Source organism: Bergeyella porcorum (assembly GCF_042427575.1).
Classification (GTDB): domain Bacteria; phylum Bacteroidota; class Bacteroidia; order Flavobacteriales; family Weeksellaceae; genus Bergeyella; species Bergeyella porcorum.
Genome location: NZ_JBHMFD010000001.1, coordinates 115,343 through 173,013 on the forward strand (window position 1 = coordinate 115,343; position 57,671 = coordinate 173,013).

52 protein-coding genes (2 of these 52 running past the window's edge) are annotated in these 57,671 nt (G+C 37.3%); 27 read left to right on the forward strand and 25 right to left on the reverse strand.

Features of this window, described 5'->3' with window-relative positions:
* From ACFFUE_RS00490 to ACFFUE_RS00535, 10 genes are all read left to right on the forward strand, one after another.
* Positions 1-177: the 3' portion of a hypothetical protein gene (locus tag ACFFUE_RS00490; protein WP_376831832.1), read on the forward strand. 60 nt of this gene lie to the left of the window's left edge; 177 of the gene's 237 nt are visible here — the last part of the coding sequence; its start codon lies off the left edge, out of view; the stop codon is at positions 175-177.
* Positions 174-323: a type II toxin-antitoxin system RelE family toxin gene (locus ACFFUE_RS00495; RefSeq protein ID WP_376831834.1), complete on the forward strand. Its 150-nt coding sequence runs from the start codon at positions 174-176 to the stop codon at positions 321-323. Before ACFFUE_RS00490 ends, ACFFUE_RS00495 begins: the two co-directional genes overlap by 4 nt.
* Positions 320-445: a type II toxin-antitoxin system YoeB family toxin gene (locus ACFFUE_RS00500; protein WP_376832202.1), complete on the forward strand. Its 126-nt coding sequence runs from the start codon at positions 320-322 to the stop codon at positions 443-445. The genes ACFFUE_RS00495 and ACFFUE_RS00500 overlap by 4 nt, the downstream gene beginning before the upstream one ends.
* 353 nt (positions 446-798) lie before the next feature.
* Positions 799-1,563, forward strand: coding sequence for a Rossmann-fold NAD(P)-binding domain-containing protein (locus ACFFUE_RS00505; RefSeq protein WP_376831836.1), 765 nt, complete (start codon positions 799-801; stop codon positions 1,561-1,563).
* Positions 1,564-1,579: 16 nt separating this feature from the next.
* A complete protein-coding gene (locus tag ACFFUE_RS00510) occupies positions 1,580-1,975 on the forward strand; it encodes a hypothetical protein (RefSeq protein ID WP_376831838.1) in 396 nt (131 codons plus the stop codon).
* Between the two features lie 31 nt (positions 1,976-2,006).
* Complete coding sequence (locus ACFFUE_RS00515) at positions 2,007-2,687, forward strand: PQLLE family protein (RefSeq protein ID WP_376831840.1); 681 nt, start codon at positions 2,007-2,009, stop codon at positions 2,685-2,687.
* Between the two features lie 166 nt (positions 2,688-2,853).
* Complete coding sequence (locus ACFFUE_RS00520; RefSeq protein ID WP_376831842.1) at positions 2,854-3,261, forward strand: hypothetical protein; 408 nt, start codon at positions 2,854-2,856, stop codon at positions 3,259-3,261.
* Between the two features lie 107 nt (positions 3,262-3,368).
* On the forward strand, positions 3,369-6,062 hold the full coding sequence (locus tag ACFFUE_RS00525; RefSeq protein WP_376831845.1) for a PD-(D/E)XK nuclease family protein: 2,694 nt from the start codon (positions 3,369-3,371) through the stop codon (positions 6,060-6,062).
* A gap of 65 nt (positions 6,063-6,127) precedes the next feature.
* Positions 6,128-6,724 (forward strand): DUF2911 domain-containing protein, encoded by a 597-nt coding sequence (locus tag ACFFUE_RS00530; protein WP_376831847.1) that lies wholly within the window; start codon positions 6,128-6,130, stop codon positions 6,722-6,724.
* Positions 6,725-6,755: 31 nt separating this feature from the next.
* A complete protein-coding gene (locus ACFFUE_RS00535; protein WP_376831849.1) occupies positions 6,756-7,247 on the forward strand; it encodes a methylated-DNA--[protein]-cysteine S-methyltransferase in 492 nt (163 codons plus the stop codon).
* A gap of 66 nt (positions 7,248-7,313) precedes the next feature.
* Here the strand turns inward: ACFFUE_RS00535 and ACFFUE_RS00540 are convergent, their stop codons facing one another.
* Positions 7,314-9,092 (reverse strand): AMP-dependent synthetase/ligase, encoded by a 1,779-nt coding sequence (locus ACFFUE_RS00540; RefSeq protein WP_376831851.1) that lies wholly within the window; start codon positions 9,090-9,092, stop codon positions 7,314-7,316.
* A gap of 174 nt (positions 9,093-9,266) precedes the next feature.
* Between ACFFUE_RS00540 and ACFFUE_RS00545 the strand changes: the two genes are divergently transcribed.
* The gene (locus tag ACFFUE_RS00545; protein WP_327984530.1) at positions 9,267-10,412 is read left to right on the forward strand and encodes an acyl-CoA dehydrogenase; all 1,146 of its coding nucleotides are present in this window, start codon (positions 9,267-9,269) and stop codon (positions 10,410-10,412) included.
* A gap of 91 nt (positions 10,413-10,503) precedes the next feature.
* Entirely contained in the window at positions 10,504-10,905 is a 402-nt protein-coding gene (locus ACFFUE_RS00550) for a hypothetical protein (RefSeq protein WP_327984531.1), read from the forward strand.
* Between the two features lie 323 nt (positions 10,906-11,228).
* On the opposite strand, the gene ACFFUE_RS00555 is transcribed toward ACFFUE_RS00550, so the two are convergent.
* Positions 11,229-11,963, reverse strand: coding sequence for a DUF6261 family protein (locus ACFFUE_RS00555; RefSeq protein WP_376831854.1), 735 nt, complete (start codon positions 11,961-11,963; stop codon positions 11,229-11,231).
* A 278-nt stretch (positions 11,964-12,241) separates the two neighbouring features.
* Positions 12,242-13,279 (reverse strand): DNA polymerase III subunit delta, encoded by a 1,038-nt coding sequence (holA, locus tag ACFFUE_RS00560; protein ID WP_376831856.1) that lies wholly within the window; start codon positions 13,277-13,279, stop codon positions 12,242-12,244.
* Positions 13,280-13,284: 5 nt separating this feature from the next.
* Between holA and ACFFUE_RS00565 the strand changes: the two genes are divergently transcribed.
* The 3 genes from ACFFUE_RS00565 to ACFFUE_RS00575 all read left to right on the forward strand — a co-directional run bounded on the left by ACFFUE_RS00565 (position 13,285) and on the right by ACFFUE_RS00575 (position 15,947).
* Positions 13,285-13,719 (forward strand): type I restriction enzyme HsdR N-terminal domain-containing protein, encoded by a 435-nt coding sequence (locus tag ACFFUE_RS00565; protein ID WP_376831858.1) that lies wholly within the window; start codon positions 13,285-13,287, stop codon positions 13,717-13,719.
* A 235-nt stretch (positions 13,720-13,954) separates the two neighbouring features.
* Positions 13,955-15,262, forward strand: a complete 1,308-nt coding sequence (locus tag ACFFUE_RS00570) for a Na+/H+ antiporter NhaC family protein (RefSeq protein WP_376831860.1) — start codon at positions 13,955-13,957, stop codon at positions 15,260-15,262.
* Positions 15,263-15,338: 76 nt separating this feature from the next.
* Positions 15,339-15,947, forward strand: coding sequence for an HAD family hydrolase (locus ACFFUE_RS00575; RefSeq protein ID WP_376831862.1), 609 nt, complete (start codon positions 15,339-15,341; stop codon positions 15,945-15,947).
* On the opposite strand, the gene ACFFUE_RS00580 is transcribed toward ACFFUE_RS00575, so the two are convergent.
* On the reverse strand, positions 15,944-16,600 hold the full coding sequence (locus ACFFUE_RS00580; protein WP_376831864.1) for a metal-dependent transcriptional regulator: 657 nt from the start codon (positions 16,598-16,600) through the stop codon (positions 15,944-15,946). The two genes, ACFFUE_RS00575 and ACFFUE_RS00580, sit on opposite strands and share 4 nt — an antisense overlap.
* A 97-nt stretch (positions 16,601-16,697) precedes the next feature.
* Between ACFFUE_RS00580 and rsmG the strand changes: the two genes are divergently transcribed.
* The 3 genes from rsmG (at position 16,698) to ACFFUE_RS00595 (ending at position 21,444) form a co-directional block, all read left to right on the forward strand.
* On the forward strand, positions 16,698-17,333 hold the full coding sequence (rsmG, locus tag ACFFUE_RS00585) for a 16S rRNA (guanine(527)-N(7))-methyltransferase RsmG (RefSeq protein WP_376831866.1): 636 nt from the start codon (positions 16,698-16,700) through the stop codon (positions 17,331-17,333).
* Between the two features lie 3 nt (positions 17,334-17,336).
* Complete coding sequence (locus tag ACFFUE_RS00590) at positions 17,337-18,965, forward strand: leucine-rich repeat domain-containing protein (protein ID WP_376831869.1); 1,629 nt, start codon at positions 17,337-17,339, stop codon at positions 18,963-18,965.
* 76 nt (positions 18,966-19,041) lie between these two features.
* Positions 19,042-21,444 carry an alpha/beta hydrolase family protein gene (locus ACFFUE_RS00595; protein ID WP_376831871.1) on the forward strand — a complete coding sequence of 801 codons (2,403 nt, stop codon included), beginning with the start codon at positions 19,042-19,044 and terminating at the stop codon, positions 21,442-21,444.
* A 385-nt stretch (positions 21,445-21,829) separates the two neighbouring features.
* Here the strand turns inward: ACFFUE_RS00595 and ACFFUE_RS00600 are convergent, their stop codons facing one another.
* The 3 genes from ACFFUE_RS00600 to ACFFUE_RS00610 all read right to left on the reverse strand — a co-directional run bounded on the left by ACFFUE_RS00600 (position 21,830) and on the right by ACFFUE_RS00610 (position 24,378).
* A complete protein-coding gene (locus ACFFUE_RS00600; RefSeq protein WP_376831873.1) occupies positions 21,830-23,014 on the reverse strand; it encodes a sigma-54-dependent transcriptional regulator in 1,185 nt (394 codons plus the stop codon).
* A gap of 132 nt (positions 23,015-23,146) precedes the next feature.
* Positions 23,147-24,001 carry a nucleoside phosphorylase gene (locus ACFFUE_RS00605; protein WP_376831876.1) on the reverse strand — a complete coding sequence of 285 codons (855 nt, stop codon included), beginning with the start codon at positions 23,999-24,001 and terminating at the stop codon, positions 23,147-23,149.
* A gap of 53 nt (positions 24,002-24,054) precedes the next feature.
* Entirely contained in the window at positions 24,055-24,378 is a 324-nt protein-coding gene (locus ACFFUE_RS00610) for a translation initiation factor (protein WP_376831878.1), read from the reverse strand.
* A 373-nt stretch (positions 24,379-24,751) separates the two neighbouring features.
* On the opposite strand from ACFFUE_RS00610, the gene gpmI reads away from it, so the two are divergent.
* On the forward strand, positions 24,752-26,281 hold the full coding sequence (gene gpmI / locus ACFFUE_RS00615; protein WP_376831880.1) for a 2,3-bisphosphoglycerate-independent phosphoglycerate mutase: 1,530 nt from the start codon (positions 24,752-24,754) through the stop codon (positions 26,279-26,281).
* Positions 26,282-26,358: 77 nt separating this feature from the next.
* On the opposite strand, the gene ACFFUE_RS00620 is transcribed toward gpmI, so the two are convergent.
* Both ACFFUE_RS00620 and ACFFUE_RS00625 read right to left on the reverse strand, forming a co-directional pair.
* The gene (locus ACFFUE_RS00620; protein WP_376831883.1) at positions 26,359-26,625 is read right to left on the reverse strand and encodes a hypothetical protein; all 267 of its coding nucleotides are present in this window, start codon (positions 26,623-26,625) and stop codon (positions 26,359-26,361) included.
* Positions 26,626-26,770: 145 nt separating this feature from the next.
* Positions 26,771-27,424 carry a YggS family pyridoxal phosphate-dependent enzyme gene (locus ACFFUE_RS00625; RefSeq protein WP_376831885.1) on the reverse strand — a complete coding sequence of 218 codons (654 nt, stop codon included), beginning with the start codon at positions 27,422-27,424 and terminating at the stop codon, positions 26,771-26,773.
* A 108-nt stretch (positions 27,425-27,532) separates the two neighbouring features.
* Between ACFFUE_RS00625 and truB the strand changes: the two genes are divergently transcribed.
* Positions 27,533-28,228 carry a tRNA pseudouridine(55) synthase TruB gene (gene truB / locus ACFFUE_RS00630; RefSeq protein ID WP_376831888.1) on the forward strand — a complete coding sequence of 232 codons (696 nt, stop codon included), beginning with the start codon at positions 27,533-27,535 and terminating at the stop codon, positions 28,226-28,228.
* Positions 28,229-28,593: 365 nt separating this feature from the next.
* Here truB and odhB read toward each other — a convergent pair whose 3' ends face one another.
* From odhB to amaB, 10 genes are all read right to left on the reverse strand, one after another.
* Positions 28,594-29,823, reverse strand: coding sequence for a 2-oxoglutarate dehydrogenase complex dihydrolipoyllysine-residue succinyltransferase (gene odhB / locus ACFFUE_RS00635; RefSeq protein WP_376831890.1), 1,230 nt, complete (start codon positions 29,821-29,823; stop codon positions 28,594-28,596).
* A gap of 39 nt (positions 29,824-29,862) precedes the next feature.
* Positions 29,863-32,667, reverse strand: a complete 2,805-nt coding sequence (locus tag ACFFUE_RS00640; RefSeq protein WP_376831892.1) for a 2-oxoglutarate dehydrogenase E1 component — start codon at positions 32,665-32,667, stop codon at positions 29,863-29,865.
* 154 nt (positions 32,668-32,821) lie between these two features.
* Positions 32,822-33,859 carry an SRPBCC family protein gene (locus ACFFUE_RS00645; protein WP_376831895.1) on the reverse strand — a complete coding sequence of 346 codons (1,038 nt, stop codon included), beginning with the start codon at positions 33,857-33,859 and terminating at the stop codon, positions 32,822-32,824.
* An 83-nt stretch (positions 33,860-33,942) separates the two neighbouring features.
* A complete protein-coding gene (locus ACFFUE_RS00650) occupies positions 33,943-35,349 on the reverse strand; it encodes an efflux transporter outer membrane subunit (RefSeq protein ID WP_376831897.1) in 1,407 nt (468 codons plus the stop codon).
* A 66-nt stretch (positions 35,350-35,415) separates the two neighbouring features.
* Complete coding sequence (locus ACFFUE_RS00655; RefSeq protein WP_376831900.1) at positions 35,416-38,562, reverse strand: efflux RND transporter permease subunit; 3,147 nt, start codon at positions 38,560-38,562, stop codon at positions 35,416-35,418.
* Between the two features lie 4 nt (positions 38,563-38,566).
* The gene (locus ACFFUE_RS00660) at positions 38,567-39,766 is read right to left on the reverse strand and encodes an efflux RND transporter periplasmic adaptor subunit (protein WP_376831902.1); all 1,200 of its coding nucleotides are present in this window, start codon (positions 39,764-39,766) and stop codon (positions 38,567-38,569) included.
* A 96-nt stretch (positions 39,767-39,862) separates the two neighbouring features.
* Positions 39,863-40,339, reverse strand: coding sequence for a transcriptional regulator (locus ACFFUE_RS00665; RefSeq protein WP_376831904.1), 477 nt, complete (start codon positions 40,337-40,339; stop codon positions 39,863-39,865).
* A gap of 140 nt (positions 40,340-40,479) precedes the next feature.
* Positions 40,480-40,701, reverse strand: a complete 222-nt coding sequence (locus ACFFUE_RS00670; RefSeq protein ID WP_327984510.1) for a DUF2007 domain-containing protein — start codon at positions 40,699-40,701, stop codon at positions 40,480-40,482.
* Between the two features lie 58 nt (positions 40,702-40,759).
* A complete protein-coding gene (gene lat, locus ACFFUE_RS00675) occupies positions 40,760-42,097 on the reverse strand; it encodes an L-lysine 6-transaminase (RefSeq protein WP_376831906.1) in 1,338 nt (445 codons plus the stop codon).
* 65 nt (positions 42,098-42,162) lie between these two features.
* Positions 42,163-43,713 (reverse strand): L-piperidine-6-carboxylate dehydrogenase, encoded by a 1,551-nt coding sequence (gene amaB / locus ACFFUE_RS00680; protein ID WP_376832204.1) that lies wholly within the window; start codon positions 43,711-43,713, stop codon positions 42,163-42,165.
* A 520-nt stretch (positions 43,714-44,233) separates the two neighbouring features.
* Between amaB and ACFFUE_RS00685 the strand changes: the two genes are divergently transcribed.
* Positions 44,234-45,583 carry an MATE family efflux transporter gene (locus tag ACFFUE_RS00685; RefSeq protein ID WP_376831908.1) on the forward strand — a complete coding sequence of 450 codons (1,350 nt, stop codon included), beginning with the start codon at positions 44,234-44,236 and terminating at the stop codon, positions 45,581-45,583.
* Positions 45,584-45,832: 249 nt separating this feature from the next.
* On the opposite strand, the gene ACFFUE_RS00690 is transcribed toward ACFFUE_RS00685, so the two are convergent.
* From ACFFUE_RS00690 to ACFFUE_RS00705, 4 genes are all read right to left on the reverse strand, one after another.
* Positions 45,833-46,156 (reverse strand): hypothetical protein, encoded by a 324-nt coding sequence (locus ACFFUE_RS00690; protein ID WP_376831910.1) that lies wholly within the window; start codon positions 46,154-46,156, stop codon positions 45,833-45,835.
* A gap of 124 nt (positions 46,157-46,280) precedes the next feature.
* A complete protein-coding gene (locus ACFFUE_RS00695; protein WP_376832206.1) occupies positions 46,281-47,285 on the reverse strand; it encodes a peptidylprolyl isomerase in 1,005 nt (334 codons plus the stop codon).
* Between the two features lie 79 nt (positions 47,286-47,364).
* Positions 47,365-47,877 (reverse strand): FKBP-type peptidyl-prolyl cis-trans isomerase, encoded by a 513-nt coding sequence (locus ACFFUE_RS00700; protein ID WP_376831912.1) that lies wholly within the window; start codon positions 47,875-47,877, stop codon positions 47,365-47,367.
* Positions 47,878-47,989: 112 nt separating this feature from the next.
* Entirely contained in the window at positions 47,990-49,063 is a 1,074-nt protein-coding gene (locus ACFFUE_RS00705) for a branched-chain amino acid aminotransferase (RefSeq protein ID WP_376831914.1), read from the reverse strand.
* 86 nt (positions 49,064-49,149) lie between these two features.
* On the opposite strand from ACFFUE_RS00705, the gene mnmC2 reads away from it, so the two are divergent.
* Both mnmC2 and ACFFUE_RS00715 read left to right on the forward strand, forming a co-directional pair.
* A complete protein-coding gene (gene mnmC2, locus ACFFUE_RS00710) occupies positions 49,150-49,824 on the forward strand; it encodes a tRNA (5-methylaminomethyl-2-thiouridine)(34)-methyltransferase MnmC2 (RefSeq protein WP_376831916.1) in 675 nt (224 codons plus the stop codon).
* Between the two features lie 23 nt (positions 49,825-49,847).
* On the forward strand, positions 49,848-50,255 hold the full coding sequence (locus tag ACFFUE_RS00715; RefSeq protein WP_376831918.1) for an NUDIX domain-containing protein: 408 nt from the start codon (positions 49,848-49,850) through the stop codon (positions 50,253-50,255).
* Positions 50,256-50,294: 39 nt separating this feature from the next.
* On the opposite strand, the gene ACFFUE_RS00720 is transcribed toward ACFFUE_RS00715, so the two are convergent.
* Positions 50,295-50,996, reverse strand: a complete 702-nt coding sequence (locus tag ACFFUE_RS00720) for a DUF4294 domain-containing protein (RefSeq protein WP_376831920.1) — start codon at positions 50,994-50,996, stop codon at positions 50,295-50,297.
* A 55-nt stretch (positions 50,997-51,051) separates the two neighbouring features.
* Here ACFFUE_RS00720 and ACFFUE_RS00725 point away from each other — a divergent pair, with 55 nt between their 5' ends.
* The 3 genes from ACFFUE_RS00725 to ACFFUE_RS00735 all read left to right on the forward strand — a co-directional run bounded on the left by ACFFUE_RS00725 (position 51,052) and on the right by ACFFUE_RS00735 (position 53,377).
* Positions 51,052-52,128 (forward strand): M42 family metallopeptidase, encoded by a 1,077-nt coding sequence (locus ACFFUE_RS00725; protein ID WP_376831922.1) that lies wholly within the window; start codon positions 51,052-51,054, stop codon positions 52,126-52,128.
* 188 nt (positions 52,129-52,316) lie between these two features.
* On the forward strand, positions 52,317-52,967 hold the full coding sequence (rpe, locus tag ACFFUE_RS00730) for a ribulose-phosphate 3-epimerase (protein ID WP_327984608.1): 651 nt from the start codon (positions 52,317-52,319) through the stop codon (positions 52,965-52,967).
* A 239-nt stretch (positions 52,968-53,206) separates the two neighbouring features.
* The gene (locus ACFFUE_RS00735) at positions 53,207-53,377 is read left to right on the forward strand and encodes a hypothetical protein (RefSeq protein ID WP_376831924.1); all 171 of its coding nucleotides are present in this window, start codon (positions 53,207-53,209) and stop codon (positions 53,375-53,377) included.
* 107 nt (positions 53,378-53,484) lie between these two features.
* On the opposite strand, the gene uvrA is transcribed toward ACFFUE_RS00735, so the two are convergent.
* Positions 53,485-56,298 carry an excinuclease ABC subunit UvrA gene (gene uvrA, locus ACFFUE_RS00740; RefSeq protein ID WP_376831926.1) on the reverse strand — a complete coding sequence of 938 codons (2,814 nt, stop codon included), beginning with the start codon at positions 56,296-56,298 and terminating at the stop codon, positions 53,485-53,487.
* Positions 56,299-56,526: 228 nt separating this feature from the next.
* On the opposite strand from uvrA, the gene ACFFUE_RS00745 reads away from it, so the two are divergent.
* Positions 56,527-57,671: the 5' portion of a TonB-dependent receptor plug domain-containing protein gene (locus tag ACFFUE_RS00745; protein ID WP_376831928.1), read on the forward strand. It continues 697 nt past the right edge of the window; the window shows 1,145 of its 1,842 coding nt (coding positions 1-1,145); it begins with the start codon at positions 56,527-56,529; its stop codon lies off the right edge, out of view.

The following is a 57,671-nucleotide window of genomic DNA, read 5'->3' on the forward strand; positions in this document are numbered from 1 at the left end:
GACATTCCAGTATTAGAGGCTTTGCTCAAAAAATTCAAGGCAAAATCCATAAAATTTGAAGAAAAAGACCCTACCAAAATGAGCAAGGAAGAGTTTTTTTCTAAAATAGACAAGGCTCGAAAGTCTCCCAGCAGAAAAGTTTCGGAGAAAGAAATAAAGGAAATGTTTGGCGTATGAGCTACGAAATAGAATTTAGCGAAGACTTTGAGAAGCAAATTCCTAAATTCAAAAGCTATCCTAAACTGATGAAGAAAATAGGAAATTTTATTCTCGAACTGAAAGAAACTCCCAAAACACAGGCACAGGCAAACCCGAAGAACTGAAAGGGTATAAAGACCAGTCGGTGTGGTCTCGGCGGATAGATAAAAAACATCGGTTGGTGTATGAAATCTTAGAAGACCAAAACGCCGTGAAAATCCTTTCTGCTTGGGGACATTATGAGTAAAATATCACGAAAACAAGGGAGCAAAAACACTGCTCTCTTGTTTTTTATCCTTATAATTCCATAAAAACTGCTACTTTTGAGCGTTTGGAAACGGCATTGGAGATTTTGTGTGAAGAAAATCAAGGAAATCGAGCGTTAAAAAAGATTTGTTGTTTGAGCGAGGAACGAGCGAAATCGGAGATTCGGCGTAGCCAATTCCAAATCTTTTAGCGAGATGAGTTGATTTTTAGCAAAATATCCACAGCCTTGAATTTTTGGTTCTTTTGTTTCAAGACAAAAGAACCATAAAAGAAGCCAAAACACTGCTCTCTTGTTTTTTATCCTTACATTTGTTTCAATTAAAAAAATAGACAATGAAAACCCTCGGAATTATAGGTTGTGGTTGGCTTGGGGTTCATCTTGCCAACCATTTTTCTACAGATTACAAAATTTATACAACCACCACTGCTGAACAAAAAGCAAAACAACTGAAAAGCCAAAATTTTAACCCTACTATAATAAAATTTTCTGATGAAAATTCCTCTTTCAATTCCCCTCATTGGGAGGTTTTGCAGGAATTGGAAGCAATTATAATTACCATTCCTTTTGGAAAAAAAATGGATATTCAGAAATTAGAAAATAGGTTTGAAAATATCAAAAATTTTATTGGAAATTTTCAAAAGTCACTATTTTTGATGAGTTCTACCAGTATTTACCCCGATATTGAAACGGAAATTTCAGAAAATACTTTGGAGGAAAAAAAACTAAATCCCAATATTTTAGTCATAGAAAAAAATATGAGAAAAGAGTTTCCTCAAATCAATATTCTTCGGCTTGGCGGACTAATGGGCGGAAGCCGACAACTGAAAAATTATTCCGTAAAAGACTTAGAAAAACCCGTTAATCACATCCATTATGAAGATATTTGTAAAATTGTAGAAATAATGCTACAAAAAAACATCCAATCTAAAATATATAATGTAGTAGCTCCTTTACATCCCTCAAAATTGGAGGTGATTACAGGAAAAATACACACAGATAATATATGTCCCCCAAAAAAATCAAGGATAATCCTTTCTGATGTGATGACAAAAGACTTGAAATACCATTTCTTGCACCCGAATCCTGTCTTTTTCTAAAAAAATTAAAATTATTTTGTTTAATTATCAGGAAAATGTTAATTTTATCCTCAAAGTAATACAAAGTGAGGGAGAAGTGATGCAAAATGACTACCAAGTAGTGCAAAATAAGCGTCCAGCAATACAAAGTGAGGGAGAAGTGATGCAAAATGACTACCAAGTAGTGCAAAATAAGCGTCCAGCAATGCAAAATGAGGAAGAAGTGATGCAAAATGACCACCAAGTAGTGCAAAATAAGCGTCCAGCAATGCAAAATGAGGAAGAAGTGATGCAAAATGATCACCAAGTAGTGCAAAATAAGCGTCCAGCAATGCAAAATGAGGAAGAAGTGATGCAAAATGACCACCAAGTAGTGCAAAATAAGCGTCCAGTAATGCAAAATGAGGAAGAAGCGAATGTATTTATAGAATAAAAAAATCTAATCATAATAAAAACAGAAAAATATGGAAGAAAAAATCACAAAAAAAAGAAAGAGTTACTACATTTCTGAGCAACAACTCATTCAGAATGTAGGAATTTTGTTTGAAAATCTACAAAATCAGGTAGAATTAAAAGTAGAACTAGAAGAATATGGCTATGATGAGCAAGAAATAGCCAAAGGAAAGGCTTTATATGATAAGGCTTTAGAAGAGTATCAAAAAAACATCAAAGAAGGGCAAGAAGAGACCTCTGCCTACCAAATTTTTACTCAAAAGATAGATGAAGTATCCGAAATATATAGTACCGACCGCAAGAAAGCACGCATTATCTTCAAAGATGAGGCAGGAACTCTTATCAATCTCCGTTTAAAAGGTAAGCCCTCCCAAAGCATCGCTGGAATGTTGGATGATATGAAGGTGTTTTATACCACCATTCAGCAAAATGAAAACCTCCTTAACCCACTGAAACGACTAAAAATCAGTGCGGAACATATTACCCAACAAATCCAAAACCTTACCGATACAGAGAAAGCCTACGCCAACTATACCCGAGAGAAAGGCGAAAGCCAACAGGCAACGAAAGACAAAAATTTAGCTTTCTCTAATATGGAGAAATGGGTAAGAGAGTTTTATAGTATTGCAAAAATTGCTCTTGAAGACAAGCCTCAGCTTTTAGAGAGTGTAGGTAAATTTGTGAGAAGCTAAACCTGTCATAATCTAAAAGAAGACAACTAAAATACTACAAAAACCCTTTCGGAAAAGCTTCGGAAGGGTTTTTATTAACCTTTCTTAAAACGAGACAATCTACCAAAGAATTGTATGGAGAATTGAAAGATATAGTTTAACTTTGTGATATCAATATTAATCCATTATGATGAATTGTTTATCGAGAAACTTCGTTTTGTTACTAGGACTTTCAGTATTGTTTTCTTGCAACAGAGAAGAAACTTCGGAGTACATTACAGAAATAGCCCAGCTGAAAGTAGATAGTATATTGGTGCCTCAGGATACCATCGCTATCCATTCTACGCAAATGCTAAGAACCTACTTTACGCTTCAGCAGGGTTGCGAGGGACTTTATAATATAGATTATCAAAGCGAAAACGAACTGATAAGAAACATTACGCCCTACAAATACAAAACCAATATAGCCTGTGGAAGTGCAGCAGCAGGGCATTCTGATATTTCCTTTACTCCGAAAGAATCAGGGACTTACACCTTGAAATTTTACAGCGGAGAGAATACTTGGATTACTAAAAATATTGTAGTCGTTGATTAATTGTTAATTATCAATTATAAATTGTTAACTATAAATGGTTAACTATAAATGGTTAATTATAAATTATTAATTAACCAACAACCAACAACCAACAACCATCAATAATCGTGAGCACCTTTTTACATAGAATCATCACAGAGTTATTATCAGAAACTGAGGATTTATCGCAGTTTAGCCTTATTCTTCCAGGGAAGCGTCCCATAGTTTTCATAAAAAAAATATTGAAGGACAAAGGCTATTCTGGTATGATGCCCGATTTCTTCACCATAGAAGAAATGATACAGAAAATTGCTGCTAAACAGCATATTCAAGGCGTTGCCCTATGGCTTTTTGCTTATGAAGTGTATCAGAATCTTTTTAAGGAAGATTTTTCTCAGTTTGTGAAATGGTTTCCTACCTTACAAAAAGATTGGGACGATATTCTGAAATTTGCCGACAATGAAACAGAGGTTTTAGAATATATGTTTGCCGAAGAACGCATCAAAAACTGGGGAGAACACTTAGGCGAACCTACCCAAGCCCGACAAAGAAACCTTGATTTTTGGAAAAAAATGAATGTTTTTCTCCCAGCTTTGAAGCAGAAATTGGAAGAGAAAAACTGGGCAACTTCTGGGATGATGCACGCCTATGCAAAAGAAAAAATTACCGCCTTTGCACAATCTACTACGCAGAAATTTGTGTTTTGTGGGTTCAATGCCTTTACACCTGTGGAAGAGTTGTTGGTGAAAAACCTATTGCAATGGGATAAAGCACAATGTTTTTTTCAAGCAGACCGATATTATATAGATGACGAAAGGCAAGAGGCAGGGAAGTTTCTGAGAGAGCATCTGAAATGGAAAGAGTTTAATGAACATCGCCCTTTTCATTGGATAGATGATGCGTTTTCGCAACCTAAAAATATTAAGGTATATGAAGTTTCGGGGAATGTAACCCAAACTAAAATTCTCCCAGAATTGTTTGCTGAAATAGATGCTCAGCAGTTATCCGAAACGGCAGTGGTGTTGTTAGATGAAAACCTATTGCCTGCTAGTTTAGATGCTTTGAAATCGGTAGAAAACATCAATATCACGATGGGGTTTCCTCTGAAAAATTTAGCTTTCAGCAATGCCATCAAGCATCTTTTTTACATTCAAAAGCAATTAGAGAAAAAAGCCACTTCCTACTATTACAGTGATGTTTTAGCCGTTTTGGAAACTTTACCGAATAATGCAACAGACGCTAAAATTGTAGCTCGCTTCCATAGAGATATCACCGAAAACAATATGGTGTACCTCTCCGAAAAACGATTAAAAGAGCTTTTAGAGGGGCTTTCTTACCTTAATCTTTTCCTGAAAGCATCATCCGCAGGAGCATATTTAGAAGAGCTGATAAAATTCTGTATAGAGCTGAAGTTCACTCCCTTGGATGATGTACAATATGAGAATGTCGCCCATTTTGAAACTTCTTTTAAAACCATTAAGAATCAGATTAGTGCTTATCATTTCCCGATAAAAATGGAAACTTTGGAGGTGCTTATCAATCAGTTAGTCAATACCGAAACCATTGATTTTAAAGGAGAACCCTTGCAAGGTTTGCAAGTAATGGGACTTTTGGAAACCCGTTTGCTGAACTTCAAAAATGTGATTTTACTTTCCGTAAACGAAGGAAAATTACCATTAGGAAACACCCAAAATACCTATTTGCCATTTGATGTAAGGAAACTTCATCAGCTGCATACATTTCTGGAAAATGATAGCATCTATGCTTATCATTTTTATAGATTGATACAAGGAGCAGACAATGTTTATTTGCTATTTAATGCGTTGAGCTCTGGGGTTAATACTGGGGAGAAAAGCCGTTTTATTACCCAGATGGAGATGGAAAGCCCTCACAATATAGAGGAAATTATCATAGAAAATACTTCGGAGCCTATCGAGGCAAAACCTGTGATTATTGCCAAAACCAATGCCGTAATGCAGCGACTAACCGAATGGAAAAATAGCGTCTCTGCAACCCATCTTACCAGCTACCTTTACAATCCTATTCAGTTTTATCTTAACTATGTTCTTAAAACCAGAGAAGCTAATGAGATAGAAGAGGAACTATCCCAAAGAAGCTACGGAGAACTGATACATTTTTCTCTTGAATATTTACTTCAAAAAGTTAAAGGTAAAATCTTAAAAGAAAGTGATTTACATCAATTACTTAAACAAGTAGATGAAGCGATAGAGTCTTCCATTGAACGGATGAAACACCAGCCAGAATTCTATCTGAAAGGAATGAATTTTGTGCATAAATCTATCGCTAAAAGAGTGGTTACTCAGATGCTTCAATATGATTTGGAACTGATAAAAAAAGGCAATCAATTGGAGATTATAGAGGTAGAAAAAGAGTTTGATGGGATAGATTTTTATTTGGATGAAGCCAAGACAGATAAGGTATCTTTCAAAGGATTTATTGATAGGATAGATAGGCTGAATGGTACACTACGCGTGATAGACTATAAGACCGCAAGGGCTAAAAATCTAAATCTTACTTTCTTTTCCCGAGGGGTAGATAAAACCCCAACCCTTCTGATGGACGACAAATATAAACAAGCGTTACAGCTTTGTATTTATCTTCATTATATGAAACAATCTCATAGCATCAATGGGGTAGAAGCAGGGATTTGGTCTTTTGCAGAAGTAAATCAAGGGGTACAAACATTAGCTTTTTCAGACGGAACATTGGATGATGTAATGGTTTCCATCCGAAATTTGATTTTAGAGATTTTGAATCCAGAAATGCCTTTCCAAGAAACAGTTTTTCAACCGTTTGATTAAAATATAAATAAGGTGTTGTTTATCTATGTTAGAAATTATACCTTTACCCAATCAAAAAATCAATAATGAAAAAGATATTATTCGCAGCTTTATTGGGAAGTTCTATTTGGGCATATTCTCAATATACCTTGCCTGCATCTAGCCCAAGACAAATGATTGAACAGCAGTTTTCTATCTCTAAAATCACTGTAGATTATGGAAGACCTGGCGTGAAGGGAAGAACCATTTTTGGGGAATTGGTGCCTTATGGAAAAGTATGGAGGGCAGGTGCCAATTCTTCTACTAAAATTACCTTTGCTCAATCGATTAACTTCGGTGGAAAAGCAGTCCCAGCAGGCAGCTATGGACTATTTGTTATCCCAACAGAAAAAGAATGGACCATCATTCTTAATAAAGATTTTCAACAATGGGGAGCTTACGCCTTTGATGAGAAGCAAAATGTGGTAGAGATTACCGTTCCCGTACAGAAAATGACAGATAAGCAAGAGTATTTTGAAATTTCATTTAGTCCCGTAAATGATGATGCGGTGGATATGGTTTTCAAATGGGATAAAGTAAAAACCGTAGTACCACTTAGAGCAGAACAGCAAGAGATGGTGTCTAAAGTTACGGAAAAACTGAGAGAAATACGACAAATTGAGAGAGATAATACCAAAAAATAATCCCGAGTTTGAAGCAGAAGTTTGTTTCAAAATGCTTGTTACACCTCTCGGGGAAATGCTTGCAGTGAGTGATGGCAAGGGGATTTGTTTATTAGAATTTCCTGAAAAACTGAAGCTGGAAAAGGAACTTATAGACATCGCGAAGACCTTAAAAGCCAATTTTGTAGAGCGAGATTCAGAAGAGTTGCTTTTGCTGGATAAAGAATTATTGGAATATTTCCAAGGGGAGCGAAAAATGTTTACAGTGCCTCTTTCTTTCGTGGGGACTACATTTCAGAAATCGGTGTGGAATACTTTGCTGAAAATTCCCTATGGAAGTACTTGGAGCTATGCCCAGCAAACCAAAGATTTGGGCGATATGAAAAAGATAAGGGCTGTGGCCAATGCCAATGGACAAAATAAAATATCCATCCTTGTACCGTGCCATCGTGTAATAGGTAGTAACGGCAAGTTGGTAGGCTATAGCGGTGGCGTATGGCGAAAGCAAAAGCTACTAGAGCTGGAAAAAGCGATTATTTTGTAATGTTTTATCCATTTTATAGATTATATTAAGCTAAAAACCCCGAGCATTTCGCTCGGGGTTTCGGGTTTAATTCTCGTAACCATACATTTTATTGTAAAGATGGATGTATTTTTCTTTGATGGCTTTGCGTTTTAGTTTTAGGGTTGGGGTGAGTAGCCCGTCTTCAATACTCCATACTTCTGGCGTGAGTTCAAATTTTTTGATTTGCTCCCAGTTGCCCAACTTGGTATTCAGATAATCAATTTCTTTCTGCAAGCGTTCTTTTACCACAGGACTTTCTGCAAGTTCTTTAGGAGAAGTTCCTATTTTGAGACCTTTTCTTTCTACCCAATTTTTTAAGAAATTAAAATCTGGCTGTACAAAGGCTGTCGGCATCTTTTCACCATCGCCCACCACCATTATTTGCTCTATAAACTTAGAGGCTTTTGCCATATTTTCAATCACTTGAGGGGCAATGTACTTTCCACCAGAGGTTTTGAACATTTCTTTTTTCCTATCGGTGATATGCAGGAATCCTTCTTCATCTATATGACCGATGTCGCCCGTTTTAAAGAAACCATCTTCTGTAAACACTTCTGCCGTCATTTCCTCGTTTTTGAAATAGCCTTTGAAAACACTAGGCCCTTTTACAGAAATCTCACCATCAGGCTGTATTTTTACATCCAAGTTATCCAAAGGATGTCCCACTGTTCCCACCTTCATTCTATCAAAAGAGTTAACAGAAATCACAGGAGAGGTCTCCGTAAGACCATAGCCTTCCAAGATGGGAATTCCTGCATTTTGAAACATATAATTAAGCCTTGAAGACAATGCGGCAGAACCAGACACAAGCGTTACGATATTGCCGCCAAGACCTTCTCTCCATTTCTTGAATACCAATTTATCAGCGATAATTTCTTTAAGGCTAGATGGTTTGCGAATGGTCTTTTTGGCTTTATTAACGCCCAATGCCCAAAGGAAAATTTTACTTTTCAGTCCGCCACTTTCTACCCCTTTTGCATAGATTTTATCATAAACTTTTTCTATAAGCCTAGGTACCACACTCATATAATGCGGCTGTACTTCCTTGATGTTATCTCCCATTTTATCAATGCTTTCTGCAAAATAGATAGAAAATCCATTGAACTGAAATAGATAGAATAAAAGCCTTTCAAAAACATGGCAAATGGGTAAGAAACTTAGCACTTTGGTATCTTTATAATCTAAGCCTCTTTTTCTTGGGATTCTGTGGTCAGATGCCAATACATTAGACACAATATTCTGATGAGAGAGCATCACGCCCTTGGGTTTTCCTGTAGTACCAGAGGTGTAGATGATGGTAGCGAGGTCTTCAGCTTTTATCATTTTAGAAATGTCCTCTACTTCACTTTGGGTGGCTTGGTTCTCACCGAGGTCTAAAATTTCATTCCAATTGGCAGCACCTTGTATTTTATCAAAAGTAAAAACGCCTTCCAACGAAGGAACTTGGTCTTTAATGGCGTTCACTTTGTCCAATAAGCCTTTATCCGAAAGGAAGCAATATTTCACCTCTGCATTGTTGAAGATATAGTTGTAATCATCTGAAGAGATGCTGGGATATACGGGTACACTTATGGCACCAATCTGTGAAATTCCCAGGTCCATCACTGCCCATTCTGTGCGGGTAGCGGTGGTAATCAAGGCGATTTTATCCCCAGGTTTTATTCCTAATTTTAATAGTCCTCGGGAAACTTTATTCCCCATATTAATAAATTCTTGTGTAGAAGTTTTTCTCCATACACCATCATATTTGGTAGCGAACATATCCGCTTTAGGAAACTTTACTAAAGCCTGATGTGGAATATCAAATAACCTTTTAATAGACATAATTATTTGTTTTTATTTCTTAAACTTAAATGAGTTTTTTGTAAAAGTAAATAAATTTATCTAAACTCCCAAAAAAAATTATCCATAACATATAAAATAGAGTTGGGATTGGTAGAGTAGGCTTTTTCAGAATTGAAGAAAAATCGTACATTTACGGCAAACAATTTTACAATTATGAATTTTGATTTATCTGAAGAACATTTAATGATTCAACAAGCGGCAAGAGATTTTGCTCAAACCGAATTGTTACCAGGCGTAATTGAAAGAGATAGAGACCAAAAGTTTCCTGCTGAGCAAGTGAAAAAAATGGGAGAACTAGGCTTTCTCGGAATGATGGTAGATCCTAAATATGGCGGTGCAGGTATGGATAGCATTTCCTATGTTTTGGCAATGGAAGAAATTGCCAAAGTAGATGCTTCAGCTGCGGTGGTAATGTCTGTGAACAACTCTTTGGTCTGTGCAGGTTTGGAGAGATTTGCCAGTGAAGAACAGAAACAAAAATACCTTGTTCCATTAGCTAGTGGAGAGGTTATTGGTGCATTTGCTTTATCTGAGCCAGAGGCAGGTTCTGATGCTACTTCGCAAAAGACAACGGCTATTGATATGGGAGACCATTATTTGCTCAATGGTACCAAAAACTGGATTACCAATGGTGCCAATGCACAATACTATATTGTAATTGCACAGACCGATGCGGAGAAAAAGCATAAAGGAATTAATGCTTTCATCGTAGAAAAAGGCTGGGAAGGCTTTGAAATTGGGCCTAAAGAAGATAAAATGGGCATTCGTGGAAGTGATACCCACTCATTGCTATTCACAGATGTGAAAGTGCCGAAAGAAAACCGCATAGGGGAGGACGGTTTTGGATTTAACTTCGCAATGGCGGTATTAAACGGCGGTAGAATTGGGATTGCATCTCAGGCATTGGGTATTGCAAGTGGTGCTTATGAATTGGCATTGAAATATGCCAAAGAAAGAAAAGCTTTTGGTAAGGAGATTATCAACCACCAAGCGGTAGCTTTCAAGTTGGCAGATATGCACACTCAGATTACAGCGGCAAGAATGCTTTGTTTCAAGGCAGCGGCAGAAAAAGATGCTGGTAAAGATATTTCAGAAAGCGGAGCTATGGCAAAACTATACGCCTCACAGGTGGCAATGGATACCACGATAGAAGCGGTGCAAATCCACGGTGGCTATGGCTATGTGAAAGAATACCACGTAGAACGATTGATGAGAGATGCTAAAATTACTCAAATCTATGAGGGAACTTCTGAAATTCAGAAAATTGTAATTTCTAGAAGTATTGCTAAAGATAAATAGGCTTTTTTAGTCTAATGAAACTCAATCTTGCCAAATCTCACGCTTTGGCAAGATTTTTTTTTACTACCTTTGGAGCATTAATTTAAATCTTATGACAGAAGAATATACAGGAGAGAAAAAAGGAGGATTTGGAAAATTTTTCTTTTGGGCGTTTTTAGTAGTATTCCTATTCGGAGGTGTTTTTGTGTGGTACAAATATTATTTTGTGTTTGGCGAAGGGGTAAAATCAGGGTCGCTTAATTACATTGTGAATAAAGGTTATCTCTTCAAAACTTACGAAGGTAAACTCATTCAAGAAGGGTTTGGCAGAGGAAGAACGGGAGGGCTTACCAGCTACGAATTTGAATTTTCTGTGGAAGACCCAGAAGTGGCAAAGCAACTAGAGCAAAATAGCGGAAAATATTTTGACCTCCATTATAAAGAGTATAATGGTGTCTTGCCGTGGCGTGGTAATACCAAGTATGTGGTGGATAGAGTAGTGAATATGAAGTAAAAACCTATAAGAGAGTTCATATCGAAAATTTCAAAAGGCGTTATAGGCTATAAAAACCTTCTTTAAAACTCAACAGCGTTAGTTATAGGATATGACTGACGCATTTTTTTTCATTAGAGTCAAGTATAGAGTGTAAAAAACATCTTGTTGCATTGTGAGAAAAAAATCAGGCTAAATGCACTAAATCGTATTTTGAAGACATTTGACAAATACCAAGGGAAGTTTCGGCTTCCCTTTTTTATTTGCCCTCTCTAAAAAGTTACCTTTGTGAGTTGAATGTGCCTATACAGCAAGAAAAATTTTCACCGATTCACAGGTTCTTTTTATAAAATTTCCGTGTTGGGTGGGGTATCTTTTTGGCGGCGTTTCACCACTTCGTTGGTGGTATTGATAGCTTCTGCTACTTCATCAGCAAAGGTTTGGTACTGGGTAGGGTTTACCATTTTCATCGTCCTGACATACTGCACCAGCTCATTATTAATCAATTCTACCACCGATTTTTTTAGCGAGGTTGCTTTTTCTTGGCTACCTTGCTTGGCTTGGGCTTTTTCGTAATCTAATCTTTGCTGATTAAACGCCTCTTGTGCCTCTCTAAGCTCCTCAATACTCTGTGATACACCAGAAAGAGCCTCAATAGAGGCTTGCAAATCTGTCGCCGAGAGGTCTTTCAAAAGAGCTTCTATCAAACCAGATTGATTGACATAATTTTCTTTAATGATACCCAAACCATACTTCGCAAAGACTCCATATAACTTTTGTCCGTGCTTTTTCAGGTCTTCAATAGGAAGATTTTGATAGCCATTAAGTACTTTTTCCAGCATTCTTATTTTGCTATCTCTCAGGGTATCGGCGTCATCTAACTGGGAGTGAGCAATTCCGCTTTTTATCGCCTCACTTAGTGCGTTATAGAGGTTTTCTAATTTTACATAAATACCTTTTAGGAACTTATCTTCAGACACTTCCGTGACGGTTTTATATCTTTTCAGTAATCTTTCTGCCGTATCTGCTACCTCGCCTACACGGGCAGTACTTCTTAATTTGATGATTGGTTTAGACATATTTTAATTTTTTGAAATTGATTAATACTCGCCTAAATTAAAAATATTTTACCAATACACCAAAAAAAATGAAGATATAAAAACATCATTATTACATTAGCCTCTTTCTTGAGTTTTATATAAATGTAATAATGACATTGGGTGTTTCCTTAAGTTTTCTATGAATATAATAATGATATTTGCTCCCTTCCTAAGTTTTCTATAAATGTAATAATGATATTTGCTCCTTTCTTAAGTTTTCTACGAATGTAATGATGACTTTTAATAAAAATTTAAATTTATAATTTCACTTTGATTTTATCCACATTCAATATCTTGTAGGTGAGCTCTATGAGCAGTTCGCTTTCCTCCATCTTATTGGCTCCTAAACCTTTGCTTTTAAGGTCGGCTTCACGGATTAGAGAAATGATTCTGGTGGCGTGTTTTAGAGGATAAAACCGTGCTACATCTGCATACTCTTTCACAAAATAGGGATTTACTCCCATAGCTGTTGCAATGGCTTGCTGGCTTTGCCCTTGCATTGTATGGTAGATGATGATGTTAGAAAAATAATTGTAGAGGTTTCCTGCAATCATTGGGAACGAATTGCTTTTAGGATTTTTACCAATATAATAAGCAATTTTAATTGCTTTTTCTGTGTTTTTGAGTCCCAAAGCCTTTTGAAGTTCAAATACATTGAAATCTTTACTGATGCCAATGTGCGTTTCTACCAATTTTTCATCTAAAATTTCACCGTCTTTTAGGATAAGTTTTAGCTTGGATAGTTCATTGGAAATTCTGGATAAATCATTTCCTAAATATTCTGCCAAAAGATAAGAGATGTTGGGAGCCGTTTTGATACCGAAAGCAGTAAACTGTGTGGCAATCCAACTGGCTAAATTATAATCCTTGATAGGTTCGCTGTAAAATAGTTGTCCTTTTTTTTGAAGGGCTTTTACAAACTTTTTTCTGGCATCAATTTTCTTATGCTTATGAGCCAGTACCAAGATGGTAGTCTCCACAGGATTATCAATATAAGATTCTAAAATTTTACTTTCTTCCTCATTGAATTTTAAATCTTGGGCTTCTTTTACAATAATCAGATTATAATTTCCAAACATAGGAAACTGCCTAGCCAAGGCGATAATCTCTGCTACATTGGTATCTTTGCCGTACACTACCGTCTGCCCAAAGGCCTTTTCATCTTCTGTAAGTACATCGTTTTCAAAAGATTTTACGGCAACATCTATATAGTAGGGCTCTTCACCGTGGAAAAAATAAATGGGTGAGAATGTTTTATTTTTAATACTTTTGAGGATTGAATCTAATTCTTTCATAATCTATGGAACTTCCGAAACTTAATTTTCCTGAGCAATTTGATTTTAAATTCAGAAAAGACAAAGATAAATTTTTTATTTATGATGTGCCACGAAAATCGTGGATTTTACTCACCCCCGAAGAATGGGTACGCCAGCATTGGATTCAGTATTTCCTCACCGTAAAGGGCTATACACCATCTGCTCTCGTTACGGAAAAAAAACTAGAACTGAATGGGCTTACCAAACGCATTGATTTGCTTACCACCGTTAAAACCATTCCAGAAATCTTGGTAGAGTGCAAGGCACCATCGGTAAAACTTTCAGAGAAAACATTTGAGCAGATTGCCCGTTACAATACCATTATTCAAGCCAAAGAGATTATCCTGAGTAATGGTATACAGCATATTGCTGCCAAGGTAACCCAAGAGGGCTACGAGTTTTATGTCTTTGAGGTTTGATTTTCTCATTAAAATTAAATTATTTTCAATAGATTTTATTTCTACTGATTAAATTCGCATAACGGCTGGTCAAATTGGGCATCCGCCTATTGAAATTGTATGTCTGCTATCCCCAATCGTATATCCGCTAACCAAAATTGTATGTCTGCTGATTAAAATCGTATAACTGCACGATAAAATCGTATTTCGGCTCAATAAAAATTGTATTTCTTAAATTTGCCCATATTTTAAGTGTATGTCCATTGTAAAAAATTATCAAAAGACTTCTTTTATTTCCATTATTCCGTTATTGGTATTTGTGTTTACTTTTCTCGGTTTTGGTATTTATCTGAATGATTTCTATGCTTTGCCATCGCCATTGGCAGCTTTGGCAGGGATAGTGGTAGCGTTTCTTATTTTCAAAGGGAATATGGAGGAAAAGACCAAAACATTCTTGAAGGGTTGCGGAGAAAGGAATATCCTCACAATGTGTATTATTTACCTATTGGCAGGGGCGTTTGCTACGGTTTCCAAAGCGGCAGGTAGTGTGGATACCATTGTGAATATGGGAATGACTTATATCTCTCCTCAGTATTTTGCAGCGGGGATTTTTGTGATAGCGTCTTTCTTGTCTTTTGCATCGGGAACTTCTGTGGGGGCTATTGTGGCTTTGGCACCCATTGTGGTAGAATTAGCAGATAAAAGTGGTGCCCATCTGGGCATTGTAGGGGCGGCATTGTTGTGTGGTTCTATGTTTGGTGATAATCTTTCCATCATTTCGGATACTACCATTGCGGCAACGCAAAGTGTAAGTGCAGACATTAAAGATAAATTTAAAGCTAATTTTAAACTAGCTCTTCCTGCGGCAATACTGGCAACATTGGCTTTCGTTTATTCTGGAATGAGCCAAGAGATGGCAACGGCTACTTCTGCGGTGGGCGATTTTCATTGGTGGTTGGTTTTGCCATATTTATTGGTGATAGCTCTTGCGGTGCTGGGGATTAATGTCTTTGTAACGCTATTCATAGGGCTGATAACGGCTGGTATCATTGGTCTATCGCTGGGAAGTTTTGATTTTATGACTTTTGCAAAGAAAACTTACGAAGGCTTTACGGGGATGTCAGAGATTTTTTATCTATCCTTGCTTACAGGCGGGCTGGCAGCGATGGTGGAGCAAGCAGGCGGTATCCGATATATTTTGAATAGCATCAGTAAGATGATTTCGGGAAAAACTTCGGCAATGTTTGGTATCGGAAGCTTGGTAAGTGCGGCTAATCTTTGCGTTGCCAATAATACCATTGCCATCATTATCTCTGGGAAGATTGCTAAGGAAGTTACCCATCAATACCAACTGAAACCTAAAAATGCGGCTTCGGTTTTGGACATTTTTGCGTGTTATATTCAGGGATTGATTCCTTATGGTGCTCAGATTCTGATTTTGATTTCACTAAGTCAGTTCAGGATAGATTATAAGGATTTGTTTTTTCACTCTTATTATCTCCATTTGCTGATGGTGTTTACCATTGGGTTTATTGTTTTTAATATTAAAAGATTAAAAGATTAAAGGATTGAAAGATTGAAAGATTAAAGGATTAAAGGATTGAAAAATTAAAAGATTAAAGGATTAAAAATTACAAAATATGATTAAGAATATTATTTTCGATTTTGGAGGTGTTCTGATGGATTGGAACCCACGGTATTTTTTCAAAGATTATTTCAAAGATGATGTGAAAATGGAGTTTTTCCTCAAAAATATAGCAACCGATGAATGGAATGCAGAGCAGGATAGGGGAAGAAGCCTAAAAGAAGGAACGGAAATACTGGTGCAGCAATACCCAGAATGGGAACAAGATATCCGTGCTTATTATGATAATTGGACTACGATGCTCCGAGCAGACATTCCGAAAAATGTAGCGGTATTAAGAAAATTAGGAGCTACCCATTATGCACTCTATGGACTTACCAATTGGTCTCAAGAGACTTTTCCGTATGCCTTAGAACATTATGATTTTTTTCAATTGTTTCAAGGGAAAATTGTGGTTTCGGGAGAGGAAAAACTCATAAAACCAGATGCTAAAATATGGCAAGTTCTTTTGGAACGCTATCAGATTCAGGCAGGAGAATCGGTGTTTATAGATGATAATCCCCAAAATATAGCAATGGCAAAAACGCTAGGGTTTCATACCATTCATATACAAGACGATACTGATTTAGCCTCCGAACTCAACGCTTTAGGTGTAGTATTTTAAGCTTGTTTTTCTACCAGTAATTTTTCACAAACCACAGCACTGAAAGTGGTGGTTTGTTGGTTATATTCTACTTCCATACTTTTGTCAAAAGCTTCTATATTTCTGATGGTTATGGCAGTATTTAGGGGTAGTTTTTTTTGATTGAGAAAATTAAGAAACTCAGCAGAAGATTCCGAAAGGGCTTTCAGTACTACGGTTTGCCCTGCTTTGCACTCGCTTAGTTTATGCCAGTTGAGTTGAATAATATTGCCGTTTTTATCGGGGATAGGGGAGCCGTGGGGGTCGGTTTTGGGATAGTCTAGAAGTTCGTCTATCTTATCAAAAAACATTTCAGATTTTATGTGCTCTATTTGCTCGGCAATCTCGTGGACTTGCTCCCATCCAAAGCCCATTTGTTTCACCAAGAACATCTCCGTAAGGCGGTGTTTTCTTACTATCAATGCGGCCTGCTTCCTGCCTTCTTGGGTTATTTTTAGAGGTTTATAACTCTCGTAGATAACCCAGTTTTTCTCCGCAAATTTTTTCATCATACTATTCACACTAGGCATTTTGATGTTGAGAAATTTGCTCAGCTCATTGACATAAACAGTTTCATTTTTCTCCGTGAGATGAAAAATGGCTTTCAGATAATTTTCTTCCGTGAGTGTAATCATTTTCCAAAGATATGAAGTTAGATTGAATTATTTATTACTCTAACAATTTTTTTTAGAAGAATTAAAACCTTAATTTTGTCCTTAAACGAAATATAAAATGTCTTTAAACCTGATTTTAAAATACTTTCCAGAAATTTCCGAGAAGCAAAAAGAACAATTTCAGAAATTGGAAGAACTTTATACCGAATGGAATGCCAAAATTAATGTGATTTCCAGAAAAGATATGGAATCGCTCTACGAAAAACATATTCTACACTCACTGGGAATAGCGAAGATAATGTCTTTTTCTGATGGAACCAAAGTTTTAGATGTAGGCACAGGCGGTGGTTTCCCGGGTATTCCATTAGCAATTTTGTTTCCCAATGTGCAGTTTACACTGATAGATTCTATTGGTAAGAAAATCACGGTGGTAAATGCCGTAGCGGAAGGGCTAGGGCTACAAAATGTTACGGCTATACACGGCAGAGCAGAGAAGCTGAAGGAGAAATTTCATTTCGTGGTAAGCCGTGCTGTAACGCAGATGCCTGAGTTTCTAAAATGGCTGAAAGGTAAGTTTGAAAAAGAACAATTTAATCCTAAGCATAATGGCGTGCTTTATCTCAAAGGGGGCGACTTGGCAGAGGAATTGGCAGGCTTGCGATGTGAAATCTTTCAGCTGAAGCAGCATTTTGAGGAAGAGTTTTTTGATACCAAAAAAGTGGTATATCTGTCTAAAGGGAATTTTAATTCATAGAATATGAGAAAAATATACTTTTTTTTCTTTCTATGTTACTCCATAGGTTTATTAGCTCAGATGAGCCTCAATCCTGCAGAACGCTCGGCACTGATTCAGTTATTTCATTCTACAGATGGCACTCATTGGAATAATACTTGGGATTTGAATAAAAGTCCTGATACTTGGTTCGGTATTACTATTAAAAATGGGAGTGTTACTAGGATACAACTTAGTGCTAACCATCTAAAAGGAGCAATACCTCCAGCGATAAGTGCATTTCAAAATCTAGAAGTTTTAGATTTGGGTTCTAATCAACTTTCTGGTGAATTGCCTTCTTCTTTATCCTTTCTATCTCATTTGAAGTACTTGGATTTGAGTCATAATTTACTGAAAGGTGATGCCGAAGTGGTAAAATCCTTATCCGAATTAGAGGAATTAAGCATAGGATACAATCAATTGACAATAAATGATATCAATGGTTTTGTGGGAAGTTTCAAGAATTTAAAATCATTAGATATAGCCTTTTGTGGTGTAGCGATACTTCCAAGTAATTTTAATGAAAAATCCCAATTAGAGAAAATGGATATCTCTGGGAATCCTATTACCTCTGGATTTGAAGTATTTACGCAATTAAAATCTTTAAAACAACTTTCGTTATCAAAGTTGAATTTAGAGAAAATTCCAAGTTCTGTTTCGGCTCTATCTCAGTTAAGTTTATTAGATTTATCCGAAAATTCAATTTCAGATTTTAGTTCACTCCGAAATCTTGAAAATTTAGAATGGCTTTCATTAGAAAATAATAGATTAGAGTCTATTCCTATGGAAGTTACAGCATTGAGAAAATTGGTTCATATCAATTTAAATCACAATAAACTGACTACGCTTTCAGCATTGTCTAACTTAAAAAACTTGGAACAAATTTTTGCAAATCATAATATTTTAGAAGGTAATTTCCCCGAATATTTGTTGAATCTTCCAAAACTCCAAATGATTTCTTTGGTTAGTAATCAGCTTTCTGGAGAATTGCCATTGGCGTTACCTGCTGTTACTTTAGTTCAAAATAATCGTTATACTCTGGCTCAGTTGAAAGCTTTGCTACCTATTTTGAAGGATAAGTATATAGAATATTCCCCTCAAAGATATGATACAGAGGCGGTAGTAAAAGTAGAATCCAATAATACAGCTACACTTACTCAAAGTCTTTCTGCTGCGGAAGGCTATACTTTTACTTGGCTCAAGTCCTTAGAGCAAGATATGAGGAGTCATTTTGAAAGTCATCATTTTGATAAGATAAAAGATGAAGATTTTACGCTCTATACTTGTGAAGCATATTATCAAAAAAAGGAAAATGATATTTATTTTGAAATATCATTTTTTAGAGAACCGATTGCTTTGGAAAGTAATACTTTAAATACTGATGAAAATCCGCTAAAATCTTTAAAAATTCATCCTAATCCAGCAAAGGATTTCATTATGATAGATATAGAAAATCTTGATTTGAAAAAAGCGTCTATCTATGATATGAGTGGTAAAAAACTGATGGAATCTACTTCTAAAAAAGTTGATGTAAGAGCTTTACCATCTGCTGTTTATGTTCTGATTGTAGAAACAGATATGGGAATAAAATCTTTTAAAGTTCTAAAATATTGACGATTGGATTTTGAGATTTACTTTCTCATATTTCATAGAAAATTCCTATATTCGTAGAAAACAAATCTAAACTGTTATGAGAGTAAAACTGACTATGGTGCTTTTGGCCTTTATGGGTTATACCAATGCACAAGAAAACATTGCTTATCAAAAACCTTCTGCTGAAATCCTAAAATTGGCCAACTACGAAAGACCGCCGTCCGTATTTATGGATAGTAAAAGAGATTGGATGATTTTTACCTATCGTAATACTTACAAAACCTTAGACGAACTGAACCAAGAGGAAATGCGTTTGGGAGGGCTCAGAATCAATCCTGTTACTAATATAGCCAGTACGGTGACTTATGTTAACAATCTTAAAATCAGAAAAATAAACGGAAAACAAGAAGCTCAAGTTAAAGGTTTACCCACTAATGCCAAAATTACCTACACAAGTTTTTCTCCCGATGAAAAAAAGTTAGCTTTTACCAATACTACCGCTCAAGGCGTAGAACTTTGGGTGTTAGATTTGGAAACTGCAACGGCTAAAAAAATTACAGAAGATAATCTAAACGCCAATCTTGGAACGCCTTATACTTGGTATAAAGACTCTCAGCATTTGCTGGTGAGAAGAATTCCAGCACAACGAGCAAAACTGATTGATGCCAGTAAAAATATTCCTACAGGGCCTATTGTTTCCACCTCTGATGGGAAAGTCTCCCAAAATAGAACCTATCAAGATTTATTGAAAAATCCTCAAGATGAGGCGAACTTTGATACCCTTACACAGTCTGAATTGTACAAAGTTTCCCTGAATGGCAATGCTACCAAGGTGAAAGATGCCGATATTTATCTACGCAATAGTTTCTCACCAGATGGTGAATATCTGCTACTGACCACCATTAAAAAACCATATTCATACATCGTTCCGCTCAATCGTTTTCCGAAACAAGAAACCGTGTATGATGTGAATGGAAATCTAGTGAAAATCGTAAATGAAATCCCTCTGAATGAGGTGATGCCAAAAGGTTTTTCCTCTGTACAAACAGGTAAAAGAGGAATGACTTGGAGAGATGATGCCCCTGCAACTTTATATTATGCAGAAGCATTAGATGGGGGAGACCAAGCTCAAAAAGCAGACTATCGTGATGAGATTTTCGTGTGGGAAGCTCCTTTTAATCAAACTCCAAAATCGTTCTTTAAAACCAAACAACGCTATTCAGGAATTGACTGGACGAATGCTAACTATGCCATTGTCTCTGAAAGCTGGTACGATACCCGAAACACTACCTCTTACCTTGTAGATTTAGCCAATGGAAAAAGCGAAGTGATAGAAAATAGAAACTACCAAGATGTGTACAGCGACCCTGGAACATTTAGCCAAACGAAGAACCAATACGGAAGGTATGTGATTGATGTAAAAAACGACAAAGCATATCTCATTGGAGAAGGGTTTACCAAAGATGGGCAGTTCCCTTTCATTGATGAGCAGAACTTTAAAACCTTGAAAAAGAACCGACTTTACACAGCAAAAGCAACCAATGTAAAGGAAAATATCATTGATATTTTAGATATTTCTAAAGGCGATATTTTGATTTCTCAACAATCGGCTACGCAATATCCTAATACCTTTAAAAAGAATATTAAAAACAATAAAACCACAGCGGTTACCCAGTTTCAGAATCCTTTTGCAAGTTTAGGCAATGTATATAAAGAGGTGATAAAATATAAAAGAAATGATGGTGTGGAACTTTCGGGAACGCTTTATTTGCCAGCGAATTACAACCGAAAAACCAAGCAAGAAAAATTGCCTTTGCTCGTTTGGGCTTATCCGAGAGAATATCGCGATAAGAGTACCGCAGGAATGAATACCAAAAACGCTAATGATTTCACTTTTCCTAGTTATGGTTCGTTCATTTATTGGGTTACCAAGGGCTATGCGGTTTTGGATGATGCCTCTTTTCCTATCGTGGGAGAAAATGGTGTAGAACCCAATGATACATTTATTCCTCAGCTCGTTGCCAGCGGTAAAGCGGCTATAGATGCGGTAGATGCTTTGGGCTATATTGATAGAAATAGAGTAGCGGTAGGTGGACACTCTTATGGTGCTTTTATGACTGCTAATCTACTGACACATAGTGATGATTTTGCGTGTGGTATTGCTAGAAGTGGTGCTTACAATAGAACACTTACGCCGTTTGGATTCCAAAGCGAGCAGCGAAATTATTGGGATGTGCCAGAGATTTATAATACGATGTCGCCATTTATGACGGCAAATAAAATGAAAAAACCAATGCTACTTATCCACGGCGATGCGGATAACAACCCGGGAACTTTCACGCTACAAACAGAGCGTTATTTCCAAGCATTGAAAAACCTAGGTGCACCTGTGAGAATGGTATTATTGCCTAAAGAATCTCACGGCTATGCAGCTAAAGAAAGTATATTGCATACCTTATGGGAGCAAGAGCAGTTTCTGGATAAATGTTTGAAGAAATAATTTCATTGATCTTGTAGAGCCTAAAAAGGAAAAGAACCAGCGAAAGTTGGTTCTTTTTTTTATTAATTTTCAATTACTTAAATCTACGCCAACAAATCTGTCTAATATACGATCAAAATATTGTCTCCTAAAAGTTTTTTTAATTATTATATTATTAAAATCAATGTGTGCCATTTTAAAACATTTTCATTGGCGGATTTTTATATTTTCTCCTTCACTTATAATTTTATAAGATATATACGAACTCTACCTGTCTTCTTAATTAGAGAATTGATAATGCAGGCGTAGCCAAAATGAAAAAGAGAGAAAATCTATTCAAAGAATTACACTTACTAATGGAATTTAGCTATCCCAACCGAGATAGCTTTTGCTGATGAGAAAAAAATTATTTCCTCACAAATGCTTCCACATCTTCGGCAGAGACAGGATTTCCACCCAAGATAATCAAGCGTTCTACCACATTCCTCAGCTCGCGAATATTTCCCGTCCAAGAAAAAGCTTCCAAAGCCTTAATGGCTTTATCATCAAATTGTTTTATTGCGTTGCCCTGTTCCTCTGAAATGGTTTTAGCAAAATGCTCTACAAGGAGTTTTATATCTTCTTTTCTATCATCCAATGGAGGTACATAGATTTCAATTACGGAAAGTCTGTGGTAGAGGTCTTCTCGGAAACGCCCTGCTTCAATCTCCTTTCTCATATCCTTATTGGTAGCGGCTAAAACTCTCACATCTACTTTGATTTCCTTATCACTTCCTACGGGAGATACTTTGCTTTCTTGCAGGGCTCTAAGCACTTTAGCCTGAGCGATAAGGCTCATATCTCCAATCTCATCTAGAAAGATGGTACCATTATTGGCTAGTTCAAATTTACCTTGTTTATCCTTTATAGCTCCTGTGAAAGAACCTTTTACGTGTCCAAACAATTCAGATTCTATCAGTTCTGATGGTATGGCGGCACAGTTTACTTCCACCATTGGGCCTTTACTTCTCTCACTTTGGGCGTGGATAGCGTGGGCTACCAACTCTTTACCAGCACCATTAGGCCCAGTAATCAGAACTCGGGCATCAGAAGTTGCCACTTTGCCTATCATATCTTGTATTTTCTTCAGCTCGGCACTTTCCCCAATCATTTGGTATTTTTTATTAACCTTTTTCTTTAGAGTAGTATTTTCCTTCTGTAGGCTTTTATTTTCTTTTGCTAATTTTTCTCTATCCAACGCATTTTTTACACTGGTAATTAGACGGTTAATGTCTATTGGCTTCGAGATAAAATCATACGCCCCCTCTTTTAGACAATCTACAGCGGTATCGATATCGGCGTGTCCAGAAATCATCACAAAAGTAGTTTCAGGTTTTAGAGCCAAGGCTTGTTTTAGAAGTTCGGTACCAGAGAGTTTAGGCATTTTGATATCGGAAATTACCAAAGAGAAATCTTCTTTTTCTATTTGTTTGAATCCTTCTAATCCATCTTCTGCGATAACGAATTCATAGTCTGTAAGTTCATCAGAAAGAATATTGTGCAACACGCCCGAAATGGCTTTTTCATCTTCTACTATAAGGATTTTCTGCATAGCTTGTGGTTTATTAATAGATAATATATTAGAATAAATTTTCTTTTTTGAAGCAAATATCATTCCCAACGCTCAGTTTTGACGAAGGAAAATGATATTAGCTTCAAATTAATGATAAGATGCCAAAAGTAATTATGGAATGATTCTATCCAACACCCATTCTATTGTCTTTTTTTCTGAGGCGTGATGGTCTGCCGAAAACTCGCCGCGTCTTCTGTTTGCAATAACGCAATTTACCGTTAGTGCTTTGTGTCCCATTAGTTTGGAAAGACCATAGATGGCAGAGGTTTCCATTTCAAAATTGGTAACGCCCAAATCGTTTAGCGTTTCAAGGAATTTATCATCCAAAGCTCTTAGACGCAATTGGCGTCCTTGTGGAGCGTAGAAGCCTGGGAAAGTTGCGGTATTACCGTGGTATTTGGCATCTTTATAATAATGAGAAATCTCTTCGCTCCATTCGGAGAAGTAGAGCATTCCTTTGATTCTTTCGTATGGAAATTTTTCTAAGAAGTTTTTACTAAATTCATTTTCAAAGTGGTAATCTTGATAAAAATGCAATAGTCCATCTAAGCCTACTACATTCTGCGTTACCAGCATATTATCCACCTCCACATCTGGATTCACAGAGCCACAAGTGCCCAGCCTGAATAGTTCCAAGGACTGATGTTCGCTTTTAAATTCCTTATTTTTCAGGTCTATGTTCGCCAAAGCGTCTAGTTCGTTCATCACGATATCTATATTCTCTGTTCCTATTCCAGAGGACATTACTGTGATTCTCTCACCACGAAGAATCCCCGTGTGGGTATAAAATTCTCTTTTATTTTTTTTGATCTCTATTGTATCAAAATATTGAGACACCCTTGCTACGCGGTCTGGGTCGCCCACCAAAATGATTTTCTGAGCAATATCTTCTGGTAACAAATTAAGGTGATAAACACTTCCGTCTGGGTTGAGCACCAATTCTGATGCCGCTAATTTATTCAACATAACTTTATTTTTTTTTTTGATTGTCATCTACATTTAAAAACACAAAATACTGATTAACCACCAACACGCTTGGTTTTATAGCCCATATCCTTTAATATTTGCATAATCTTATCCCGATTATCTCCTTGAATGATGATGGTGCCATCTTTTTCAGAACCACCAATTCCCAATTGGGTTTTAATGGTTTTAGCAATTTTTTTCAGTTCTTCATTACTACCTTCAAAGCCTTCTATTAGGGTAACGGGCTTGCCATTTCTACCTTTTTTTTCATACTTACAGACAAGAGGTTCTTTCTGTTCGAAAGCTTCCTCAGGCATTTCAAAATCCTGCTCTTCGTGGTCAGGAAAAAGGTTTTTTAGTTGGTCTCTTAAATCCATACTCCAAAATTACTAAATTTTTATTGAAATTTAATGGTTGATAGTTGTCAGTTAATTGTTAATGGTTAATTGTCAATTATTAAAACCTCAAACCTCAAAAATGGTTGACAGTTGCTGGTTGTCGGTTGATGGTCGTTAGTTAATGGTTAATGGTTAATTGTCAATTATTAAAACCTCAAAACTCAGAACTTAAAAATGGTTGATAGTTGTTGGTTGTCGGTTGATGATCTTTTTTCTTTCTTCTTTCCTCTTTCTTCAAAAAAACTCAGCACTCAACACTTTCTGCAGGTTGGTGTATAAAATGTAAGATAAATCATCCATCTTCAATGGAAAATAATGATTAATTTTGTCCTAATTATAAAAAGTATAGAAAATGTCTAAAAAAGCATTATTAGCGATTCTCGATGGTTGGGGAATCGGTACAGACCCAAAAGTTTCAGCCATTGCTCAAGCCAATACACCCTTTATGGACAGTTGCTATGAGAAATTTCCCAATACCACATTAGAAGCCAGTGGGCTTGCCGTGGGGTTACCTGCTGGGCAAATGGGAAATTCTGAGGTAGGTCATATGAATTTAGGAGCAGGAAGAGTAGTTTATCAAAACTTGGTAAAGCTTAATATGGCGGTGGAAAATGGCTCATTGGGAAAGGAGCAGAAAATAGTAGATGCCTTTGAATATGCCAAACTGAATGATAAAAATATCCATTTCATTGGACTCACTTCTGATGGAGGGGTACATTCTCATATCAATCATTTAAAGGGACTTCTGATTGCAGCTAATGACAATGCCGTGGCAGAAAGGGTATTTGTACACGCTTTTACCGACGGTAGAGATTGCGACCCACATTCTGGAAAAGGATTGATAGAAGATTTGCTTCATCATTTACAAACCACAGGAGGGCAGCTGGCTTCTATTGTAGGAAGGTATTACGCTATGGATAGAGACAAGCGTTGGGAGCGTGTAAAATTGGCTTATGATGCTATGGTGAATGGCGTAGGTAAAGAGACTATCGATGTTTTGGGAGCGATACAACAATCTTATGATGAAGGCGTTACCGATGAGTTTCTATTGCCAATCATCCATCAGAATGCCGATGGTCTTCCGATAGCTAAAATCCAAGAGGGTGATGTGGTATTTTGTTTCAATTTCAGAACCGATAGAGGAAGGGAAATTACAGAAGTGCTTTCTCAGCAAGATTTTCCAGAGTTTGGAATGCACCGTTTAGATTTGTACTATGTTACCCTTACCAATTATGATAAAGATTTCAAGAATGTAAAAGTGGTTTTTGATGAAGAAGTTCTTTCAGAAACAATGGGAGAGGTTTTGGAAAAGAATGGAAAATCACAAATTCGTGTAGCGGAAACTGAAAAATACCCTCATGTTACATTCTTCTTTTCTGGAGGGCGAGAAGATGTTTTCTTAAATGAAAAACGCATCCTTTGTCCAAGTCCTAAAGATGTACCGACCTATGATTTGAAACCAGAAATGTCTGCTAATGACATCACGGCTAATATCCTCCCAGAAATAGAAAACGAAACCGCAGATTTTATCTGTCTGAATTTTGCCAATACTGATATGGTAGGGCACACAGGCGTATTTTCAGCCGCAGTGAAAGCCGCAGAAACGGTGGATAAGTGTATAGAACAAGTTGCTACCACAGCTTACAACCACGGATATACAGTTTTTATCCTTGCCGACCACGGTAATAGTGATGTGATGATTAACCCAGATGGCTCACCTAACACACAGCATTCTACCAACTTGGTACCGCTTATTGTAATGGATAAAGACAGAGAATGGAAGCTTAGACCTGGTAAACTAGGGGATGTAGCACCATCTATCCTTACTACTATGGGAATAGAAATTCCAGAAGCAATGACGGGAGAGGTGATTGTGAGTTAAAATTAAATTAAGATTAAACATTAAAAAGCGTATCATTAATATTAATGATACGCTTTTTTTATAGAATTATGAAAAAATTAATTAGTTTTCTTTTCTATTTCTGCTTTTACATCTACAGCAGCATCTTTAGCTTTTTCCCAAGCATCCGATACCGCATCTTTAGTATCTTCCCAAGCATCAGACAAGTTTGCTTTTGCACGCTCCAACCAGCCCTCAGCTGTTGGCTCTTCATTTTTATCGCGTTGTTCACGGATATACTCTTTGGCCTTATCTGCTACTTCATTAATTTTCCATTGTGCTTTGTTCACTACATTTTCTGCTTTGTTTAAATCTTGATTGTCCATAATTTTAAAATTTAATAGATTAAATAACTTTTAATTTGTTTCACAAATCTATGCATTAAACAAATAGAAAAATGTTAAAAATTGGTTAAATTATACAATATATGATAATTATATAAATAACAAAGAGAAATTATGAAAAAAAAAATCACAATCTTTCTCCAAAAATTGCAGAACCTATCCGTACAGAATTTGCTCCACACGCTATTGCTAATGGATAATCGCCGCTCATCCCCATAGAAAGTACAGATAAAGGAGATTGCAGAGAAAGCTGGTCATACAATCTTTTCAGGAAAGAAAATTCTCGTTCTATTTGTGCTTCGTCATCAGTAAAAGTTGCCATTCCCATTAGCCCTGTTATTTTCACATTGGGGAAATTTCCTTGAAGCCATTTGAGAAAAAGTTCCTTAGTTTCTGATATTTCCATACCAGATTTGGTATCTTCCTCCGCTATTTTTACTTGTAGAAGAACCTTGATGATTCGCTGATGTTTCCCTGCGTGTTTATTAATCTCTGAAAGTAATTTTTCAGAATCTACACTTTGTATAGTATCCACAAAATCAGCAATATATTTCACTTTATTAGTCTGAAGATGCCCTATAAGGTGCCACTGAATATCTTTGGGTAGGAGAGGGGCTTTTTCCACTAATTCTTGGACTTTATTTTCAGCAAAAATTCTTTGTCCTAAATCATATACCTGTCTTATTTTATCGGCAGAATGAGTTTTAGAAACTGCTACCAGAGTAATATCAGAAGGCAGAGCAGACTTTACGGCTTGGTATTGTTCAGCAATATAATTCATTCTCCAAAAATAGAATTTTACTCTGACATTTGAAAATATTATTTGAGGTAGGGATTTCGTTTTTATATCTTTGCAGAAAAGGAGAAAATTCTTTATTAATCTCGATTTATGACCTTAGAACAGATACAAGACGGACAAGTATTATTGGTAGACAAGCCTTTGGACTGGACAAGTTTCCAAGCGGTGAATAAAATAAAATTTAAACTCAAAAGAGAATTTAAACTCAAAAAAATAAAGGTTGGACACGCAGGAACGCTTGATCCCAAAGCTACAGGATTGCTTATTGTATGCACTGGCAAAGCCACGAAAAAAATTACAGAAATACAAGATGCTCCTAAGGAGTATTGGGCAGAAATAAAAATAGGTGCTCAGACAGAATCTTATGACACAGAGAAACCTGAAATATTACACCAAGATTATCAGTATATTACAGAAGATATCATTCACGAAACTCTGGCAAAATTTGAAGGAGAAATAGAACAACGTCCGCCTATATTTTCTGCTTTAAAAATAGATGGTGAACGAGCCTATAATCTTGCCAGAGCTGGTGAAGAGGTTGCAATGAAATCTAGAAAGACTATTATCTATTACATTAAAGATATAGAGATTCAGTTGCCTAATATTCGGTTTACTGTGGGTTGCAGCAAAGGAACCTATATCAGAAGTTTAGCTCACGATATTGGTCAAGCTTTGGAAGTTGGTGCATACCTTACTCAACTTAGAAGGACTAAAATTGGAGATTATAGCGTGGATAATGCCACTGATATTTATTTATCCAATGATTTTAGATTTGAGGAAATTTAGAATTGTAAATTGCTTCAATGCAAGGATTCTTGGATTTTATAAAACAGCCTATAATTTATATTATGTTAAATAGGGTATTTCTTTATTAGGATGTGTATCTCCATATGTTATTACCCACTTCATCACAACCGTTGATAATGACGTATTGCTCAGCCAACGATTGTACTTTTAACTGTTTTTATTTAACTATTTGCATTTCAAAATTTTAACCACATAATGTCTTTTTCACTTTTGGTTATGCCTCTTATAACCTTCTAGCCTCTTAGCCTTCCAACAATTGAGAACCATTAACCATCAGATAAAACCAAAGCAGCACAACCGAAGTTGCACTGCTTTCTGAATTAAATATTTCTAAGAGAATCAGATTATAGCTCCAATGCTCTTCTTTCGTCTCCGTTCATTAGGAATTCTACTGGATTATCAATTGCTTCTTTCACAGCAACTAAGAACCCTACAGACTCTCTACCATCAATAATTCTGTGGTCGTAAGACATTGCTAAATACATCATTGGACGGATTTCCACTTGTCCGTTCACTGCCACAGGTCTTTGGATAATGTTGTGCATTCCCAAGATGGCAGATTGTGGAGGATTGATGATTGGCGTAGAAAGCATAGACCCGAATACCCCTCCATTGGTAATGGTGAAGGTACCACCCGTCATTTCATCTACGGTAATTCTTCCATCTCTTGCTCTTTCTGCCAAGTTTTTGATATTAGCCTCTACCCCTCTGAAAGTCATATTTTCAGCATTTCTCAATACTGGAACCATTAATCCTTTTGGACCAGATACCGCAATGGAAATATCACAGAAATCATAATTGATTTTGAAATCACCATCTATAGAAGCGTTTACATCTGGGTACATTTGCAATGCTCTGGTAACTGCCTTGGTAAAGAACGACATAAAGCCTAGACCAATACCGTGCTTAGCCGCAAACTCATCTTTGTATTGTTTTCTAATTCTGAAAATTTCAGACATATCCACTTCATTGAAAGTGGTAAGCATAGCCGTTTCATTTTTCACAGAAACCAATCTTGCAGACAACTTTCTTCTTAGCATAGAAAGCTTAGTAGTTGTCATAGCTCTAGAGCCAGATGTAGCATCTACAGACCCAAAAGATGGTGTTGCTTTTACAGCATCTTCCTTGGTAATTCTTCCGTCTCTTCCTGTTCCTTGCACTTGTGCTGCATCAATTCCTTTTTCATCTAGAACTTTCTTAGCAGCTGGCGAAGGCGTTCCTGTAGCGTAAGTTGCAGGCTGAGATTTAGCCTCTACCTTTGGAGCTTCTTCTTTCTTTGGTTCCTCTTTCTTAGGCTCTTCTTTTGCTGGTGCAGCGTTACCTTCTGGTTTTGCAGCACTCATATCGATTAGACAAACCACTTGTCCTACTTCTACAGTATCGCCCTCCTCAGCTTTTAGGGTAATGATACCACTTTCTTCTGCAGGTAGTTCAAGCGTTGCTTTGTCTGAATCCACTTCAGCAATAGGCTGATCTTTTTCTACATAATCACCGTCTTTTACGAGCCAAGTAGCAATTTCTACTTCTGTGATCGATTCTCCCGGTGAAGGGACTTTCATTTCTAAAATTGACATATCTAGATATTATTTATTTATAAATGATTAAATTATTTTTTACGCTGTAACGGGTCTTTGTGTAGGAGCATCATTCACCCCAAATACTCTACAAATCACATCGTTTTGGTTTTTCTCAAACATCTTATGACTTCCAGGAGCTGGAGTACCACTAGGCACTGGTGCCACAACCTGAATATTCTGGTCTCTAAAATTTCTCAAGATATAAGACCAAGCCCCCATATTTTCTGGTTCTTCCTGAGCCCAAACGAGTTCTTTTCTATTAGAATACTTAGAGAAAATTTCCTCTATCTTATCTTGTTGAATAGGATAAAGCTGCTCCAATCTTACCAATGCCACATCTTCTCTGCCCAATTCTTCTTTCTTCGCAAGTAATTCGTAATACAATTTACCTGAGCAAAGCACCAATTTTTCCACTTTAGAAGCTTCTGCCGTAGCATCGTCTATAATCGGTTGGAAAGTTCCCTGTGCCAAATCTTCAAATGAAGAAACTACTTTAGGATGTCTCAGCAATGATTTTGGCGACATCACCACCAATGGTTTTCTGAAAGGGAACTTCAGTTGTCTTCTCAAAGCGTGATATATGTTTGCAGGTGTGGTAAAGTTTCCTACGATGATGTTCTCGTTGGCACAAAGCGTCAAGAATCTTTCTAATCTCGCAGAGGAGTGCTCTGCACCTTGACCTTCGGAGCCGTGTGGCAATAGCATTACCAAACCATCTTGAATTTTCCATTTTTCTTCTGCGGCTACCAAATATTGATCTACAATAATCTGTGCTCCGTTCACGAAATCTCCAAACTGAGCTTCCCAAATAGTAAGGGTATTAGGAGATGCCATAGCATAGCCATAATCAAAACCTAAAACACCGTATTCCGAAAGGTGAGAATTGTATATATCAAATTGACTATCAGAAACTTGTCTTAGTGGAATATATTCTTCCTCGTGGTCTTCTGTTTTCAATACTGCGTGACGGTGGGAGAATGTTCCTCTTTCCACATCTTCACCAGAGATTCTTACGCCTTTTCCTTCTGATAGTAATGAGGCGTACGCCAGCCATTCTGCCAATGCCCAATCAAGGGTATTGCCTTCTATTTGTTTTAATCTATTATCAAAAAGGCGATTGATTTTGTTGATGAATTTTTTATCCTTTGGCAAAGTGGACATTTTCACTGCCAACTCTTTCAATGTTTCAAGGTCAAAAGAAGTATCTACAGGTTGCTGCAAAGCTCCTCTCTTGCAAAGTGGATAGTCTTTCCATTCATCATTCATAAAGATATCCATCGTATTTTTCACGATTTCTTTAGATGCATCAAAATTTTCATCCAACAATGCCTTGAATTTGCTCTCCATCTCTTTCAAAACCTCATCTGAAAGTACATTTTCTTGAGAAAGCAAATTTTTATAAATCTCTCTTGGATTAGGATGTTTTGCAATGGTTTTGTACAAGTTAGGCTGCGTAAATCTTGGCTCATCACCTTCATTATGCCCATATTTTCTGTAACCTAATAAGTCTATGTAAACATCTTTCTGGAACTTCGCTCTATATTCTGCTGCAAAACGGATGGCGTGTACTACGGCTTCCACATCATCTGCATTCACGTGCATTACCGGAGAACCCGTTACCTTTGCAATATCGGTACAATAAGTAGAAGAGCGAGCATCTAAATAGTTGGTAGTAAAGGAAACTTGGTTATTCACTACAATGTGAACGCTTCCTCCTGTTTTATAACCATCTAAAAGCATCATCTGAGCCACTTCGTACACGATGCCTTGCCCCGCCACCGCACCATCTCCGTGGATAACGATAGGCAATACTTTGCTGTAATTTCCTTTATATTTGTGGTCTATTTTTGCACGCGAAATCCCCATCACCAAAGACGCAACAGTCTCTAAGTGAGATGGGTTTGGTGTAAGATTAATTGCTACTTCCTCACCACTTGCGGTTTTAACTTTTGTGGTTGAGCCTAAGTGGTACTTCACATCTCCAGAGAATACATCTTCTTCAAACTCTTTTCCTTCAAACTCAGAGAAAATTTGCTTGTAAGATTTTCCAAAAATATTGGTAAGAACATTAAGACGCCCACGGTGAGCCATACCTAAAACTACTTCGTCCACGCCCAACTGAGAAGAACGCGTGATGAGCTGGTCTAATGCAGGAATTAAGGACTCTCCTCCTTCCAAAGAGAAACGCTTTTGACCTACAAACTTGGTATGTAAATAATTTTCAAATGCTACCGCTTGGTTTAGTTTGTGAAGAATTTCTATTTTTTCCTCTGCCGAAAGCTGAGGATGATTTTCATTGACTTGAAGCCATTTTTTCACCCATTCTTTCTCTTCCACCTGCTCCATATGCATATATTCTACTCCTATGGAATCACAATACACTTTTTCCAAGCGTTGGATGATGGTTTGTAATGTTTCAGCTTGCGAGAATCCTATTTCTGTAGCACAGTTGAATTTTTTAGACAAATCTGCCTTAGAAAGTCCAAAATTTTCTATATCCAAAGTAGGTGCATAGGGTCTTCTCTCACGCACAGGATTGGTTTTGGTAAACAAATGCCCTCTGTGTCTGTAAGCATTGATAAGGTCTAATACTTTAAACTCTCTTCTGATATCATCTGGAATTTCGCCTCCAGCAGAAGCAGGAGCAGCAACAGACACTGCGGCAGATGATGGTGCCGAAGATGACTCTGATACCCCGTCATAAGTCTCTAAAGCGAAATCAAACCCTTGAAAGAAAGCTTTCCAAGAAGGCTCTAAAGAATCAGGATATTTCAAATACTGTTGATACAAATCCTCAATTAACTGAGAATGAGCTGCGTTTAGGAATGAAAATCGGTCCATTATATACAGTTTCTTTTCAAATAAAATGTTATTTCACAAAAATATAAAAATTATATGAGGTAAGCCTAATTAATTTGTATTAAAAAATCAATGAATGCTATTAATTTTGATGATTATGTTCTTTCATTGTTTTAATAAATTGTAAACCAAAAGGTTATTTAAAAACGGGTAATGCAAACTTTACATTAACTTCTCCGTTTTCCAGCGGAGGTTCTATGAAAATCTGCTGAAGTTCTCCGTATCTCATTGTGTCTTTTTTCGCTTTTTGTAGTAATTCTTGTATAGCACTTACCCTGTTTTTATAATTTCCTTTATAATAAATGACATATTGCTTTGTAGCATTGATGGTTTTAAAACTAAAATTATTATCAGAAATGCCTATTCTCTTGGAAAGCGGAATACCATAGAAGTAGGAAACTTCTTTATCCTTATAGTTGGTAGCTTCGGTGAGCATTGTGGGAAATCCTATTTCATCTTCTTGCTTACCGAGGTCGCTGGTAACATAGTTGAACACTTTATTGTGATTCATCACGATATTTTTGATGAGTAAATCTCCTTTATTAGCCGTACTTACATTCACTCCTAGTAGCAATTGTCCTTCGGTTTCCTCCACCATCAAACTATCGTATTTTATGGAGGTAAGCATAGCGTCTTTATCTACTTTATTGCTCAATAAATTGCTAAGATTAGTGATGCTTTTATCTAATCTTTCCACGAATATGCTTTCTGCCCAGAGATTAGCAGAGCGTTTCATCCACGGTTGTTTCGGAGTGTGTACAAACCAAGTGATTTTCGTTTTGGTAGGTGAAACTACTTTAAATTTCACATCTATCAAGTATGGATTTTCATTATCTTTTTCAAAGAGCTGATATCTCAATGTTTTGTAAGGGTTTTCATAGCGAATGTACATTTCCCCTTTTACCTCTGAATGGTCATCATTAAAAGTGATAGAAGCTCCCTGCCCTTCGTAAGGCTGAAAATAATTAACCGCCAGAGTTTTGGATTCTTTGAAGTATTGATTCCAACGGGTGAAGTTTTGAAAGTTATTGAACTGTGGATAGACTTTTTCAATAGGATAATTGATATCCTTCTCTATAGTAAAGGATTTGCTTTCTTCCACAAAATACATAGATGCTGCATAACCACCCAAAGCGAGTATGCCGAGCAAAATAATAAATTTAATCCATCGCATAGGGCAAAAGTAAAAAATAAAAAAAGAGTGACCAATTGTTTCGGTACACTCTTTTGATTTTTAAAGTGAAATCATCATTCCTATTATCTCCATCCGCCGCCTAAGGCTTGGTAAAGCTGCACGCCAGCATTAAGTTTGCTGTATTGAGCATCTACAATACTTAGCTCGGCATTAAGGTGGTTCACACTTGCGGTAATCACTTCAAGGTAATTTGCCATTCCATAATCTACCAATTGCTGAGAATACTCTACCGCTTTTCCATACGCATAAGCCTCTTGAGTTTTCAGAGCGATAAATTCATCTTGCACAGTATAATTTCTAAGAGCATCTGATACTTCTTTTCCTGCTGTAAGCAAAGTTTTTCGGAAATTAAGATAGGCCGTTTCCCTATTGGCAAGGCTCACCTCATAGGCTGTTTTTATTTGTCTTCTATTGAATATAGGCTGTGTAATGCCTGCCACTACACTCGCAAAAAGCGATTGAGCAGAAAAAAACTTGTCCAAATCTATTCCTTGTAAACCACCCGTGCCCGTAAGGGTAAGGCTAGGATAAAAGGAAGCCTTTGCCACATTGGTAAGTTCGTAGGCTTGCATCAGAGCATATTCTGCTTGCATTACATCTGGTCGGTTGGACAACAGTTTCACAGAATACCCCAAATCAAAGCGTTCTGGTAAAGTTTGTACCGCCAATGTAGAACGCTCTACTTCTTTGCCAGAAGTTCCCAGCAAAAGAGAAAATGAGTTTTCCAACACTTGGATTTGCGTATCAATCCCGATGAGAGAAGCCTCCGCATTGTGCACCAAAGCCTCACTTTGTTTCACAGCCACTTCTGTAAGAGTGCCTGCATTTTTCAGAGCTTGGGTAGTTTCCAATGATTTTTTTCTCAGTTCAATGGTTTTTTGGATGGTTCTCTTCTGCTCATCCAAAGCTAAAAGCTGATAATAAGTAGACGCTACCGTAGCTACCAAACTTGATTTTACAGCCCTATGCCCTGCCACCGAAGAAAGATAACTTGCCATCTGTGCTTTTTCCTGAGATTTTAACTTTCCCCAAATATCCGCCTCCCAAGAAATGGTAGCATCGATGTCAAACTGATTGATATAGGTTCTTCGCCCAATAATCTGCCCCATCTGGGTATTGAGGGAAGAAGTAGTAAAAGTATAGCCTGGGCCTAAAGACAATGTAGGAAAATACGCATTTTTGGATTGCTTAAGATAAGTCTCCGCAGAAATCATACTTTGCACGGCAATTCTCACATCCAGATTATGCTCCAAAGCTTTTTCTATATGACCTTGCAAAATAGGGTCTTTGAAAATTTCTTTCCAAGATAAATCTGCAATGCTACTGCTATCCATAGGAAGTCTATCTGTACGGTAGAGGTTTTCATTAACCACGGCTGCATTCCGCTGATAATTTTCTCTAACACTACACGACACCAAAATCCATAAGAGTATTGAAGAAAGTGCAATCGTTTTTATATTATTTTTCATTTCTAAATCATTTAAAGTATTAGATTGCTGAAGTTTTTTTTACACCAGCAATCTAAAAACCTTGGGTTATTCATTCAAATTTAATTTCTCAGATTTCAACGGTTTTATTTTTTCTTGAATGGCTTGGAAAACGATGTAGAGCATTGGGATTACAATTACCCCTACCATCGTTCCTATCAATAGTCCGAACACGGCACCTGTTGCCACCGAGCGGTTTCCAGCAGCTCCAATACCGCTAGCCAATACCAAAGGTAATAACCCAACGATGAAGGCAAATGACGTCATCAAAATCGGACGCAAACGAGCCATCGCTGCATTAATTGCCGAGCGAGACAAGCTCTCGCCGTGGTGCCTACGCTGCACAGCAAACTCCACTATCAAAATCGCATTTTTTGCCAACAATCCAATGAGCATAATCAAGGATATTTGGAAATAAATATTGTTTTGCAAGCCCATTATCCATTGTCCTAAATATGCACCAGCAATCCCAAATGGCAAGGATGTAATCACCGCTAATGGCAATACATAACTTTCGTATTGTGCCGATAGAATAAAGTAGGTAAAGATGAGTGATAGCATAAAGATAACCACCATCTGAGAACCTGAATTTTTCTCCTCACGCGTAAGTCCCGTAAAATCTATGGCATAATTAGCTCCTAATGTCTGTGCCGCTACTTCTTCCACCGCTTTTATGGCATCTCCGGTACTGTAGCCTGGTGCATTTCCTCCTGATAAACTTGCAGATGTAAAGAGGTTGTATCGGTTTACAATCTGTGGCCCATATACGCGTTTTAACGATACAAACTGTGATACTGGCACCATTTCGTTATTGCTGTTTTTCACCATCAATTCATCAAAATTTTGCACATTTTGGCGGTATTCTGGTAAAGCTTGTACCATCACTCTAAACTGTTTTCCATACTTGGTGAAATCTGTAGCATAAAGTCCTCCTACATAGCTCTGTAGTGTAGAAAGAATGGCACTCACCGAAATGCCCGACTGAGCTGCACGTTCTGCATTTACCGTTAATTCATACTGTGGATAGCGTACATTGAGTGAGTTTTGCACATACTGTATTTCGGGTCTTTGCATTAAATTCCCGATAAATTCTTGTGCTTTATTATTCAAATCTTCAATAGAACCTCCAGATTTATCCATCAAAACCATAGAAACACCTCCACTGGCACTAAATCCTGGTACGGCAGGCATTTGAAAGAAGATGACCTTGGCATCTGATATTCCTGAAACTGCTCCAAAAGCCTTTTGTCTGATGGCATCAATGGTTTTCTCTGGGTCGCCAGAGCGTTCTTCAAACGATTCCAAACGCACAAACCCCATTCCGAAATTACTTCCTGCTCCTGAAATAATGCTTCGTCCTACAACTCCTGTAGTAGCAACTACGCCTGGTATTTTGGACACTTTGGTACGCACTTCTTCTAAAACATTTGCCGTTCGCTCCATAGATGCACCTGGTGCCAATTCTACATTCATCAAAAAGAAACCATTGTCTTCATCTGGTACAAAACCTGTTTTTAAATCTTTATTTGCAAAATAAAATGCAATACCCGCAATGGCAAAAAATACCAACAGTAGATATTTTCTTCTTAAAAGAAAGGTAAATGCACGGCCATAGCGTTGAGTTCCTACATTGAAAGCGATATTAAACTTGTGGAAAAATTTGCCCATCATAGACTTTTCTTCGTATGCTTTATCTCCGTGTGGCTTTAGCAACAAAGCACAAAGCACAGGGCTGAGCGTAAGGGCATTCACCGCAGATATGGCAATAGCCACAATAAGTGTGATACCAAATTGTTTGTAAAACACACCCGTAGGCCCCGAAATAAACGTTACGGGGATAAACACCGCTGCCATCACTAGAGTAATAGAAATAATAGCCCCCGTGATTTCGTCCATTGCTTCAATCGTAGCGGATTTAGACGTCTTATGCCCTCCGCCTTCCATCTTGGCGTGTACTGCTTCTACCACCACTATGGCATCATCTACCACAATACCTATGGCGAGTACCAAGGCAAATAAGGTGAGCAAGTTGATAGAATATCCAAATAAATACAGAAAGAAAAATGTTCCTACAATAGACACCGGTACGGCAATCGCTGGAATAAGCGTAGAACGGAAATCTTGTAAAAAGATATATACCACGATGAATACCAAAAGGAATGCTTCTAAAAGTGTAGTAATTACCTTAGAAATAGAAGCATCTAGAAATTCATTAGCATCGTAGTTAAATCGGTATTTCATTCCTTTAGGAAACGAACCTTCGGCAGATTCTAGATAAGCTTTTATTTCATTGATAATATCACGAGCATTAGACCCTGGGGTTTGTGAAATTCCCATTGCTACCGATGGATATTGGTTTACTTTCGCAAAATTGGCATACGAAAGCGAACCCAATTCTATATCCGCTATATCTTTTAAGTATAAGATTCTTCCACCATCTAAGGCTTTAATCACAATATTTTCGTATTCGGATACTTCGTTGAATTTTCCTTTGTATCGGATAATGTATTCATACGAATTTCCAGAATTTTGTCCCAAAGAGCCCGAAGCTGCTTCCAAACTCTGTGAGGTAATCGCTGAAGTGACTTCCGACGGAACCAAGCCATAGGCAGCCAATTTTTCAGGCTTGAGCCAAACACGCATCGAATAGTCTTTTCCACCAAAAACAGAAGCATCACCCACTCCCTGAATACGCTTGAGAGCAGGAATGATATTGATATTCATATAATTTTGAATAAACAAATCGTCTATTTCAGGATTTTCAGAATAGAAATTGATAAACATCAAGTTGCCAGGGTTTTGTTTTTGTGTAATTACCCCAGCACGGGTTACCTCACTTGGCAATAGCGAGTTGGCACGGGCTACGCGATTCTGCACGTTTACCGAGGCAATATCGCCATCATAACCTTGTTTAAAATACACATTGATGGTAGCAGTACCATTGTTAGACGCTGTAGAGGTAATATAATCCATACCTTCTACTCCATTGATTTGCTCCTCCAAAGGAACTATTACCGACTTCATTACTGTTTCGGCATTGGCTCCAGTATAGGTAGCCGATACCGATACCGTTACAGGTGCAATATTAGGATATTGAGCTATGGGCAACGAAGTAATCCCTAATACACCGAGAATTACAATCATTATAGAAATTACCGTAGAAAGCACCGGACGGTTGATAAACTTCTTAATCATAGTTTTAGAAAATAGGTTTTACTGCTTGTACTAAACTATCCATATTAATAACTTTCGGGGTGATTTTTGTTTCTGGTTGTAAAGAAGAAACACCCTGAGCCACAATTTCATCACCTTGTTTTAGTCCGCTTTCCAAAACGATATAGCCCTCTACACGGTCGCGAACTTTTATAGTTACCGGGTTGGCGACACCTTTATCTACCTTGTAGGCATAGACAATCTGCTGCTGCTCATAGGTAGAAGATTCTGGAATTGCCAATACGTTGTTGTACAGTTTCGGGATTCTAATTCTTCCGCTATTTCCATTGCTAAGGAGTTTAGCTTCGTTATTAAATAGTACTCTAAACTGGATGGTTCCGGTGGTTTGGTCTATTTGCCCGGTAACAGTTTGTATCCTTCCCTTTTCAGAATAAGGTTGCCCATTGGCTAAAATCAAATCTACCATTGGCATATTTTTCAATTTTTCAGGAACGGTTGCTCCTACCGAACCTTCCAAGAAATCGAGGTATTCTTTTTCGTTCATCGAGAAATAAACATACAGCTCTTTGGTGTCCGATACGGTAGTAATAGCCGTAGCATCAGAAGGCCCTACCAGACTTCCCTCGCGGAAATTGATTTTACCCACCACGCCAGAAATCGGAGCTCGAATAATGGAATAGTTGATATTGGCCTCCACGCTTTTATAGTTAGCTACCGCTTGAGCTTCTGCGGCCTGAGCTTGAGAAAGCTGTGCTTTGGCACTTGCCAAATTAGCTTGTGCTGTTTGCAATTGCACATTGCTGATGATATTTTTAGCCACCAGAGGTTTCAGTTTATCCACCTCTACCTGTGCGGCTTGCACAGCAGCTTTAGCAGCTTGAACATTGGCTTTGGCTGAACTAATTCCCGAACGGGCAGCATCTGCATTTTCGTTGAGAATATTGGTTTCTAACCTGAAAAGCGGTTGTCCAGCCTTTACATATTGTCCTTCATCTACCAATACTTGCGTGATGTATCCTTGGATTTTTGCCCGTACTGCATTGTTTACTTTCCCTTGAATATCGGCTGCATATTCAGTATAGCCCGTAATATTTTTGGTTTCTACCTTCACTACTGGATAAGGCTTTGCTACGTTGGCCATAGCAGCATTGGGGTCTTCCTTTTTACCACAACTTACCGCCGTCGTAGCAATAATGATAGGAAACATTAACGAATGGTATTTCATAACTAAAATTTATTTTATAAGTCTTTTATTTTAATTTGATATATTCTGTCAGGCTGAGCGGAGTAGAAGCCTTTCATTACATTCAAAACAGAATTTTTATAGTTTTCTAATGGTTTCTTCTATATTATCTGCGTGTTTTATCAACATTTCGCTTTGGATTTTCAACTTCTGTATTCCTGAAGCTTCTCCTTTGTTTAGAATTTCTTGATAAACACTTATTTTCTCTAAAAGATCTGCTTCTCTCCTCAATCGCTTTGCTACATTGCTCAGCCTAATCTTTGCAAACTCATCATTGGTTATGAAATATCGCTTTCTTTGATTGGGTTTTGTAATATCTTTAATGAGCTGTAATGATAATAATGTATTAAGATTAGATGATATACTACTTTTACTTGCAGAAAAATATTCTACCAATTCCTCAAAGGTTTTTCCTTCCCTATTGAAATCAAACATCAGGTATGAATTGATTTTTGATGCCAAAGGGGGCAAACCATAAAAATCACCATAGAACGCTGCGGATTCTTTCAGTATTTCTTCACGCAATTGCGTTATATCTGTATTTACTTCTCCCATAATGACCACAAAGATATAAAATTAGTTCGGTAAAAACCGAACTAAAATCAACAAAAAATATAAAAAGCAAGACTTTCTAGATAAGCCTTGCTTCAGGTAATAAAATTTAAAACTATGAAAACAATTATTATTAGGATAATTTATTTCTCTTGTAACCAAGCATCTATAATCTCAAATGCCTTCTTCTCGTCTTCCAAATCCACCATTACTTTTAGTGTAGTAGCTGTGGGTGTGGTAGTAAATGTCATATACTTATTTTCCACGGAATTTTTTATCCCTGCATCTTCCAACTTAGACTTTACCAATTGAATTTCTTGTTGGATTTCACTTTCAAAAACTGAAACTCTCGCTTTATTCTCCATATTTTATTTTTTTTGATGATATAAAATTACATCTTTCATTCAATATTACAAAATAATTTTAAATTTCTTTTTGTAAAATTTGCTCCAATCGTTCCAAAGCCGTCTGTATTTCATCTTTTGAAACATTGAGATGAGGTCTAAATCTTAATGCCCTCTCTCCACATCCTAAGATAATCACTTTATCTTGATACAATTGGCTTTGAACTTTATTTCTCAGCTCTGCTGTTGGTAGGTTAAAAGCACACATTAGCCCCTTACCTCTGGCAGCAGAAACATACTGTGGATATTGCTGCTCCAATCTTTGAAGTCCTTCCAAAAGATAAGCTCCCATCTCTTCTGCGTGTTGCACCAGATTCTCCTGCTCTATAACCTCTAGAATGAGTTTGAGCCTCATCATATCGATAAAATTACCTCCAAAAGTAGAGTTGATTCTTGAGCTTTCTCTGAATACATTATCTGGGACTTCGTCAAATTTTTCCTTGTTGGCCAAAATACCACATACCTGCGTTTTTTTCCCGAAAGAAATCACATCTGGTTGCACCGAAAAATGCTCGTGTGCCCACATTTTACCAGTCATCCCGATGCCCGTCTGTACTTCATCGAAGATGAGCAAAACCTCGTTTTCATCACAAATCTTTCTAAGTCCTTGGAAAAATTCATCTCTAAAATGGTGGTCGCCACCTTCCGCTTGAATTGGCTCTATGATGATGCAAGCCACTCTATTAGGATTAGCAATAATGGCTTCCTGAATATTAAGCAAAGCAATCTGTTCGTTTTTGATGGTTTCCTCCAAATTTTCTTCCGTAATGGGATAATTCAAATGAGGATTGAGGATTCTAGGCCAATCAAATTTTGGGAAATATTGGTATTTTCTTGGGTCAAAAGTATTGGTAAGACTCAGCGTATAGCCACTACGCCCGTGGAATGCTTGGCGAAAATGAATACAAATATCCCCCTCTACTTCTATATCTTTTGCAAAATTCTTTTTGGTTTTCCAATCAAAACAAGCCTTCATTGCATTTTCTACCGCTAAGGTTCCTCCAGAAATAAAAAACGCATACTGTAAATGTTTTGGAATAGCAACCCTTTCAAAAACTTCCATAAACTCCGCATATTCTTCAGAATATACATCTGCCAAAGTTGGTTTGTTGATGGCCATTTTCCCGAGCCATTCTGTATGCTTCACCAGATAGGGATGATTATAGCCTATTGCTCCTGAGGCAAACATAGAAAACATATCCAGATATTCTTCTCCTGAAATTTTATCGTGAATCCAAGAGCCGTGAGATTTTTCCATATCCATCACAAAATCAAAGCCATCTGCTAAGATGTGTCTTGATAGAGTTTCTTTTACTTTATTGGCAGCTACCTTGTTGGATTGAATTGCGTCGTGCATAATTTTTGTGATTTTTTATTAGTTATTAGATTTAAATATTATATAAAACTTTGATTTTAAACTTCTTAAATATCAAACTTAATTCCTTGTGCCAGTGGAAGTTCTTTACTATAATTGATGGTATTGGTCTGTCTTCTCATATAGTATTTCCATACATCAGAGCCAGATTCTCTACCTCCACCCGTTTCTTTCTCACCACCAAAAGCTCCGCCTATCTCTGCTCCCGAGGTCCCGATATTGACATTAGCAATACCACAGTCTGAACCAGCGTGGGATAGGAACAACTCTGCCTCACGGAGATTTTGCGTCATAATAGCAGAAGATAATCCCTGTGGAACATCATTTTGCATTTCAATAGCGTCTTCCAAATTTTGGTATTTCATCAAATATAAAATAGGGGCAAAAGTCTCGTGTTGCACAATTTCAAATTGATTTTGCACCTCGGCAATACAAGGTTTTACATAGCAGCCAGATTCATAACCTTTCCCAGAAAGCACTTCGTCTTCTACTACAAAGTTTCCTCCTTCTTTTTTACACTTGGCAATGGCATTTTCATATTGCTTCACGGCATCGGTATCAATCAGTGGACCTACGTGATTGCTTTCATCTAATGGATTTCCAATCTTAAGCTGACCGTAGGCTTTCACCAAACGCTGCTTTACTTCTTCATAAACATTCTCGTGAATAATCAGTCGGCGGGTAGAGGTACATCTTTGTCCTGCTGTGCCTACTGCACCAAACACTGCACCAATGATGGACATATCCAAATCTGCATTTTCTGTGATAATGATGGCATTGTTACCTCCCAGTTCTAAAATGGATTTCCCGAAACGCTCTGCGACTTTTACGCCTACTTTTCTCCCCACATTGGTAGAACCCGTAAAGGAAATCAAAGGAATATTTTTATCATCTACTAGGCGTTCTCCAAGGGTAGCATCTCCCACAATAAGCCCCGAAATGCCTTCTGGCAAATTATTTTCTTTCAATACTTCTGCAATGATATTCTGGCAAGCAATGGCACAAAGTGGAGTTTTCTCTGATGGTTTCCAGATGGTTACATTACCACAAATCCACGCCAAAGCGGTATTCCAAGACCATACTGCCACTGGAAAATTGAATGCGGAGATAACGCCCACAATCCCCATTGGATGATACTGCTCATACATACGGTGAGCCAATCGCTCAGAGTGCATTGTAAAGCCGTGCAATTGGCGAGAAAGCCCCACAGCAAAATCACAAATGTCTATCATCTCTTGCACTTCGCCCAAGCCTTCTTGTAGGGATTTTCCCATTTCGTAGGAGACCAACTTTCCTAAATCTTCTTTGTACTCCCTCAGCTTATTCCCAAACTGACGAACAATTTCTCCTCTTTTAGGAGCAGGCATTAGCCTAAATGTTTTAAAAGCTTCTTTAGCGGCATCTAATACCTTATCATAATCTTTCTGGTTACCGCACTTTACCTTTGCAATTAGTTTTCCGTCTGTAGGAGAGTAACTTTCTATGGTCTTTCCACTCGCAAAAAACTTTCCACCTACGGAAACACCTTTGTTCTCTTCCTTAATTCCTAATTTTTTTAATGTCTTTTCAATTCCAAAGTCTTTCTTCTTTTTAGCCATATTAGATTTCATTTGCCAATAAAATTATGAAAAAAATCATAATTGAACAAATGAGTTACGAAACAGTATTTAAAAAACTAATTATCAAAATATTACATTAAAAACCTCTCTATTTTAGCCTAAAATAAAATCCTTGTAATTCTGAAAAAATATGGAGCTACTAAGATATTTCCTGATGAAAGTATATGAATTTTATCATTTTTTATCACTACTGACCGATAAAAATATATCACGTCCATTTTATAATAGACTATGAAAAGTTAAACTTTGAAGCCCCATCATCAGTACCCCTATAAATGTACCTCCTAAAAATGAATGCCTCCTTAAATAAACGCACAAAATTTACAATCCGTTAATAACTAGTAATTTATATTTTCGCCATTCCCTATTAAAGTAATTGAAGGTAAACTTTAACACATTGATAATTAGTATACTATTTAGTAAATGTATTCAAAACATAATTTCGTGCATTTAAGCTATATTCTATTTTATTACCTTTGTAAATTGATTTTTTTCGATTATGATTTTCATTAATAAAAACTATACAAAAGAAACCCTAAAACTGGCTCTTCCTGTAATGCTCACGCAATTGGGACAAGTTTCTGTAAACCTTTTTGATAATATCATTGTAGGAAATCTTTTAGGGTCTAATGCCTTAGCTGCAGTTTCTCTGGGCAATGCACTATTTTTCTCTATGTTCATTTTCGGATTGGGAATTTCCTTTGCCATACCGCCTTTGGTTTCCGAAGCTCATTCTCAGAATGACCATAGCAGAATCAACTCCGTATTTCGCCACGGTTTTGTACTGAATATCGCTGTTGGTTTTGTCCTAATGGTGCTTTTGCTGCTATTTCGTCCACTTCTTTACCATCTAGACCAGCCCAAAGAAATTATTCCAGATACTACCACTTTTCTTACTGTAATGGCATTCAGCATTATTCCATTTATGATGTTTCAGACAATGCGAGAAGTTTCAGAAGGTCTCGGCTTTACCATTGGAGTTACCAAGGCAACTATCATTGCCAATGTCATCAATGTTGCTCTTAATTATGTTTTTATCAAAGGGATGTTTGGTTTTCCTGCAATGGGTGTTAAAGGCTCAGCATTGGCTACTTTGGTTGCAAGGGTATTTATGGTGGTATTTCTATTTTTTGTAATGCTAAACCATAATACCACAAGACGCTACATTAAGGATTTTTCTTTAAAAATCTCTCTCTTCACGCAATCGATGTTTTCTAAAATGTTAAAATTGGGACTTCCTACAGCTTTGCAAATGTTTTTTGAAGTGACGGCTTTTGCAGGAGCTGCGTTCATCTGTGGTTTGGTTTCGGCTAAGGATATAGCCTCTCATCAGATTGCCCTGAGTATGGCTTCGTTTACCTTCAATCTGTGTGTAGGTTTTAGCGTAGCTTCTACGGTAATGGTGGGAAGAAAATTTGGAGAAAGAAATTTTTTAGAACTAAGAGCTATTGGCATCAATAATCTGAAACTGACTTTCATTTTTATGGCAATTTGCGGCTTGGTCTTCATCATCGGGAGAGATATTTTACCCACTTATTTTACCAAAAAGGAAGATATAGAAGTTATCCAATTGGCATCAAAACTTCTGATTATTGCGGCATTGTTCCAACTTTCGGATGGTATACAGGTGACCACTTTGGGAATTTTGAGGGGCATCCAAGATGTAAAAATACCAAGCTACATCACATTTATTTCCTATTGGGTGATTACCATCCCACTGGGCTATTTCCTCTGTGTAACGCTTAATATGGGAGCTTTTGGAATGTGGATTGCCTTAGGTCTAGGGCTTACTATTTCTGCTATTTTATTGGTTTATAGATTTCTAAAGCTATCTAATAAAAAACTTTGATTACGCATTAGGTTTTAAGCACACTATTTTCCGCTTAGAATGTGTGCTATCATAGCAAGATTTTTTAATTAGGCTAAAGCCTTTTGGAAAAACTATCTTAAAAGTCGCGGTAAAACCCTACCCTATTGAAAATTGAAAGGATAGATTATTTATGTTAAAAAGCTAGGAATCTAAAAGGTTAAAATCTTTATTAATATCATCAAAATCCCTCACATATCAAGATATGCGAGGGATTTTCAAATTGAGCCATTACCTTCTATTTTTATTCTTTCCTTTTTTATGCCCATCTTTATTGTGTTTATGGTGTTTTTTCTTTTGTTGTCCAGGGGCATAATCTTTAGCGTCACCTCCATAAACTTTTTTAGCTTGTCCTGGAGGAAGATGTTTTCTATTGTTAGTTCTTACAATGACGCCATCTCTGTACACATTTCCGTTGCGATCTCTATACACTTCACCACTACGATAGATGGTGCCATCTGGAGCCCCATAAACCGTCCCTTGCGAAGAGGTATAGCAAGAACTCAAAGTAAACACTACACCGCCTAAAAATAAAATTTTAATAAAAGCTTTCATATTTCAAGTATTTAATATTACCAATTAAATATTTTCCAATGACTAAATTTAAAATTTTAAAACCTTTACACAGGGTATAAAAAAAACCGTTTCAGACTACGAAACGGTTTTGATGGTTAAAATATTACTTTACTTTTTCCAATTTTACATCGAAAATCAACCAAGCATTTGGTGGAATTACCCCTCCTGCACCTCTTGCACCATAGGCTAAATCTGGCGGAATAAGGAATGTAGCTTCGTCACCTTCATTGAGCAATAAAATTCCCTCATCCCATCCTTTGATAACCATTCCGTTACCTACAGGAAATTCAATAGGCTCTCCCCTTTTGAAAGAATTGTCAAACTCCATTCCGTTGGTCAATTTTCCAGCGTAGTGCACAGCTACCACATTACCTTTCTCCGCTTTTTTTCCTTCTCCTTTTTTAGTGATTTTGTACATTAAACCAGACGCTGTAGTTTCCATACCAGCCTTTAGTTCTTCTAATTTTTTTCTAGCTTCTTCCTCTTGCTTGGCTACAAACGCTTTGTTTTTCTCCTGTATTTTTCCTTTTCCTTCTTCAAATACCTTGGCGGCATCATAATTTTTGTAAGCATCTCCTTTCCCGAATACAGATACTTTTTCTAATACCACATCTACTTTCGGCTTATCCTGAGCTCCTTTTTCTACCTTTGCGATTTCATCAATCACGGTTTCCCCACTTACCACTTTTCCGAAGATGGTGTGCTTTCCATCAAGCCAAGGCGTTGCCACTTGAGTGATGAAAAACTGAGAACCATTGGTATTGGGTCCAGAGTTTGCCATAGATAAGAAGCCTTTTCCTGTGTGTTTTAGGTCATTTTTTTCATCTTCAAACTTATACCCTGGGTCGCCCATTCCCGTTCCCTTTGGGTCACCACCTTGAATCATAAAGTTTTCAATCACTCTGTGAAAGATGGTTCCATCATAGTAAGGCTCTCCTTTTTTCTTTGATGTGTTTTCAATTTTACCCTCTGCCAAGCCTACGAAGTTGGCCACGGTTACAGGTGATTTTTCATCTTCAAACTTTACCAGCATATCTCCTTTGGAGGTTTGCAAGTTGGCATAGAGCCCATCACTTAGGCTTTCGTACAATTGTTTTTCTACATTCATTTTCTTATATATTGGTGTACAACTTATTAGCGATACAGACGCTAATGCTAAAATTAATTTTGATTTTGTTATCATTCTCTCAGTTTAATATTTTTAGTTTAATGATTAGAGGCATATCATTAGAAATTTTATCTCCATCACCATAAGTTCCAAAGCCCAAAACAGATGGCACCAAAAGGGTAGCTTCTTCCCCTTGTTCTAAATAACGTACGGCATCTTCCACCGCCCTTAGCTCCTCAAATTTTCCCAAGAAAACAGATTGTTTTTCTACTGGTTTTTCATACATCTTTGTACCATCAAAATCGTAAACATCATATTGATAAGAAACGATTTCTCCATCTTGTTTCTTGGCTCTCTGAGAAAGAAGGGCTACATTTGTCCAATAATTAAGCCCCATAGGATAAAAACTTTGTTTTTGGTTCTGTATCCAATCTTGTATCTGCTTTATTTCCATTTCATTCAGTAATTTTGAACGATTTTTAGAAATATTCAAATCTTCCTTAGATAGAATTCCTCCTACAGGAGGATGGGGCGTCTGCTTTATACAAGAGACCACCGCAGATAGCAAAACGAAAACCAATACCTTTTTCATAAATTACAAACGCGAAAATACAATTTTTTCATTATAATTCACAAAAGAAAAAAGCACAATCTTTTCCTAAGGAGGGAAAGATTGTACTTTTTATAGATGGTTTAATCCTAATTTATAAAGTTTCTGCGAAGCCTTCCTCTACTTTCACTCTCCATCCAAATGGGTCTTCTGCTACATTGGTTTGGATATCCACCAAATCTTTTTTCAGCAACATTGCATAGCTTTCTCCTTCTGGCAGTTTTGGTAACTCATACTTTTCACCTTTGTATCCTAAAGCTTCAAAAACACTGGTTACTACTGCGGTTCCTACTCCCCACACTTCCTTAAGCTCTCCTTTTGCGTGAGCGTCCAATACATCTTTCACTTTAACATCACCTTCTACCACTTCTATACCTCTGCGTTTAGCCAATTGGATAAAGCTGTCTCTGGTAACACCGTCTAATATTTTATCTGATGTTTTAGGCGTGTATATGGTATTATTAATTCTCACAAAGACATTCATTGTTCCACTTTCTTCAAAATACTCGTGGGTAGCATCATCTGTCCAAATCACCTGCTCGTAGCCTTCTTTGATTGCCAATTGCGTAGGATAAAATGCTCCTGCATAGTTTCCTGCTGCTTTCGCTGCTCCTACTCCACCACTTGCTGCTCTAGAATAATAATCTGAAATTTTTACAGAAACTGGTTTGGTATAATAACTCTTCACAGGCGTTGCTACAATAGCAAACATATATTTATTGGAAATTCTTGCTTTTAGAGCTTCTTCTGTAGCAAAAATCAGCGGACGAATGTAAAGTGATGTGCCTTCTGCACTAGGTATCCACGCTCTATCCACATCCATCAGAGCTTTTAGCCCGTTCATAAAGACTTCCTCTGGTACCTCTGGCATTGCCAAACGCACCGCAGACTTGTTGATACGCTTGAAATTTTTCTCTGGTCTGAACAAAAATACATCCCCCTCCTTATCTTTATATGCCTTCATCCCTTCAAAACACGCCTGTCCGTAGTTGAAAGTCATATTAGCTGGGGTAAAACTAAGAGGCCCATAAGGCATTACTTTAGGCTCGTTCCATTGCCCGTTTTCATATTCACAGATTACCATATGGTCTATAAAGTGATCCCCGAAGTCAAAATTTTCCGGATCAAAGTTTCCAATTCTTGGATTTGAAGATTTTTCTATTATCATTTTTTTAGCAAAAATTTATAGGTTTAATTGTATATTTTTAATTTTCTAAATTTATAAATTTAATTTAATTTTGGCAAATAAATATTATGAAAAGAGAGATAAAAATCACTAACGACGGCAGTAAAACTTTATTTATCAATGAGTTAAATGAAGGGTATCATTCTCATCACGGGGCATTACAGGAGGCTAAACACGTATTTATAAAAAACGGATTAAATCGCATAGAAAAAAAGGAAATTAATATTTTAGAATTAGGTTTAGGAACAGGTCTTAATGTTTTGGTGACAATTGATGAATTTTTAAAAACAAAAAAAAATACCATCATCCATTATTTTGGACTGGAAAAATATCCCGTTTTACCCTCCGAAATCGAAGAATTAGACTACGCATCACTCTTTGATGATGAATTATTGACGGAGATAAACCATAAAATTCACCAGACACCGTGGGGAGAATCCGTGGAAATAATTCCCAATTTTTTCCTCACCAAAATAGAAACCGATTTTTTCCAACTTTCTGATATTGCCCTTCCTGATATAGATTTGGTTTACTTTGATTGTTTTGGTGCTAGAGTACAGCCAGACCTTTGGGAACAGCCTCTTTTTGAATTGGTTGCTCATAAAATGAGCTCTGGAGGACTGCTTACCACCTACTCTTCCAAAGGCAGTGTGAGAAGAATTTTACAAGGTCTTCATTTTGAAGTGGAAAAATTGCAAGGCCCTCCGGGAAAGCGAGAAATGCTGAATGCTTGGAAACGATAATTGGCTAAAAATCAATATTACTTATGAATCCTAATATTAATGTAAGAGTATATGGTATCTGCATTCAAAATCAGAGAATTTTGGTTTTGGATGAAATGTATGCTGGGGAACGCCTTATCAAGCTCCCTGGGGGTGGATTGGAGTTTGGAGAGGGGCTTATAGACTGCCTTCATCGTGAGTTTGAAGAAGAGCTGAATCTTAAAATTGATAATATCCAACACTTTTATACTCAAGAAGATTTTGTAGCATCGCGTTTCCGTGAAAATGAGCAACTGCTTACCATTTACTATCAGGTAGATATTGTGAATCTACAACAACTGAACATCACAGATCCTAGCATTAGCCAAATTAAATGGATTTCCATACAAGATGAAAATCCATTCACATTACCTATCGATAAAATTGTATTTGAAAAATTGAAAAATCTTTAAATTTTGAACATTAAATTTTAAAACTTTGAATTTTAGCTCTTACCGCTTCACCTTAAAATCCTGATAACCAGGATAAGGCATTAGATATCCTACATTCCAATTGCTTTGCAATAAAGATTCCAAAAACTCATCCTCTCTATAAAGACGAGGATTATACTCTCTTTTCAGCTCTATGTCTGCTGCTTTTCCCTTCACATTCCACCAAAAAGCACTCCAGCCGCCACGCAATTCTCGGATGATTTCATAGACCGTTTTACCCGTTGCTCTGTTCATCAGTTTTGCGAACACTTGCCCCTCGGTGGTGGTAAGGTCTCTTAGTTGAGCTTCATATTGGTCTGCCAATTCCTCTTGTTTTTGGCGTAGAAATCGGCGTTTTTCTCCATCTTCCATTGAAGAAGTTATCGTATTCAAATCCCGATACTGTTGCAAAGCGGTTAAAAATAGCGGATAGACTCTATTGAGTTTTTTATTAATAAAGTAATAATAATTTTTGTCCAGCTGATTATTAAAAATAGGTTTTTTCTGTAGCACCAGCTCATCCATCACCACTACTGTTTCGCCATTAATTTCATAAATCTTAGCTTTTTGCCTTGCATCATAGTAATATAGATTCCCAAACTCATCTTTCTGAAGAGCTTCTTGGGGATACTGATTCAAGGGTTTTGCCAAAACATCTTTCTGCGAATAAGCCTCTAAACTTAAAAACAAAAAAGAGATGCAGAATATATTATAGAATTTCATTACTTTTACATCGCTATTAAGTGAAACTTTAACCCTACAAAAAACATTCCTTTTAATGAAATTTGAACAAAAATCTTTGAAATTTTTAGAAGAGTACCTTAATGTGGCTTCTCCTACAGGCTATGAAAGAGCTGGGCAAGAAATCTGGATGAAGTATCTAAAACCCTTTGTAGATAAAATAGAGGTAGACCATTATGGCACTGCGTATGGGGTGATTAATCCCAAAGCTGAGTTTAAAGTGGTAATAGAAGCCCACGCTGATGAAATCTCTTGGTATGTCAATTATATTTCTGATGATGGACTCATCTATGTGATTAGAAATGGTGGCTCTGACCAGATGATAGCCCCATCCAAAATCGTGAACATCCACGGTGAAAAAGGCATTGTGAAAGGTGTTTTCGGTTGGCCTGCCATCCATACCAGAATTGGAGCTGAGAAGGAAGTTACGCCCAAAATAGAAAACATTTTTATAGACTGTGGTGCTAAAACCAAGCAAGAAGTTTTGGATTTGGGCATTGAAGTAGGCTGTATGATTACCTACCCTGATGAATTCTTTGAAATGAACGACCGCTATTTTGTATGCCGTGCTTTGGATAATAGAATTGGTGGTTTTATGATTGCCGAAGTGGCAAGGCTCATCAAGGAAAATAAAGACAAATTGCCTTTTGGTTTGTATATCGTTAATTCTGTGCAGGAAGAGGTAGGACTTTATGGAGCAGATATGATTGCCGATACCATTAAGCCGAATATCGCCATCATTACAGATGTTACCCACGATACCTCTACCCCAATGATTGACAAGAAAAAAGAAGGCGACCAAAAATGTGGTGATGGTCCTGTGGTGTTTTTTGCACCAAGTGTACATCATAACATCCGCGAACTGATTGTAGATACAGCAAAGGAGAAAAATATTCCGTTCCAGAGAGCCGCTTCTAGCAGAGTAACGGGTACGGATACGGATGTTTTTGCCCACTCCAACGGGGGCGTTCCAAGTGCATTGATTTCATTACCGCTAAGATATATGCACACCACTGTAGAGATGGTGGATAAAGAAGATGTAAAGAATGTAATCCGACTCATCTACGAAACCCTATTGAAGATAAAACCTACAATGAAATTGAAATACCATTAGACGAGTTTTGAGTTTTGAGTTTTTGGAGAAAGAAGAAATAATTCTAATTCTCTAACTATCTAGCATCTTAGCTTTCTAACAAATGGCAAACTACTAACCATTTACAATTAACTACCGATTTTAAACTCAAAACTTAACACTTAACACTCAAAACTTATTACAAAACTCAATAATTAAAATAAAAAAAAATGAAAAATAAACTCATTGCTCCCTCATTGCTTTCGGCAGACTTTGGAAATTTGCAGAGAGATATAGAAATGATTAATAACTCCCAAGCAGATTGGTTTCATATTGATGTGATGGACGGGCGTTTCGTACCCAATATTTCTTTCGGTTTCCCCGTGATGAAAACCGTACAGCAACACGCCAAGAAATTTGTAGATGTTCACCTGATGATTGTAGAACCAGAGAAGTATGTAGAAGAGTTCATCAATCACGGTGCAGATTTGGTATCCGTCCATTATGAAGCGTGTACCCACCTACACAGAACTATTCATTTCATCCAAAATAAAGGAGCTAAGGCAGGCGTTGTTCTGAATCCTTCCACACCCGTTCTGATGCTGGAAGACATTATTTCCGAAGTCGATTTGGTATTACTAATGAGTGTAAACCCTGGCTTTGGTGGACAAAAATTCATTGAAAATACTTACAAGAAAATTGCTGAAACCAAAGATTTGATTTTAGCCAATAGCTCCACAGCCCTTATCCAAGTAGATGGCGGAGTGAATTTGGATAATGCTCACAAACTCTTTGATGCTGGTGCTGATGTTTTGGTGGCAGGTAACGCCGTATTTAGCAGCGAAAATCCTGAACGAACTATTGAATTATTGAAGGTATAGTGTAAACATTTTACCAATTATTAAAAAAACTCTTCCTTTGAAAATAAGGAGGAGTTTTTTATGGTGCCTTACCACCAAGGCAATTTCACTTTTTGCTGATACATCTACCTTCTCGACAATGCTGATTGTTATACTTGTTTTTTATATTATATAATTTTTACTTTATAAAATTATAAAAATACATCAAATCAGTCAAATTTATATTAAAAATATTTCCCCGAAGCTTCCCCCTTGCTGAAATGACCATCGGGGTTTTCCCGAAGGCTCCCGCAATGGTGAAACAGGCTTCGGGATTTCCCCGAGGGGCATTTCACAATGTTTTCTACTCAAAAATTTTTCCCGATGGCTCTCGCAATGGTGAAACAAGCTTCGGGATTTTCCCGAAGGGCATTTTATTTAGATTAGAATAAAGCTTCATTTGCAAAAGCATAAAAAAGGCTTTAACCGAATTATTGGGCTAAAGCCTTTTGCTTTTTTATTGGGGCATCGGGCTAAAGCCCGACGCTATTGATGATATCTACATTTCTCTTTTTAAAAACTTCCCTGTAAGCGATTTCTCGCATTTCACAATTTCCTCTGGCGTTCCTTCAAAGACGATGCTACCACCGTGTTTTCCTGCTTCGGGACCTATGTCTATAATCCAATCGGCACACTTGATGATGTCTGGCTGATGCTCTATGACAATCACCGAATGTCCCAGTTCTATCAATGCTTGTAGGGATTTCATCAGTTTATTGATATCGTGGAAGTGTAAGCCCGTAGAGGGCTCATCAAAGATGAAAAGGGATTTTTCTGTGGTAACACCCTTAACTAAAAACGACGCCAACTTCACACGCTGAGCTTCCCCACCAGAAAGGGTGGATGAACTTTGCCCCAACTGCAAGTAGCCCAGCCCTACCTCTTGCAAGGGTTTTAGTTTGGTAACAATTTTATTTTCCTTATTATCGCCAAAAAAGGTAATGGCATCATCCACCGTCATTTTTAGAATATCGGAAATGTTTTTTTCGTCAAATTTCACTTCCAATATCTCTGGCTTGAAACGCGTTCCCTTACACTCTTCGCATTCCAACTCTATATCTGCCATAAACTGCATTGATACATTGATAACGCCTTCGCCCTTGCAAGCATCACATCGCCCGCCATCTACATTAAAGGAAAAGTGCTTGGTTTTATACCCCATTGCCTTGGAAATTTTTTGCTTGGCAAACAAATCTCGGATATCGTCGTACGCTTTAAGATAGGTAACGGGATTGGAACGAGAGGATTTCCCAATAGGATTTTGATCTATCAGTTCTATATTTTTAATGAGGTGCTTAGGAAACGCTACGCTATCGTAATCTCCTTTTTTTCCTCCCATTTCCAGTTGGATTTGAATATCATTAGCCAGAATTTCCTTCATTAGCGTAGATTTTCCACTTCCAGAGACACCAGTAATCACAGTGAGCATTTCCATCGGGATTTTCACATCAATATTCTTTAGATTATTTTGCCTCGCTCCCTTTATGTGAATAAATTCTTTGGCTTTTCTCCTTTGCTTAGGAACTTCAATGGTTAATCTTCCTGTGAGGTACTGGGAAGTAAGCGTATTGGCGGTTTTCAAGGCGTCAAAGTTTCCAGAAAACACTAGCTCTCCGCCCAAATATCCCGCTTCTGGTCCAATATCTATGATATAATCCGCGGCACGCATCACATCTTCATCGTGTTCTACTACAATAACGGTATTTCCCAAATCGCGAAGTTTTTTGAGAACCCCAATGAGGTTTTCGGTGTCGCGAGAATGCAAACCAATGCTAGGTTCATCCAGAATATAGATAGAGCCCACTAAAGAACTTCCTAAACTGGTGGCTAAGTTAATTCTTTGGGATTCCCCACCAGAAAGGGTATTAGAAGTTCGGTTTAAGGTGAGATATCCCAAACCTACTTTCAATAAAAAGTCTAATCTTGTGGTGATTTCATAGACCAATCGCTTGGCAACTTCTTGTTCATAATCCGTAAGTTTTAGATTCTGAATAATGGGTAAAAGCTCATCCAATGGCAACTCCACAAGCGATTGGATGGTATGCCCGTCTATCTTTACATTTTGAGTTTCGGGGCGTAGTCTAAGTCCTTCACAGGTAGGGCAAGTGGTTTTCCCTCTATAGCGGGACAGCATTACCCGATATTGAATTTTATAAAGGTTCTCTTCCAGCATTTGGAAAAAATTATCCAAACAAGGAAAATGTTTATTCCCATTTCCTTTCCAAAGCAAGTTTTTTTGTTCTTTATTCAGTTCAAAGTAGGGTTTATGGATAGGGAAATCTACGGCTTTTTTTATAAATTCTTTTTTCCATTCCTGCATTGTATCCCCTTTCCAGCATACTACAGCATCTTCAAAAAGTGATAGCCTTTTATTGGGTACTACTAAGTCTTCATCTATCCCGATTACTTTGCCATAGCCTTCACACTTTGGGCAAGCTCCATAGGGATTATTAAAACTGAAAAAGTGAACATTAGGCTCTAAAAACTCTATTCCGTCTAATTCAAATTTATTAGAAAAAGATTTTAGAATTAAATTTTGAGGTTTGAGTTTTGAGGTTTCAGTAGCAATTTCTTTTAAGGAGCAAAAGCCGTGACCTTCATAAAATGCCATTTGGATAGAATCGGCCAATCGTTGAAGAAAACTTTCATCCTCTTCGTAAGAAAATCTATCAATGATGAGGTGGATATCCATATCATTTTCTGGGACAAATCCGAAACTCTCCAAATCTTCAATCCCTGCGATATTACCATTGATTTCTAACCTTGTAAAGCCTGAAACTTTCAACTGATTGAGCAAGGCAGAAAAGTGGTCTTTTTCAAAAGCCAAAGGAGCTCTAAGCAAAAAAACACTACCCTTTTTCTGATGCTTAATGAAATCTATCACATCAGAAACGCTATCTTTCTTTACTTCTTCGCCAGAAATAGGAGAAAAAGTACGCCCAATTCTCGCAAAAAGCAACTTGAGATAATCATAAACCTCCGTAGAAGTTCCCACAGTAGAGCGAGGATTGGAAGAAATAACCTTCTGCTGAATGGCAATAGAAGGAGCTAAGCCTTTGATATCGTCTATCTTTGGTTTTTCTAGTTTGCCCAGAAACTGTCGAGCATAGGAGCTAAGGCTTTCCACATAGCGGCGTTGTCCCTCTGCATAGATGGTATCAAATGCCAGAGAAGATTTTCCGCTACCCGATACCCCTGTGATGACTACCAACTTATTTTTGGGAATAAGTACATCTATGTTTTTCAGATTATTAAGATGGGCATTCTTTACAAAGATTTCTTTTTTTATATCAATTGATTCTGCTTTAGACATTTTAGCCATTGTTGAAATTAAGACCTACAAAAGTACGGAAAAAACTATTGCAGAAATTACAAATTTTAAATGGCTATCTATAAATGCCTTTGAATAATCACCTATGCATCGGATAGCATTAAAAACTTTTTCTGTATTTTTGCGGGCTTTGATGGGTATTTAGGACAAGTTCCAAAGATTATCCTTTATTGCTGAAATAAAATTAATAAATCAAAAAAAATAATAAAAATGAAAATCAAACTATTATCCGTTAATCTACTGCTTTGTGCAGGGTTTTATTTTGCACAGAGCCAAGAGCAAACCATTGATGAAATCGCTTTAAGTGGGAGAACCCTTTCCACGCCTTACGCTAAAGTGGTGGAAAATGTCATCGTGATAGACCAACAACAGATTAAAAACAGCCCTGCCACCAGTATAGAAGATTTGCTACAGCAGTTCAGCGGGATAGATGTGCAAAGAAGAGGTGCCAATGGCGTGCAGAGTGACATCAGCATCCGTGGTGGGTCTTTTGAGCAAGTCTTGGTAATGATTAATGGCGTTCGGCTCAATGATGCACAGACGGGGCATAATACGATGAATATCCCTGTGGACCTATCCAATGTGGCAAAAATAGAAATCTTCAAAGGTCCAGCGGCTCGTAAATTTGGAAACAACGCTTTCTCTGGCGTTATCAATATCATCACCAAAACATCAGGACAAGAATCCGTGAAAATATCGGCTAATGCTGGGGATTTTTCCACTTTCGGGATGGGGCTAAGTGCCACTTTCGGAAACGATAAGGTGCAGAATCTATTCCAGATTAATAGCCAATCTTCCGAAGGTTATAGGTATAATACAGACTATGACATTCGCAATGCATTTTATCAGTCCAAAATAGCATTGGGCAACGGAAACCTCAATCTACAAGCGGGTTTTATAGAGAAAAAATTTGGAGCCAACGGATTTTACTCTAGCCCCAAAGCTACTGAGCAATACGAAGAGACCCAAGCCAGTATAGTGAGCGTAGGCTATCAAACCCAATGGCAACAATGGGCTATCAATACCTCCGCATTTTGGCGTAGAGGGCAAGATATGTACGCCTTTGATAGAAACAACTATGCCCGATACCGAAACCTTTCCATAGGTAATAATGTGGGGCTTAATCTCAATACCGCCCATACCTCCACTTGGGGAACTACAGAGATAGGTGTAGCAGCAAGAAAAGAGTTTCTGAGCAGCCATAATGTAACCACCTTTACCACCCAAAACTGGAGCATTGGCAAGAAAGATAGAACCATTGTAGAAGGTTTTGCAGAGCACAAATTCTCTCTCCTAGATGATAAGCTTACCATTATCCCCGGCATCTCTTGGGCTAATATCAGCAACTCTGGCAA

What these genes read in the sequence shown, in the direction of transcription:
- ACFFUE_RS00520 (WP_376831842.1), top strand. Translation starts at nt 2,854, where the DNA reads ATGATGAATTGTTTATCGAGAAACTTCGTTTTGTTACTAGGACTTTCA.
- ACFFUE_RS00575 (WP_376831862.1), top strand. Translation starts at nt 15,339, where the DNA reads ATGATTAAGAATATTATTTTCGATTTTGGAGGTGTTCTGATGGATTGG.
- ACFFUE_RS00700 (WP_376831912.1), bottom strand. Translation starts at nt 47,877, where the DNA reads ATGAAAAAGGTATTGGTTTTCGTTTTGCTATCTGCGGTGGTCTCTTGT.
- ACFFUE_RS00660 (WP_376831902.1), bottom strand. Translation starts at nt 39,766, where the DNA reads ATGAAATACCATTCGTTAATGTTTCCTATCATTATTGCTACGACGGCG.
- ACFFUE_RS00550 (WP_327984531.1), top strand. Translation starts at nt 10,504, where the DNA reads ATGACAGAAGAATATACAGGAGAGAAAAAAGGAGGATTTGGAAAATTT.
- ACFFUE_RS00735 (WP_376831924.1), top strand. Translation starts at nt 53,207, where the DNA reads ATGACCATCGGGGTTTTCCCGAAGGCTCCCGCAATGGTGAAACAGGCT.
- ACFFUE_RS00695 (WP_376832206.1), bottom strand. Translation starts at nt 47,285, where the DNA reads ATGAATGTAGAAAAACAATTGTACGAAAGCCTAAGTGATGGGCTCTAT.
- holA (WP_376831856.1), bottom strand. Translation starts at nt 13,279, where the DNA reads ATGAAAGAATTAGATTCAATCCTCAAAAGTATTAAAAATAAAACATTC.
- amaB (WP_376832204.1), bottom strand. Translation starts at nt 43,713, where the DNA reads ATGGCTAAAAAGAAGAAAGACTTTGGAATTGAAAAGACATTAAAAAAA.
- ACFFUE_RS00720 (WP_376831920.1), bottom strand. Translation starts at nt 50,996, where the DNA reads ATGAAATTCTATAATATATTCTGCATCTCTTTTTTGTTTTTAAGTTTA.
- ACFFUE_RS00600 (WP_376831873.1), bottom strand. Translation starts at nt 23,014, where the DNA reads ATGCAGAAAATCCTTATAGTAGAAGATGAAAAAGCCATTTCGGGCGTG.
- ACFFUE_RS00705 (WP_376831914.1), bottom strand. Translation starts at nt 49,063, where the DNA reads ATGATAATAGAAAAATCTTCAAATCCAAGAATTGGAAACTTTGATCCG.
- ACFFUE_RS00685 (WP_376831908.1), top strand. Translation starts at nt 44,234, where the DNA reads ATGATTTTCATTAATAAAAACTATACAAAAGAAACCCTAAAACTGGCT.
- ACFFUE_RS00590 (WP_376831869.1), top strand. Translation starts at nt 17,337, where the DNA reads ATGAGAAAAATATACTTTTTTTTCTTTCTATGTTACTCCATAGGTTTA.
- lat (WP_376831906.1), bottom strand. Translation starts at nt 42,097, where the DNA reads ATGCACGACGCAATTCAATCCAACAAGGTAGCTGCCAATAAAGTAAAA.
- ACFFUE_RS00665 (WP_376831904.1), bottom strand. Translation starts at nt 40,339, where the DNA reads ATGGGAGAAGTAAATACAGATATAACGCAATTGCGTGAAGAAATACTG.
- ACFFUE_RS00570 (WP_376831860.1), top strand. Translation starts at nt 13,955, where the DNA reads ATGTCCATTGTAAAAAATTATCAAAAGACTTCTTTTATTTCCATTATT.
- ACFFUE_RS00565 (WP_376831858.1), top strand. Translation starts at nt 13,285, where the DNA reads ATGGAACTTCCGAAACTTAATTTTCCTGAGCAATTTGATTTTAAATTC.
- ACFFUE_RS00655 (WP_376831900.1), bottom strand. Translation starts at nt 38,562, where the DNA reads ATGATTAAGAAGTTTATCAACCGTCCGGTGCTTTCTACGGTAATTTCT.
- ACFFUE_RS00640 (WP_376831892.1), bottom strand. Translation starts at nt 32,667, where the DNA reads ATGGACCGATTTTCATTCCTAAACGCAGCTCATTCTCAGTTAATTGAG.
- ACFFUE_RS00505 (WP_376831836.1), top strand. Translation starts at nt 799, where the DNA reads ATGAAAACCCTCGGAATTATAGGTTGTGGTTGGCTTGGGGTTCATCTT.
- ACFFUE_RS00650 (WP_376831897.1), bottom strand. Translation starts at nt 35,349, where the DNA reads ATGAAAAATAATATAAAAACGATTGCACTTTCTTCAATACTCTTATGG.
- ACFFUE_RS00595 (WP_376831871.1), top strand. Translation starts at nt 19,042, where the DNA reads ATGAGAGTAAAACTGACTATGGTGCTTTTGGCCTTTATGGGTTATACC.
- ACFFUE_RS00495 (WP_376831834.1), top strand. Translation starts at nt 174, where the DNA reads ATGAGCTACGAAATAGAATTTAGCGAAGACTTTGAGAAGCAAATTCCT.
- ACFFUE_RS00725 (WP_376831922.1), top strand. Translation starts at nt 51,052, where the DNA reads ATGAAATTTGAACAAAAATCTTTGAAATTTTTAGAAGAGTACCTTAAT.
- rsmG (WP_376831866.1), top strand. Translation starts at nt 16,698, where the DNA reads ATGTCTTTAAACCTGATTTTAAAATACTTTCCAGAAATTTCCGAGAAG.
- ACFFUE_RS00610 (WP_376831878.1), bottom strand. Translation starts at nt 24,378, where the DNA reads ATGGATTTAAGAGACCAACTAAAAAACCTTTTTCCTGACCACGAAGAG.
- ACFFUE_RS00715 (WP_376831918.1), top strand. Translation starts at nt 49,848, where the DNA reads ATGAATCCTAATATTAATGTAAGAGTATATGGTATCTGCATTCAAAAT.
- ACFFUE_RS00670 (WP_327984510.1), bottom strand. Translation starts at nt 40,701, where the DNA reads ATGGAGAATAAAGCGAGAGTTTCAGTTTTTGAAAGTGAAATCCAACAA.
- ACFFUE_RS00645 (WP_376831895.1), bottom strand. Translation starts at nt 33,859, where the DNA reads ATGCGATGGATTAAATTTATTATTTTGCTCGGCATACTCGCTTTGGGT.
- truB (WP_376831888.1), top strand. Translation starts at nt 27,533, where the DNA reads ATGACCTTAGAACAGATACAAGACGGACAAGTATTATTGGTAGACAAG.
- ACFFUE_RS00690 (WP_376831910.1), bottom strand. Translation starts at nt 46,156, where the DNA reads ATGAAAGCTTTTATTAAAATTTTATTTTTAGGCGGTGTAGTGTTTACT.
- mnmC2 (WP_376831916.1), top strand. Translation starts at nt 49,150, where the DNA reads ATGAAAAGAGAGATAAAAATCACTAACGACGGCAGTAAAACTTTATTT.
- gpmI (WP_376831880.1), top strand. Translation starts at nt 24,752, where the DNA reads ATGTCTAAAAAAGCATTATTAGCGATTCTCGATGGTTGGGGAATCGGT.
- ACFFUE_RS00580 (WP_376831864.1), bottom strand. Translation starts at nt 16,600, where the DNA reads ATGATTACACTCACGGAAGAAAATTATCTGAAAGCCATTTTTCATCTC.
- ACFFUE_RS00545 (WP_327984530.1), top strand. Translation starts at nt 9,267, where the DNA reads ATGAATTTTGATTTATCTGAAGAACATTTAATGATTCAACAAGCGGCA.
- ACFFUE_RS00605 (WP_376831876.1), bottom strand. Translation starts at nt 24,001, where the DNA reads ATGTTGAATAAATTAGCGGCATCAGAATTGGTGCTCAACCCAGACGGA.
- uvrA (WP_376831926.1), bottom strand. Translation starts at nt 56,298, where the DNA reads ATGTCTAAAGCAGAATCAATTGATATAAAAAAAGAAATCTTTGTAAAG.
- ACFFUE_RS00625 (WP_376831885.1), bottom strand. Translation starts at nt 27,424, where the DNA reads ATGAATTATATTGCTGAACAATACCAAGCCGTAAAGTCTGCTCTGCCT.
- ACFFUE_RS00535 (WP_376831849.1), top strand. Translation starts at nt 6,756, where the DNA reads ATGCTTGTTACACCTCTCGGGGAAATGCTTGCAGTGAGTGATGGCAAG.
- ACFFUE_RS00620 (WP_376831883.1), bottom strand. Translation starts at nt 26,625, where the DNA reads ATGGACAATCAAGATTTAAACAAAGCAGAAAATGTAGTGAACAAAGCA.
- ACFFUE_RS00530 (WP_376831847.1), top strand. Translation starts at nt 6,128, where the DNA reads ATGAAAAAGATATTATTCGCAGCTTTATTGGGAAGTTCTATTTGGGCA.
- rpe (WP_327984608.1), top strand. Translation starts at nt 52,317, where the DNA reads ATGAAAAATAAACTCATTGCTCCCTCATTGCTTTCGGCAGACTTTGGA.
- ACFFUE_RS00540 (WP_376831851.1), bottom strand. Translation starts at nt 9,092, where the DNA reads ATGTCTATTAAAAGGTTATTTGATATTCCACATCAGGCTTTAGTAAAG.
- ACFFUE_RS00555 (WP_376831854.1), bottom strand. Translation starts at nt 11,963, where the DNA reads ATGTCTAAACCAATCATCAAATTAAGAAGTACTGCCCGTGTAGGCGAG.
- ACFFUE_RS00515 (WP_376831840.1), top strand. Translation starts at nt 2,007, where the DNA reads ATGGAAGAAAAAATCACAAAAAAAAGAAAGAGTTACTACATTTCTGAG.
- odhB (WP_376831890.1), bottom strand. Translation starts at nt 29,823, where the DNA reads ATGTCAATTTTAGAAATGAAAGTCCCTTCACCGGGAGAATCGATCACA.